The 57,671-nt window shown below is 33.7% G+C and carries 60 protein-coding genes and 2 pseudogenes (2 of these 62 only partly in view); 27 read left to right on the top strand and 35 right to left on the bottom strand.

All coding sequences use genetic code 11. The features are described 5' to 3' along the window. From M666_RS01430 to M666_RS01415, 4 genes are all read right to left on the bottom strand, one after another. Nucleotides 1-14, bottom strand: partial view of a S41 family peptidase gene (locus tag M666_RS01430; protein ID WP_029445283.1) — the start only. The gene continues 1,495 nt to the left of window position 1, outside the view; only the first 14 of its 1,509 coding nucleotides appear in the window; the start codon lies at nt 12-14; its stop codon lies off the left edge, out of view. Between the two features lie 203 nt (nt 15-217). Then, nucleotides 218-826, bottom strand: a complete 609-nt coding sequence (locus tag M666_RS01425; protein WP_029445284.1) for an ankyrin repeat domain-containing protein — start codon at nt 824-826, stop codon at nt 218-220. 208 nt (nt 827-1,034) lie between these two features. Next, nucleotides 1,035-1,886, bottom strand: a complete 852-nt coding sequence (locus tag M666_RS01420) for a riboflavin biosynthesis intermediates N-glycosidase (protein WP_082007872.1) — start codon at nt 1,884-1,886, stop codon at nt 1,035-1,037. A gap of 107 nt (nt 1,887-1,993) precedes the next feature. Continuing rightward, the gene (locus tag M666_RS01415) at nt 1,994-2,659 is read right to left on the bottom strand and encodes a hypothetical protein (protein WP_029445285.1); all 666 of its coding nucleotides are present in this window, start codon (nt 2,657-2,659) and stop codon (nt 1,994-1,996) included. A gap of 195 nt (nt 2,660-2,854) precedes the next feature. Between M666_RS01415 and M666_RS20945 the strand changes: the two are divergent. Continuing rightward, a pseudogene (locus M666_RS20945) lies at nt 2,855-3,137 on the top strand (IS110 family transposase); the annotation flags it as partial. Nucleotides 3,138-3,271: 134 nt separating this feature from the next. On the opposite strand, the gene M666_RS01410 reads toward M666_RS20945, so the two are convergent. The 4 genes from M666_RS01410 to M666_RS01395 form a co-directional block, all read right to left on the bottom strand. Beyond that, entirely contained in the window at nt 3,272-3,733 is a 462-nt protein-coding gene (locus M666_RS01410; protein ID WP_151198013.1) for a hypothetical protein, read from the bottom strand. A 100-nt stretch (nt 3,734-3,833) separates the two neighbouring features. Then, nucleotides 3,834-4,364, bottom strand: a complete 531-nt coding sequence (locus tag M666_RS01405; RefSeq protein WP_029445287.1) for a hypothetical protein — start codon at nt 4,362-4,364, stop codon at nt 3,834-3,836. Nucleotides 4,365-4,582: 218 nt separating this feature from the next. Beyond that, nucleotides 4,583-5,362 (bottom strand): tetratricopeptide repeat protein, encoded by a 780-nt coding sequence (locus tag M666_RS01400; protein ID WP_029445288.1) that lies wholly within the window; start codon nt 5,360-5,362, stop codon nt 4,583-4,585. Further along, a complete protein-coding gene (locus M666_RS01395; RefSeq protein ID WP_029445289.1) occupies nt 5,346-5,768 on the bottom strand; it encodes a hypothetical protein in 423 nt (140 codons plus the stop codon). Before M666_RS01395 ends, M666_RS01400 begins: the two co-directional genes overlap by 17 nt. Before the next feature lie 179 nt (nt 5,769-5,947). Here M666_RS01395 and M666_RS20940 point away from each other — a divergent pair. Further along, nucleotides 5,948-6,218: pseudogene (locus tag M666_RS20940) on the top strand (transposase); the annotation flags it as partial. 148 nt (nt 6,219-6,366) lie between these two features. Here M666_RS20940 and M666_RS01390 read toward each other — a convergent pair. From M666_RS01390 to M666_RS19865, 4 genes are all read right to left on the bottom strand, one after another. Continuing rightward, nucleotides 6,367-6,996 (bottom strand): hypothetical protein, encoded by a 630-nt coding sequence (locus M666_RS01390; RefSeq protein ID WP_029445290.1) that lies wholly within the window; start codon nt 6,994-6,996, stop codon nt 6,367-6,369. Between the two features lie 280 nt (nt 6,997-7,276). Continuing rightward, nucleotides 7,277-9,304 carry a hypothetical protein gene (locus M666_RS01385; protein ID WP_029445291.1) on the bottom strand — a complete coding sequence of 676 codons (2,028 nt, stop codon included), beginning with the start codon at nt 9,302-9,304 and terminating at the stop codon, nt 7,277-7,279. Continuing rightward, the gene (locus tag M666_RS01380) at nt 9,297-9,758 is read right to left on the bottom strand and encodes a hypothetical protein (protein ID WP_029445292.1); all 462 of its coding nucleotides are present in this window, start codon (nt 9,756-9,758) and stop codon (nt 9,297-9,299) included. The genes M666_RS01385 and M666_RS01380 overlap by 8 nt, the downstream gene beginning before the upstream one ends. A gap of 1 nt (nt 9,759) precedes the next feature. Then, nucleotides 9,760-10,725, bottom strand: coding sequence for a hypothetical protein (locus M666_RS19865; protein WP_151198012.1), 966 nt, complete (start codon nt 10,723-10,725; stop codon nt 9,760-9,762). A 465-nt stretch (nt 10,726-11,190) separates the two neighbouring features. Between M666_RS19865 and M666_RS01370 the strand changes: the two genes are divergently transcribed. Together M666_RS01370 and M666_RS01365 are read left to right on the top strand one after the other, a co-directional pair. Continuing rightward, nucleotides 11,191-11,700 (top strand): LemA family protein, encoded by a 510-nt coding sequence (locus M666_RS01370; protein ID WP_039324965.1) that lies wholly within the window; start codon nt 11,191-11,193, stop codon nt 11,698-11,700. Nucleotides 11,701-11,929: 229 nt separating this feature from the next. Beyond that, nucleotides 11,930-12,886 (top strand): DUF3137 domain-containing protein, encoded by a 957-nt coding sequence (locus M666_RS01365; RefSeq protein WP_158400196.1) that lies wholly within the window; start codon nt 11,930-11,932, stop codon nt 12,884-12,886. A gap of 308 nt (nt 12,887-13,194) precedes the next feature. Here the strand turns inward: M666_RS01365 and M666_RS01360 are convergent, their stop codons facing one another. The 7 genes from M666_RS01360 to M666_RS01330 form a co-directional block, all read right to left on the bottom strand. After that, entirely contained in the window at nt 13,195-14,019 is an 825-nt protein-coding gene (locus M666_RS01360; RefSeq protein ID WP_029445295.1) for a carboxypeptidase-like regulatory domain-containing protein, read from the bottom strand. A gap of 42 nt (nt 14,020-14,061) precedes the next feature. After that, on the bottom strand, nt 14,062-15,489 hold the full coding sequence (locus tag M666_RS01355; RefSeq protein WP_039324960.1) for a S41 family peptidase: 1,428 nt from the start codon (nt 15,487-15,489) through the stop codon (nt 14,062-14,064). A 128-nt stretch (nt 15,490-15,617) separates the two neighbouring features. After that, nucleotides 15,618-16,268, bottom strand: coding sequence for a peroxiredoxin-like family protein (locus M666_RS01350; RefSeq protein ID WP_029445297.1), 651 nt, complete (start codon nt 16,266-16,268; stop codon nt 15,618-15,620). 305 nt (nt 16,269-16,573) lie between these two features. Continuing rightward, nucleotides 16,574-16,942 carry a hypothetical protein gene (locus M666_RS01345; protein WP_029445298.1) on the bottom strand — a complete coding sequence of 123 codons (369 nt, stop codon included), beginning with the start codon at nt 16,940-16,942 and terminating at the stop codon, nt 16,574-16,576. 44 nt (nt 16,943-16,986) lie between these two features. Next, nucleotides 16,987-17,799: a DUF5684 domain-containing protein gene (locus tag M666_RS01340; RefSeq protein WP_151198011.1), complete on the bottom strand. Its 813-nt coding sequence runs from the start codon at nt 17,797-17,799 to the stop codon at nt 16,987-16,989. A 78-nt stretch (nt 17,800-17,877) separates the two neighbouring features. After that, nucleotides 17,878-18,438: a hypothetical protein gene (locus M666_RS01335; protein ID WP_029445300.1), complete on the bottom strand. Its 561-nt coding sequence runs from the start codon at nt 18,436-18,438 to the stop codon at nt 17,878-17,880. A 15-nt stretch (nt 18,439-18,453) separates the two neighbouring features. Then, the gene (locus M666_RS01330; protein WP_029445301.1) at nt 18,454-19,071 is read right to left on the bottom strand and encodes a tetratricopeptide repeat protein; all 618 of its coding nucleotides are present in this window, start codon (nt 19,069-19,071) and stop codon (nt 18,454-18,456) included. Between the two features lie 304 nt (nt 19,072-19,375). On the opposite strand from M666_RS01330, the gene M666_RS01325 reads away from it, so the two are divergent. Next, on the top strand, nt 19,376-21,676 hold the full coding sequence (locus M666_RS01325) for a DNA topoisomerase 3 (RefSeq protein ID WP_029445302.1): 2,301 nt from the start codon (nt 19,376-19,378) through the stop codon (nt 21,674-21,676). A gap of 44 nt (nt 21,677-21,720) precedes the next feature. Here M666_RS01325 and M666_RS01320 read toward each other — a convergent pair whose 3' ends face one another. From M666_RS01320 to M666_RS01265, 12 genes are all read right to left on the bottom strand, one after another. Further along, nucleotides 21,721-22,149, bottom strand: a complete 429-nt coding sequence (locus tag M666_RS01320; RefSeq protein ID WP_029445303.1) for a hypothetical protein — start codon at nt 22,147-22,149, stop codon at nt 21,721-21,723. Nucleotides 22,150-22,246: 97 nt separating this feature from the next. Then, nucleotides 22,247-23,044, bottom strand: coding sequence for a hypothetical protein (locus M666_RS01315; protein WP_029445304.1), 798 nt, complete (start codon nt 23,042-23,044; stop codon nt 22,247-22,249). A gap of 181 nt (nt 23,045-23,225) precedes the next feature. Beyond that, the gene (locus M666_RS01310; RefSeq protein ID WP_029445305.1) at nt 23,226-24,227 is read right to left on the bottom strand and encodes a hypothetical protein; all 1,002 of its coding nucleotides are present in this window, start codon (nt 24,225-24,227) and stop codon (nt 23,226-23,228) included. 42 nt (nt 24,228-24,269) lie between these two features. Then, nucleotides 24,270-24,626, bottom strand: coding sequence for a zinc ribbon domain-containing protein (locus M666_RS01305; RefSeq protein ID WP_029445306.1), 357 nt, complete (start codon nt 24,624-24,626; stop codon nt 24,270-24,272). A gap of 15 nt (nt 24,627-24,641) precedes the next feature. Further along, nucleotides 24,642-25,292 (bottom strand): DUF805 domain-containing protein, encoded by a 651-nt coding sequence (locus tag M666_RS20175; RefSeq protein ID WP_082007871.1) that lies wholly within the window; start codon nt 25,290-25,292, stop codon nt 24,642-24,644. A 69-nt stretch (nt 25,293-25,361) separates the two neighbouring features. Then, nucleotides 25,362-25,718 carry a zinc ribbon domain-containing protein gene (locus M666_RS01295; RefSeq protein WP_029445308.1) on the bottom strand — a complete coding sequence of 119 codons (357 nt, stop codon included), beginning with the start codon at nt 25,716-25,718 and terminating at the stop codon, nt 25,362-25,364. Nucleotides 25,719-25,993: 275 nt separating this feature from the next. Beyond that, entirely contained in the window at nt 25,994-26,365 is a 372-nt protein-coding gene (locus M666_RS01290; RefSeq protein ID WP_151198010.1) for a hypothetical protein, read from the bottom strand. Then, nucleotides 26,362-27,024, bottom strand: coding sequence for an immune inhibitor A domain-containing protein (locus M666_RS01285; protein ID WP_029445310.1), 663 nt, complete (start codon nt 27,022-27,024; stop codon nt 26,362-26,364). The genes M666_RS01290 and M666_RS01285 overlap by 4 nt, the downstream gene beginning before the upstream one ends. A gap of 156 nt (nt 27,025-27,180) precedes the next feature. Beyond that, nucleotides 27,181-29,196 (bottom strand): M3 family metallopeptidase, encoded by a 2,016-nt coding sequence (locus M666_RS01280; RefSeq protein ID WP_029445311.1) that lies wholly within the window; start codon nt 29,194-29,196, stop codon nt 27,181-27,183. 91 nt (nt 29,197-29,287) lie between these two features. Continuing rightward, nucleotides 29,288-29,776 (bottom strand): 5-(carboxyamino)imidazole ribonucleotide mutase, encoded by a 489-nt coding sequence (gene purE / locus M666_RS01275; RefSeq protein ID WP_024479305.1) that lies wholly within the window; start codon nt 29,774-29,776, stop codon nt 29,288-29,290. Nucleotides 29,777-29,781: 5 nt separating this feature from the next. Beyond that, nucleotides 29,782-30,702, bottom strand: coding sequence for a hypothetical protein (locus tag M666_RS01270; RefSeq protein ID WP_029445312.1), 921 nt, complete (start codon nt 30,700-30,702; stop codon nt 29,782-29,784). Nucleotides 30,703-30,727: 25 nt separating this feature from the next. Continuing rightward, entirely contained in the window at nt 30,728-31,900 is a 1,173-nt protein-coding gene (locus M666_RS01265; protein WP_029445313.1) for a 5-(carboxyamino)imidazole ribonucleotide synthase, read from the bottom strand. 116 nt (nt 31,901-32,016) lie between these two features. Between M666_RS01265 and M666_RS20170 the strand changes: the two genes are divergently transcribed. The 19 genes from M666_RS20170 to M666_RS20935 all read left to right on the top strand — a co-directional run bounded on the left by M666_RS20170 (nt 32,017) and on the right by M666_RS20935 (nt 46,400). Then, the gene (locus tag M666_RS20170; RefSeq protein ID WP_081690163.1) at nt 32,017-33,123 is read left to right on the top strand and encodes an adenylate kinase; all 1,107 of its coding nucleotides are present in this window, start codon (nt 32,017-32,019) and stop codon (nt 33,121-33,123) included. A 44-nt stretch (nt 33,124-33,167) separates the two neighbouring features. After that, nucleotides 33,168-33,545: a hypothetical protein gene (locus M666_RS01255; RefSeq protein ID WP_029445314.1), complete on the top strand. Its 378-nt coding sequence runs from the start codon at nt 33,168-33,170 to the stop codon at nt 33,543-33,545. A gap of 6 nt (nt 33,546-33,551) precedes the next feature. Beyond that, nucleotides 33,552-34,553, top strand: a complete 1,002-nt coding sequence (gene obgE, locus M666_RS01250; RefSeq protein WP_024479310.1) for a GTPase ObgE — start codon at nt 33,552-33,554, stop codon at nt 34,551-34,553. 49 nt (nt 34,554-34,602) lie between these two features. Next, the gene (locus M666_RS01245; RefSeq protein WP_029445315.1) at nt 34,603-35,094 is read left to right on the top strand and encodes a DUF4136 domain-containing protein; all 492 of its coding nucleotides are present in this window, start codon (nt 34,603-34,605) and stop codon (nt 35,092-35,094) included. Nucleotides 35,095-35,276: 182 nt separating this feature from the next. After that, a complete protein-coding gene (locus M666_RS01240; protein ID WP_024479312.1) occupies nt 35,277-35,624 on the top strand; it encodes a hypothetical protein in 348 nt (115 codons plus the stop codon). A gap of 214 nt (nt 35,625-35,838) precedes the next feature. Continuing rightward, entirely contained in the window at nt 35,839-38,100 is a 2,262-nt protein-coding gene (locus tag M666_RS01235) for a S9 family peptidase (protein ID WP_029445316.1), read from the top strand. A gap of 219 nt (nt 38,101-38,319) precedes the next feature. Continuing rightward, on the top strand, nt 38,320-38,703 hold the full coding sequence (locus M666_RS01230; RefSeq protein WP_029445317.1) for an ankyrin repeat domain-containing protein: 384 nt from the start codon (nt 38,320-38,322) through the stop codon (nt 38,701-38,703). A 225-nt stretch (nt 38,704-38,928) separates the two neighbouring features. Then, entirely contained in the window at nt 38,929-39,312 is a 384-nt protein-coding gene (locus M666_RS01225) for an ankyrin repeat domain-containing protein (RefSeq protein ID WP_029445318.1), read from the top strand. Nucleotides 39,313-39,537: 225 nt separating this feature from the next. After that, the gene (locus M666_RS01220; RefSeq protein WP_039324946.1) at nt 39,538-39,921 is read left to right on the top strand and encodes an ankyrin repeat domain-containing protein; all 384 of its coding nucleotides are present in this window, start codon (nt 39,538-39,540) and stop codon (nt 39,919-39,921) included. 225 nt (nt 39,922-40,146) lie between these two features. Continuing rightward, nucleotides 40,147-40,530 carry an ankyrin repeat domain-containing protein gene (locus M666_RS01215; protein WP_029445319.1) on the top strand — a complete coding sequence of 128 codons (384 nt, stop codon included), beginning with the start codon at nt 40,147-40,149 and terminating at the stop codon, nt 40,528-40,530. 215 nt (nt 40,531-40,745) lie between these two features. Further along, on the top strand, nt 40,746-40,892 hold the full coding sequence (locus M666_RS20430) for a hypothetical protein (RefSeq protein WP_155854689.1): 147 nt from the start codon (nt 40,746-40,748) through the stop codon (nt 40,890-40,892). Between the two features lie 22 nt (nt 40,893-40,914). Beyond that, nucleotides 40,915-41,088 carry a hypothetical protein gene (locus tag M666_RS20425; protein WP_158400194.1) on the top strand — a complete coding sequence of 58 codons (174 nt, stop codon included), beginning with the start codon at nt 40,915-40,917 and terminating at the stop codon, nt 41,086-41,088. Between the two features lie 230 nt (nt 41,089-41,318). Beyond that, nucleotides 41,319-41,672 (top strand): hypothetical protein, encoded by a 354-nt coding sequence (locus M666_RS01210; protein ID WP_039324944.1) that lies wholly within the window; start codon nt 41,319-41,321, stop codon nt 41,670-41,672. A gap of 44 nt (nt 41,673-41,716) precedes the next feature. Next, nucleotides 41,717-42,793, top strand: a complete 1,077-nt coding sequence (locus M666_RS01205; RefSeq protein ID WP_029445320.1) for a sensor histidine kinase — start codon at nt 41,717-41,719, stop codon at nt 42,791-42,793. A 3-nt stretch (nt 42,794-42,796) separates the two neighbouring features. Next, nucleotides 42,797-43,852: a sensor histidine kinase gene (locus M666_RS01200; RefSeq protein WP_029445321.1), complete on the top strand. Its 1,056-nt coding sequence runs from the start codon at nt 42,797-42,799 to the stop codon at nt 43,850-43,852. Beyond that, nucleotides 43,849-44,583, top strand: coding sequence for a LytR/AlgR family response regulator transcription factor (locus M666_RS01195; RefSeq protein ID WP_029445322.1), 735 nt, complete (start codon nt 43,849-43,851; stop codon nt 44,581-44,583). The genes M666_RS01200 and M666_RS01195 overlap by 4 nt, the downstream gene beginning before the upstream one ends. Nucleotides 44,584-44,641: 58 nt before the next feature. Then, nucleotides 44,642-44,917 carry a hypothetical protein gene (locus M666_RS01190; protein WP_025614007.1) on the top strand — a complete coding sequence of 92 codons (276 nt, stop codon included), beginning with the start codon at nt 44,642-44,644 and terminating at the stop codon, nt 44,915-44,917. A 64-nt stretch (nt 44,918-44,981) separates the two neighbouring features. Next, a complete protein-coding gene (locus M666_RS01185; protein ID WP_029445323.1) occupies nt 44,982-46,112 on the top strand; it encodes a DinB family protein in 1,131 nt (376 codons plus the stop codon). Between the two features lie 66 nt (nt 46,113-46,178). Next, complete coding sequence (locus M666_RS20935) at nt 46,179-46,400, top strand: CBU_0592 family membrane protein (protein ID WP_029445324.1); 222 nt, start codon at nt 46,179-46,181, stop codon at nt 46,398-46,400. An 8-nt stretch (nt 46,401-46,408) separates the two neighbouring features. On the opposite strand, the gene M666_RS01175 is transcribed toward M666_RS20935, so the two are convergent. After that, entirely contained in the window at nt 46,409-47,011 is a 603-nt protein-coding gene (locus M666_RS01175) for a TetR family transcriptional regulator (RefSeq protein WP_029445325.1), read from the bottom strand. Between the two features lie 169 nt (nt 47,012-47,180). On the opposite strand from M666_RS01175, the gene M666_RS01170 reads away from it, so the two are divergent. The 3 genes from M666_RS01170 to M666_RS01160 are packed head-to-tail and all read left to right on the top strand — an operon-like array spanning nt 47,181 to nt 53,022. Further along, complete coding sequence (locus M666_RS01170) at nt 47,181-48,437, top strand: alkaline phosphatase family protein (protein WP_029445326.1); 1,257 nt, start codon at nt 47,181-47,183, stop codon at nt 48,435-48,437. A 28-nt stretch (nt 48,438-48,465) separates the two neighbouring features. Further along, entirely contained in the window at nt 48,466-51,564 is a 3,099-nt protein-coding gene (locus M666_RS01165; protein ID WP_029445327.1) for a SusC/RagA family TonB-linked outer membrane protein, read from the top strand. 12 nt (nt 51,565-51,576) lie between these two features. Further along, nucleotides 51,577-53,022, top strand: a complete 1,446-nt coding sequence (locus M666_RS01160; protein WP_029445328.1) for a SusD/RagB family nutrient-binding outer membrane lipoprotein — start codon at nt 51,577-51,579, stop codon at nt 53,020-53,022. A gap of 78 nt (nt 53,023-53,100) precedes the next feature. Here the strand turns inward: M666_RS01160 and M666_RS01155 are convergent, their stop codons facing one another. From M666_RS01155 to M666_RS01145, 3 genes are all read right to left on the bottom strand, one after another. Then, entirely contained in the window at nt 53,101-54,114 is a 1,014-nt protein-coding gene (locus M666_RS01155; RefSeq protein WP_029445329.1) for a transglutaminase domain-containing protein, read from the bottom strand. Beyond that, complete coding sequence (locus M666_RS20590) at nt 54,114-54,842, bottom strand: carboxypeptidase-like regulatory domain-containing protein (RefSeq protein ID WP_029445330.1); 729 nt, start codon at nt 54,840-54,842, stop codon at nt 54,114-54,116. Before M666_RS20590 ends, M666_RS01155 begins: the two co-directional genes overlap by 1 nt. A gap of 129 nt (nt 54,843-54,971) precedes the next feature. Further along, nucleotides 54,972-57,671 carry the final stretch of an alpha-2-macroglobulin family protein gene (locus M666_RS01145; RefSeq protein WP_029445331.1) on the bottom strand. It continues 3,363 nt past the right edge of the window, so 2,700 of the gene's 6,063 nt are visible here — the last part of the coding sequence; the start codon falls outside the window, past its right edge — the gene reads right to left on this strand; its stop codon occupies nt 54,972-54,974.

Below are 57,671 nucleotides of genomic sequence, written 5' to 3'. Positions count from 1 at the left end.
GTTTTTAATTTCATTTAAGGTGGTTTTATAAATTACAGCAACGCCTGAGTTAAGGGTAGTGGGGAGCGGAATGCAGTTCCCATTGGGCAACAGCCCTTAGCAGAAGCTTTTTTTGTTTAAAGCAAAATCCCAAAGATTTTGCGGACATCATAAAAATACGCAAACCTTTCCATTAAACACTAAGCGCCGAATTTGCTGTATATAATCTTGTACTGTGTTATTTTTGGTCGTATTTATTTATCAAACTATGTAGTTTTTCATCTTCTGAAATCTCAAGCCAGCGTCGTGATGTAATCCCGTGATTATTCATCATATCCAAATCAGCTCCGCGTTTTAATAACTCTTCAATGATTTCAAATCGTAGTTGATTTAGTTCTTTTTGTTCTTCCCTCCAAGTTTTTCCATATTCTCTAATTGCAGTGAAAATTGGATTGTTACCGTTTTTTTTCTGCGTTATATTAATGTCTACTTTATTACTTTTTATTAAGATGAGAGATGTTTTTGAAAGATTGTGATATTCAAGTGAAATATGTAGCGCATTAAATCCATCATTATTTACCCAATTAATATCCGCATCATTGTCAATCAGATATTTTACTATATCAATTTGTCCTTTAGAATCTTGATATTGCGATTGACAACGTAGTGATTGAATTAAAATTGAGCTTGGATTTGAAAAGTCAGAATAGCTATTTATGTCAATATTATTATTTTCTATTAACTCAATTACTTTATTTTTATTCGATTCATATAAAGCTCTAAGTAGTTCCTTTCCAATAGTATTTTCTGAGCTTCTAGAAGAAAAACTATTTTTAAATAAATTCATATTTTAATTGATTGATTTAATGTTGTACAAAGTTTAGTAAAAGAAACGTAGTGCAGGTGATAAGCACTTACTTTCGATTTATTACTTAGCTAAATATAAATATTTCGCTTTTCTCTTTTAAACATCATATTTTGCGACCTCATAAATATACACAGACCTTGGCGTAAAAACTAAGCCTCACATTACTTAGAGACGTTGTTGTAACCAGTTATTGTTCGGTTAAGAATTCCTCTCTGATTATCGTCAATATCTCTCCCAATAAATTTTTTCCTTTCCAAGTTTCTCTTTTTTTAGCCTGAATATTGTCTTTAGATAATCCAATTCCCCATATTCTGTCATTAGGTGCTGATTCAGCTAATGTTGTACTTGCTGTGTCTAATAAAGCCTGTTTCAATTCCTTGTCTTGAGAAAATTTAGCTTTATTTCCTTCATATACTATTTTACTTCTAAAATACTTCCAAGTTTCTAAATTAAAGTCTGATACTTGTCTACCGAGTTCTTTTATTATTTTAACATTATTAGTCAACATTATTTTTCTGGCAGTTTCTCTATCTAAGAATATCATAGCTTTATGATACATCATAAATTGTTCTGCTGAAGAATATTCTTGAACTTCAAAAGGAAAATCTCCTAAAATCTCTTGTCTTTTAACTTTGTAAATTTCATTTCCATAACTAATACCCTCTACTAAAAGTGTTGTGGCTTCAAAAGGCGATTTATACCATTGAGAAAAAGGTGATTTAGTCTCCCAAAAGAAAGTATAATTTTCATTGACTAAAATTCTCTCATTGTAGAGTTTGATTATTGGATTAATGTAATCTGAATATTTATTAGGACTATTTTTAATTGCTATTTCAATAATTTCTTCAAGATTAATATCCTCTATACCTCTGCGTCCAATATAAAATTCGTAACCAGAAAATATATCTTTCTTTTTATCACTCCAAGATAATTGTTTCCAGTTATCTAATTCAACAAGTTTTAACTTGTCATAATAGGCATACCTTTCAACTTTTGGTAGTTGTTCGATTTCTTTATCAGATAATTTTTTGAAATCCATTTTTTTCTAATTGGTTACAACTCTTCTATTTTAAACGCCAAATTTTATATTTAGCGGACTTACTAAATATACACAAACCTTTCGATCAAGCCCTTATTGGCTATGTTTTATACACCGTGTAGTATGCCGTATTTTATTTCTTGTTCTTTATTAAGTTTTTCATTTGTCAGTTGCCAAGTATCCCGATGGAAATCCCAATGGTTTTCTGCTATAATTCTACTTTTATCGTTTTTCTTTTCAATTATGTATGTCCAACCACAGTCACTTTGATAATTTGCCTTTATCATACTATAACTCATGAAATTTTCAATTGAAACATATTGTGAATCTATTTCAGTGTTTAAAAATTCTGTTCTTGTATTGGTTTCTTGTTCATTGTTGTTATTTGAATTGATTTCTTTTGTGTTTATTACTTCAACTTCTATTTTGGCATAATGTTTCGAAATTTCAATAACATTTTTCTTTCGACATAAGCACATTAACATAGGTTTTATACCAATCTCTGTCTCTAATCCTTCGTGTTCTGTATAAGGTTCAAAATAGGTTGCCCAAAAAAAATCGTTCAAGTCAATTTTTAAAGCAGTATTGATTAATAATTCATATTTCTCTCCAATAATTGGGCTTTTAGGTAATAATCCAGCCCAATCTCCTCCTTCAGATTCTTCGTTTCTCCATTGTGAATAAATAGCAAGAATATTTTCTTCATTAAATTTATATTCATAGTGTGTATTACAGTTGTCTATTCCACAATGAAGAGTAACGATTTCTTGCATAGTTTAAGTTTTTCTATATGGCATACAACAAGCGCATATTCGCATGTTCCTTATTATTTTATTTGTACGGGGAGAATACTGATTATAAAAATAAGGTATATTTCCTATAGTTGTTTATGGTTTCCACATTAGTGGTCACTATTTAGCTATTATTTTAAAAAGTGTTTAATTTAATTGGTGAATGGTACGTTTTTGAACAAGATTGAAACAGCACCACAACTTTGTAGTTATGTCGGTATAACCACAACGATACGAGAGTCAGTGAGTAGTGTAAGAGGTCGAGCGAGAATAAGGAAGGTCGGCAATGGAAAGCTTTGGAAACCATAGTTTCTATAATCTTTCATTACTCGTGAAGAAAGGGCAGCGTAAGAAACGGGCATTGATAGCAGTTGCCAACAAAATACGTAAACAGTCTTTTGCTATCGCAAAATCTGGCAGATCCTGTGATGAAAGGTACGTTTCAATAGTGCCTAGATAAATAGCAGATAAATACAATAAAAAAAGCTCAAAGATCCTGATTTTAGAATCTTTGAGCCTTGAATACTAGTATCTCCGAATGAATGAAAAATGTACTTGTTTTTTACCTCAATTCTTTGTTGGTGGTTAGTGCTTTTATCCATCAATTAATATATCAGTCGCACTCAAATCGTTCATTGTCAAAGTAAACGTATGGTTTAAATCGTGTTCACTTTCAAATGCTATTTCCCAAACTTTTGGTTCTTTTTCACAACGAGGTAAAAACAAATAAACAGCTTTAAATTCCTTTTTAAAGTCAGTTATTTTGAAATCTTCTTTCCAGTTGCGAAATTCATTTTCAATCATTGGTTTTATGGACGATATGATTTTATCATAATCTGATTCGATTTTTCGAAAAAAATCTTTTTGCACTTCAGTCGGGCCAGTTACGTTTCCCTCGATTCCGATTTCTATGATTTCGTCAGTCGATTTGAAATGTCTTCTACATTCAAAATAATTCTTTTCAGGATTTTTCTTGAATTCAGAGAATATCATCTTCCCAAAGAATTCGTCATCTATTTTAATAGTCTTTCCAAATATAAAGTCAAAAATTCCCATTCTGTTTTTCGTATTGTTGCTAACGACTCGTCTAAGAAACATAGACATTTTGATTAAGCGCAAATGCCCTATGCTTTTTATGTATTGTTGTCAAGCGTCATTATTCAATAGTAGTTTGTGTGTTTTCTATTTTTATCTTTGTTAATTTTTCTTTGATTTTATTTTCTTCAACTCCAATTCTGCTAATAATCCTTTCTGATAGTTCTTCAGTAGTGTCATAAGTAACTACTACTTCCGTTATATTTGGATTATTGCATTTTACATTGTAAAGATTTCCTTTTAGTATTAATTCTGTTTCTGATTTTGATTTAATTGTAATTAGATCTGTATCAGTTTTTTTTATCACTCGAGCTTCCATCGATCCAAATGGGTATTGAACTTCGCATTCATATGTAACCTTAAAAAAATCCATCTGGTATCCGTATTTACTTGAAGGTCGTAATATTGTTATGTCTTGGTCTGAATTGTTTTTAATTACAACATATAAATTAATAGAGTTATCATTATTATATTCTGTTTTTTCCACTTTCACTTCTAGCGTAATATCTTTATTATCAATGTTTTTCTTATCTCTTTGAATTGTGAAAGAAGTGAAAATTAAAAGACAAAATAGTAATTTTATTGTTTTCATATAGTCTATTTTAATGGTTGCTAATGTTAAATATATGGCAAGCTGGGCAGAAAACAGTCAATTATTTTCGGTTTAGCCACAAGCTAAATCTTTTGGTTTTCTTTTTTCTTTTCCTTGTTTAAAGCAAAATCCTAAAGATTTTGTGGACTTTATAAAAATACACAAACCTTTCGTTTATGCCCTAAGCCCGTATTGTTTATAGGTTGTGTTGTACACAGTTATTTTCCCACAATTTGTTTAAAATCAAGTATTTCAGACAAATATATTTCATTCAAATACTCGTTGTAATAGTCATCTCTTTTGTAGATGAAAGATTTTTCGGCTTTGTCGATATGAGTTTTAGCTAAATTAAAATCACCAAGTTTTTGATATGTTTTAGCCAAACCAAAATGAGCTTCACAAATATTTTCGGATTGCTTTAAAGCCCTTTGAAATTCTGAAATAGCTTTTTCTAGGTTTCCTAACTCGTATTCACAAAGACCTAAATAAACGAAAGTGTTAATATCCGCCCAATCTTCCTCTAGGTTTATTACACTTTGATTGAAAGCTTTAATTGCATTTTGATAGTCCTTGTTTCCATAATGGCACTCTCCACGAAGAAAGTCGATATCCTCACCCCAAGGCGCGTCAACAACATTTGGTGTTAAGCTATCAAGTCGGTCAAAATCTATCAAAGCTTTATCGTAATCGCGCATTTTTCTCAATCTAATCCAACCTCGGTAGCCTAAGTGTTTTACTGGTTCTAGTTCTACGGCTTTGTTCAAATACTCGAATCCTTTGCTGAAATCTCCAGCTTTGTTAATCAATACAGAGCGTTCCATCCAGGCATCGCTATTATCTTGATTTAATTCAATTGCCTTGTTATAAGCGTGGGCGTCGACCATTAGATTTGATTTTTCGACATCAGTTTTCGTAGTCCACCAAATTCCAACTCCAATAATTGTCAATAGAATTATTGAGCCAATTCCGATAAATAGATATTTAAAAAATTTCTTCAATTTTTCCGTTTTTAATTTTTAGTCTTATCAAGTTGTAGGTTTTATAATCTTCATCTCGTTTCCAATTTGTAAGTCCGACTGCAATTCTTTCAAGTTCTTTTTTTAATTCGCCATTATTGAATTCTGTATTTTGATATTTTTCGTCAATTTGGAATGTTTCAATTTCACAGAATTTTCCTGTTTTTGAAATGCTCAATCTTAATGTTATAAATCCATTTGTTGGTTTAATATTTGTTTTTGAATCCTGAATATCTTTAAATACATTTCTTAAAGTTGGACCTTCTCCCTGAATTCGGCTATTAACACCATACGTATAATATGGAATTGTTTGTTCGTCGCACTCGGTTTTTTCTTGAGAGAAGGATAAAAAAGTAAATACGGTAATAAAAGTTAAAAGTTTCTTCATAATTGTGCACAACAAGCGCATATACGCATGTTCCTTATTATTTGATTTGTACGGGGAGAATACTAATTATAAAAATAAGGTTTATTTCCTATAGTTGTCTTCGGTTTCCACACTAGTGGTAACTATTTAGCTATTATTCTAAAAAGTATTTGATATAATCGGTGAATGGCGTGTTTTAAACAGCACCACAACTTTGTAGTTATGTAGGTATAACCCCAACGATACGTGAGCCCGGGGGCAGTGTAAGAGATCGAGCGCGAATAAGTAAGGTCGGCAATAGAAAGCTTGGGAAGCTTTTGTTTCTATGTTATTTCATTACTCGTGAACAAAGGGCAGCGTAATAAACTGGCACTGACAGCAGTTGCGAACAAACTATGTAAACAGTTCATTGCTAGTGCAAAATCTGGTAGATCCTATGATGAAAGGTACGTTTCTGTATTGCCTGGATAACTAGAGAATAAATACAATAAAAAAAGCTCAAAGAATCTGTTTTTAAATCTAAGAGCCTAGAATACTAGTGTCCTAGATTAAAAAAGAATTTACTTGTTTTTTACCTCAGTTATTTGTTAGCTTTTATCGCTTATAATTCTTTCCTTTTTTAAACATTCTCAAAAAACTTGACAGCATATTCACAATATTCTATAATTAAATCTTTATCAGTATCAAATTCTTTTCGATTTCCTAAATAATTACGAGAACTAGAAGTGATTTCTTTTCCCTCACTTAATTCATTATAAGAAATACACTTAATATGCTTTTTAGTAACAAGGACAAAAAGAGCATTTTCGAAAGGATAATCTCCATATTTAGCAATGTCTTTCAATGATAGTTCTCCACTTGCACGATACTTGACTTCTATAAAATGCGCTTGATTATCCTTGAAAACAACAAAATCAGGCATTTGTCGAATATTTTTAGAGACATCTCCTCTAACTCCCTTTAAAAGGTCTTTAATTCCTGGAATAGAGTTTTCCATTCCATAACTGAAAACTTGAAAACCAAGTGAGCGAAATAGTTCTTCAACAATTGTTTCCGCAATACGACCTTTTATAACTCCTGAAATCCAAGGGTTTTCTTTCGATTTTGATTCTGATTTTTTTACTATTGTTTTTTCAGTTTCTTTTTCTGCCACTGGTACATCCTTTGATTTTCCATCTTTTTTGTAGCACGTAAAGCAAAGTCCGCCATTAAATTTCGTGTATTCTCCGCAGGTTATGCATTCAGCCATATTTACTTTTTAATTTAATTTTTTCTATTCAAAAATTTCGATTCCCAAAAACTTGCTCGTGGATTAAAGCTAACGTTGTTGTATATGGTTTGTTGCGTGGTTTAAGTAACTAATTTAGTAAATGATTACTGACCAAGAAAGTCCTCGAGTACTTCCGTAAATAGGCAAAAAGGCAGCAATAAATTATATACGGTGCTGTGCATAGTATTTTTTTATCGTTCAGCTTGGTTTTCCGATGTTTAATATTTAGTTCAAATGTGTATGCCTTTATGCGTTGGTATTATTCATCAATTTTCTTGATAAACTTTTCAACTCCTAAATCAATAAGTTCAAATTCGACATCTTTTGTACAAGCTAAAAATGTTGATTCAGATTGATGAAATGAAGAGAATACAATTGATTGAGTATCTACATAATTTCCTAATCTATTTAATAGAAATTGGAAGTCATTATCCCCAGCTTCTTGCTGTCCTGGTTCATCAAGAATAAATATATTTGGGTGATTCCCATTGAACTTTTCAGATGTTTCTTTTATAGCAATTATATAACTCCAAATGGCTCTAGTGAAATCACTTGCTGACGAATCAAACTTTAATGAATAACCCTCAACCGCAGGTAAAAGAGTTTCTTTTGAAATACTGATTCCATCAAGAGACTTACTGCGATAATGAAAGGCAACTAAAAGAGATTTGAAAATCTTTTCTAATTCAATAATTTTCTTATAATCAAAAGGAGAAAGAGATTTTGGAAGTTTTTTCTCTTTAATTAGAATTTGAACCCATTCGTCAGAAAAACTTTTAAAATCTTCTTGAAATGATGCTAATTCATTATATTTTCTTCTATACAAATCTAGTCTAGCCTTTAATTTCAATCGATTTTCAATTAGCTCAATAGAAGGCAAACGATTATCACTCGTTAATTGGGTTTTTAGAGTTCTTATATTACTACGGGTATCTGAAATCTTTGTATTAAACTTTTCAATTTCTTGTTCAAAATTTTCTATATCCCCTATATGATTTGCGATATAAATCTTGATTAAGTTAATTTGAGCTTTTAAATATTCTAGATTTTCTTCAATTTGCATTGGGACGATTTCAATATCCTTTGGAAGCAATGAATCATTCAAGCCTTGACTACAATATGGGCAATTATCGTGAGCAATAGCGAAACCTTCATCTGCACCTTTCTTTTTGACTTTTAAGTGATATTCATTTTGAAGCTTGTCATTTTCTAGTTCAGATAAACGCTCTTTAAATGAATTATATTTAATTATTGCCAAATTTTTTCTATTAATAATTGAGGAAAGGTTAATAGAATAGTGGCTTAATTGTTCATTTAATCTATTTATTCTTAATTCACTTTCTTCTGCTTGTTCGCCAATATTAGGAACCTCTAGCTCACATATTTTATCGTACTCTTCTTCTAAGTAATTTATATATTCAGATAAATTGTATGTTCGTTCTTCTGCTATATATACTAGGTAAACAGAATTACTTGACTCTATTATTTCTGGGTGACTTGAAACACCTCTAATTTCACAAGCTATCTGTCGTGCTAATAATTTTAATTCATTAAACTTATTTTTCCAGTCGAAAATTAGCTCGTTTTTGTCTTGTTTTAACCTTGATTTTTTTTGTTGGATTTTCCAAGAATCCAAGTTTAATAAAAACTCTATAGCTCTAGTTTCTTTATCCAGTAAAGAATAATATGGAATAGTTGCAAGGAAATCTGTCCAACCTGCTTTTTGCTCAATTACGAAACTTGGAAAAATATTTTGTAAATATAATTTACGCTGACTACCATCTTTATATTGAACTTGTGGTAGTTCCCATCCAATTAGTTTTTCTAAAAATGAATGAAAGCCAAATGCATTATTACTATCTGCAGCACCTTTATCGTGAACGTACATTGGAGCGTAATCATATTGTTTGGGTTCAGTTAGTAAAGCTCCATTGAATACTTCAACTAAGCCTGGATTTTTTGAATCACTAGAAATATATCTTTTTACCGTAACAACAGATGTTCCTTCAATTTCTAATAAAATGTTTGATTCGATTACTCTCGCTTCAATCTTATTTTCATTGTTTAATATCTCACTTTTGAGAACGGACTGCATAGTTTTTTCATTCTTTCCTCCAATAAGTTCTTCTAAACCTAAGCAATATAAAATTGACTGAAAAAGTGTGCTTTTTCCTGTAGAGTTGAACCCTTTTATTATTGTAAGCCCATTACTGAAAGGAATTATAGGTGTTCCATAAATTCCTTTATCTGTATTAATTGTTATTTTTAAAGCTTTGATTTTAAGCATTTTTCCAGTGGTTTATTAGGTTGTTTATGATTTTTTCTGGAATTTTCTTTCCAATTAAACTTAGTATTTGCTTTTCATTTGTGAAAAGGGTTTCATCTTCAATCATTTCTTCAGCGAATGTTTTACCTTTTTCTAATAATTTGTAACTTCCATTGTCAAAGTCAATCAACTTTTCAGCATAAGCGAGATTTAAAGCTCTATTTAAGGTTGATTCAATACCAAAAAAGTGAAGTTCTTGTTCGTAATTAGAAGTAACAAATTCTTTAAGGGTATTCATATTTTCATAAGATTTTAATGCCCAAGAAAATAGATGAAGCTTTAACAAGCTTGCTTTGCCAGCGTACCCATTGTAATATAAAATCAAAAGAATTTGAGATACTTTATACATTGGTCTGTAACTTGGGTATAAAGGCGTTTTTCTTTCATTAAACGAGATGTATTTTTTTTCCTCCATTTTAACTAAAATCTAATGAGCATTCTAGTATCCAATATGAAACCAAATATGAAGTTAGTTCCTCTTTATTAGATTCCGATAAATAATGAAATTCTTTATCAATCATTGTTCTAACTGTATTAGTAATGTCTTTTAGTTTTTCCTTGTTGTCATTTACAGGAATCAAACTATCTGCTTTTATTCTTTTCCCTAATGCTCTTTTTACTCGTATAAATTTTTCGTATTGCTTATCAAATGAGTTTGCCCATTGTTTTAAAATACCTTCTCCAATAATATTATATTCTATTTGAGAATCTGTTAGTGCAATAACTTTATCTGAATAATCTTGCGTAGTACTTTGGGGAAATAACTTTGCGTTTTTACGTAATCCGTTTTCAACAAAAGTATTATTCTCATAGGACGCTTTAAAGTCCTCTATTGTTTGAGAAGTTGGTTCCTTACTTACGAAATCTACCTCCTGATAATTCATAGGGTTTAAAATTTTACCTGAATCAATTACGTGTGGTATTTCTGGTAAAAAATATTCATAATCTTTTAGTCCAATTTGAAAATCGTCATCTATGAAGTCAAGATTCCAACTTTTTACTAAATTTTCTTTTGTATTACAATGAAGGATTAATTCCTTTGATTTGATTAATGGAGTCGTAAAATGCCAAATCTTAATTTTAACTCCATTTAGAATTTTTTTTAATTTAACTCTGTAATTATAAAGCTTCTGTATATCATCAGTAATTTTTTGTCTTTGATGTTCGTAAAGTTCTTTGTCATTATATTCTTTTTCGGGACAATAACATTGATAAGCATCTCCAGTTGTGTTATAGCCATCAAGACCGTAATCACCACCTGAGTCAGCAGGAACTGATTTGAAATTTTGATGTTGGTGTTTAATTTTTAAGCAGCTCTGACAAAATTCTTCCCATTCGTCGCCGTCTGTAAATGTTAGTCCAATCTTTGGAAGTTTTATCATATTTATTTTTTTCTTGCGTTGGCTAAAAATAGCTCTTTTGGTTTTTAGCGTTGGCTTAAGTTTTGGCAAAAACCAAATGTGCTATTTGTGCGGTTGGGTTTTTTTAGCTTGCTTACAACAAGCGCACATACGCATGTTCCATATTAATTTATTTGCTGGGGGGAGAAATACTGATTATAAAAATAACTGCTATTTTCTATAGTTGTCTGCGGTTTTCCACACTAGAAGTCATTATTTAGTGATTATTCTATGAAGTGTTTGATATAATCGATGTACGGTAGGTTTTTAATGTATTATTTTATAAAAAAAGAGGAAGAAGCTTAATAGCTCCGTTTTAGTGTACTACAAGTACCCAATTAAAATAGAGAAAAGATGAATTTAAGTTTTATGTATGTAGGTTATGTCCATAATCTTAGAAATAATATTATATTTCTATCGTTACTTAATTGATATAAATAATGTACAATGATTTGGATATACAATAGAATAGTTAAACATAAAAATCATATTCAATTTTCTAAACAGAATATAGATGTGCAACTAAAAAAACGCTTTGAGGCTTTGCCTAATATTGCGGCAACGGCTAAAAAATTCATGGCGCATGAAAGTACGGTGCATACAGAAATTGCACAATTACGAAGTGGTTATAGTGCTGCAAAAGGTTCCGAGAAAGTTGCTTTAGAAAGTGACTTATCAAAATTATTAGGAAACCTATCTATTAGTTTTGAAAACTATCCAGAATTAAAATCAAACGAATCTATTATTCACCTGCAGCGTTCTATCAATGAATTTGCGGAGCAAATTTCTGCATCGCAACGCGCTTACAATAATTCTGTCCTTACCTATAATGATGCGGTATCTACTTTTCCAAGTAATATTATAGCCTCGATTTTTGGTTTTAAAGAAGAAGTTTATTTAAATATTATAACGAAAGAGGAGCAACGAGAGAATCCAGATATGAATAGTTTATTATAGCTTTATGAATCAGTTTACAGAACATTTTAACAAAGTAAAAGCCTTAGCAGGTCAAATTTCACCTCCTTCGCGGCTGCGTCTAATTTTACCATCTTTTTTAGTAATTTCTTCACTATTTACATTCATCATATGTCCAATATTTTTTGTGTTGTATGTGCTATTTTTGATTTTCACGGTCGACAGTCATTTTTTATGGGGAGTTACAGAATTTTCTTTTTACTATTTCTTTGTGAGTGCAATTTTAGCAACAATCTTGTTTAAGTCGTATTTAAAATCTAATCAGAACTACAAGAATACAACTGTGCTACGTAGGGAATTTAAGTTGGACATATTACCAAAAATTATTTCTTCTAAATATGATAACTTGAATTATAGGTTTGATGGAATGATAGATGAGAAACACATCTTAGCATCAGATTTTTTTTCGCCCTCTTTTTTGGGCAATTTGAAGAATCGTTGGTTTTTTGGAGATGATCATTTTTCTGGAAAAATAAATGATGTTGATTTTGAATTTTGTGAGCTTTATTATAAGACGGAGGGTATGACGATCACGGGGTGGGCTTTACTTTTTATTGTTATTGCATTGCCATTTGCCTTTCTTCCTGATATAGATATCCCTTTTTTAGAAAGCGATAGTGGGGGAGACTCTTTATTCGAAAGTTCGGGGGGTAGGAGTACATCAAAAAATAACGAGGTTGATAAAACTAAGGTGAATGAAAAAGCATTTTTATATGGCATAAGTACCAACTTCAGAGGGTTTTTCTTGTATGCAGATTTTCATAAACACTTTGATGGTCAAGTAAACATTAGAACCAAGAAAAAGTTTAATAAGAAAATGTTTGGCGGCAATGAACTAAAAACTATTAGAGTGGAAAATAGTATTGTTACTAAAAAATATACAATTACCGCTACTGATGAGCAGATGGCATACTACATTTTAAGTCCAAAAATTATTGATGCTATTGTGCAGTTAAATCAAAAATTAGGAGAAAAATTATCTTTGACTTTGAAGGATGGGAAGCTATTTTTAATCATGCCTATGAGCAATGATTTATTTGAAAATATTACGGTAGAAAAAGATAAGATAAAGGTCAATACTTTAGAAGAAATTCAGAAGGACTTGAATATTATAGCTGATTTAATTAGCGAATTAAATTTAAATACGAAAATCTGGTCCAAGGTGTAGTCTAGCTTGTTAGTATCGAGAGGTTTTCTGTGTTCCTAAAAGTTCTCGATACAACGTTTGTTCCGTTGCACTGCACAAACGCCACTCGAACTGACATAGGAGTGGCTTAAGAAAACGTTTGTCACTTCGAGTGAATTATTTTGTAGCGTTAGCGGAAGAATAATTAGTATCGAGAAGCTTTGTGTGCTTCAAAAAGTTCTCGATACAACGTTTGTTCCGTTGCACTGCACAAACGCCACTCGAACTGACAGCAGGGCTACTTGTATTGGTGCATCTGTGCTATGATGTTTTTCTGATAAATGTTATTTTCAATATTGTACTTCAACATTGATAGAGGCAGCTCCATTTAGTTTTTCCCAGGTACCTAAACTGCTTTCTCTGCGATATCCTTTGCCTTTTGTTAAAATAGCACCTAAATCTACTATGGTTGGAGTTTCGAAATTGGGAATAAATTCAATTCCGATAAAAAAGTCTTGTCCGATATAAATAGCGTCTTTATTTACATCAATTCGAATCCAACCCGATTCCCTATCTGTAGGTAGTTCGTGCACTATGCTTTTTAATATTATTTTTTCACTAGGCTTATTGTCCCTATTAGTATAGAAATTGATTCTAACTTTAACACCATCTACTTCCGACCATTTTCTGATATTGAAATTAACTGCTTTTACTTTAACTTCTTTTTCAGGAATATTGATGCGTTGGGCAACTTCTATTATATCGTTGTCGCTTGATGCAATACGCATGGATAAAAGTTTGCCGTAAGATTTAACGCCTATTTTTTTATTCTTTATTTTTCCTTTGAAAACAATTACTTCATGGAGTTCAGTGGTTTTAGGCTCCAAAAGAATTTTTTGATTAGAGAAGTTTGTTGCTAAGATTTTTATAGGATGGTAATTTATATGGCTTATGGTAATACTATCATTCTTAAACTGTTTTGCGACTGTTAAGGAGAATTTACCTTGTGTGTTTGTAATGGTACCTTGGTTTTTATTCAAGATTCCGATATTGGCATAGGCTATAGGTTCCTGGTTTTGTGCGTCGAGTATTATTCCTTGCATTACAATTTCTTGGGCAACTAATGGCGCACTTAATAACGGAGTTAGGAGTAGTAGGTAAAAAAATGATTTCATTTTTTATATTTTAATAACGGGTTCTCATTCATGGTGGCTCTTCTATTCATTTTTAAGCAATGCAAATGCTTTTTCAATGGCCTTATCTCCATTTTTTAATTGACTGGATAGCTCTTGAATAAATTCATCTTCATCTCTAGCATAATCAATTTTTATATCTGGAGGAACACCAACCCCTTCAAAACAATCGCCTTTATAGTTTACTAGAATTTCATTAGACAAGAATAAGTCCCACCCATTCGGTAATTTTTTTTCTAATACATCTGATGTGATTCCCATGGTCCTTGAGCCTATAACTTTTATATTTTCATAGGGCATGGCTGCAATAACTAAAGATTCTGGAGCGCTAGAAGTTTGGGGGCTTGTTAGAAAAAATATAGGTTTCTTATATGCTTTTTTTGTGGGTATGATATAATGAGATTGAGAGCTTGTAAAACCGTCAATAGTTTTTGCTTTTTTACTGAATACTTTTTTCTTAGTGTCTATAAAATAGTTCAAAATTTCTAGCGAGACTACATCATATCCGCCGGTATTAAAACGTAAATCTAAGATAATTGCATCTGTATTTTTAAATCGATCCATAATGGAATCCATTTGATATTTGATTCCCTTAACTTCATCTTCTTGATAGCTTGGGTTTTTATTTGAGGCATCTAAATATGCAAATAAAAAGTCATAATCCGTTAAAGTGTCCGGTAGTTTGTAATCTGCGAAGAATATCATATTATTCGCTTGAATATAGCCTACGTTATTTGCGGTAACACCATAATTTAGTAAGCCATTACCGCTTAAGCTTTTGCCATATTTAATGGGGTTTTCTACATATTTGTGTACTATAGTCTCACTTAATTCTGATATGGAAATATGAGGTATGCTATCATTCTCCTCCTGTATATCCATTAGTTCTTCATGTGCTTTTCTAATAGCATCATTTGGGATTACAGTAGTATGTTCATCATTTAATTTTCCTGTTATTTCTAGGAAGACGTCATAAAGGTCTTGCTCGTTTGTGAGCGTATCTACTCGGTTGCTGTATTCCGTGTAAATATGCTTCCAGTTCATTTTTCTCTCTTTAAAAAAAGAATAGTTCTCATTTAAAGTATGCCAGAAAACATCAAAATTTTGTTTTAGATTTTTTGATTGAATAGAGTCAGTTATGATTTGTACTGGTGGTAACTTTTTAATTCTATGCAAATAGTAATGGGTGATACCAAGTTTTAGATGTAAGGAGTCTTTGTGCGTTAGATTAAATTGTCCTAATTGGTTAATATCAGCTCTACTTAATTTTGAATTAACAAGACACGAAATTTTAGTGATGTCATAGGTGCTAACTTCAAGATCGGAAATTTCAATAATTCTTCCATAGCCGTTCATTTCCCAGATTCCGTTAATTGAATTGGTTGTGTCTCTTTGCGAGAAAGCTAAGTGCAATTGAAACAGCGTGATAAATAAGCAAAGAAGAATTTTCATTTTTTATATTTTAAAAATGGGTTCTTATTTTTTAATCAAAAAGTTCTCGATACAACGTTTGTTTCGTTGCACTGCACACACGCCACTTGAACTGACATTGGAAGTACTTACAAGAGGGATAACAGCACTTAAGACAGTTTTTTTAAGGCTTCAAGAATTTCCTCGGGTTCAGCACGTGTTCTATAATCCACATCAACATAACTCCATTGCACTAATCCATCGGTTCCTACGACAAAGGTGGCGGGTATTGGCAGTATACTTCCATTGCCATTGTTTATTTTTTTCAAGTCCAGCTTACGATCTACTTCCATATGGTCTATTAAAAAAGCAGGAACTTCCCAAGCAACACCATAGTGTAAGGCTACGGTTGCATCTTGGTCTGTTAGTACACTAAACCCTAGTGAATTAATTTCATTGGTAGACATGGACTCATCTGGCACTTCTGGACTGATAGCAACTAATGTGGCTCCCAGTGCATGTATGTCAGCTAATCTGGCTTGCATAGCCCTAAGTTGTAAATTGCAATAGGGACACCAACTACCTCGATAAAAAGTAACAACGACAGGACCTTTATCTAGTAAGGTAGCTAAAGAAATTGTTTTTCCCTCAGGATTAGGTAATTCAAAATTGGGTGCCTTTTCACCAATCTTTATGGCCTTTTTACCTTGTTGAAACTCTTTTTCTTTCTTGATAATAGCATCAACTCCCTTCATGAATTCAGGATTGTTTTTTCTTCCTGCTGCAATTTTAGCATCAGTTTGTTCTCTTAATTTTTTCAATGAATATCTTTTTAGGACGTTATTGTCATAGTGAATGGCCTATAGCTAATAATTCTATATGCAGCCGTTCATAAATATATAGAGATCATTTTAATTAAGACCTAACTTTATATTTTGTTTAAGTTTTACTAGAGCTAATTCTGGGCGTGCTGTGTTTTCCTCAGGCAACAACTTTTAGGTTGTCTAAGTAGTAAACCTTATTAGGTTTGTGGTTGATTAAAACCTGAAGTCTTTCATCATTTATCGCTTTTTTTAATTCTAGAGCCTGTATAGACCACTCTAAATAATGAATTTCAACTTCATTTTTAGTCCATCTTCTTTAGATGTGTTAAGGCTATAACAACGACTATTGCAGGAATAATTAGTGCCATGATGTTCCATACCCCCATGGCTAATAAAACAACTTGGTTCAGAGCAACAAATGCGGTATAGGTATAGGCAGCCCATTTTTTCATTTGCCACAGACCAACCATACAAATAAAACCAAGGATGGCAGAAAACCCTAGATAGGGTGGATACCAGCTTCCAATTTGTCTTGCAATGTCAGAAAATACTAATGGAATCGTAAATGTAGCTCCAATAAAACCAAGAATACAAATTACCGTTATGGCGCTGGGCCGTTTCTTTTCATTAAGTACTTTATTCTTTTGCATTTCAATGTTTTCTTGTTCCATTTTTATTTTTTTTTGATTAGCTCAATTTTTTATCACCTTAGGATTTAAATCGTTTCTTCTTTTGCAGCAATTTCTTTATTCAGGATCAATTGCCCATAAAATAACCAAGGAATTACCGTCATGCCTATCGCGAACATAAACTTCTTTTGATATTTTTTACTGAGCTCCTTGTTCATATAATATTTAGGAATATAGCGTAGTACCGGAATTATTAAAGGTAATATCCACCATGTCGGTTTATGGGTAACCGCTAAAAGGGTTAAATTATTTTTAATGGGGATGATTGCTTCTATTCCTTTTTTATCAAATTTTTCGAATAGCACATACAGGCTGTAATAGAAAATTACAATGGTTGTCGAAATTATTTTTGAATAAAGGACATTAAGATAAAACATCTTAAAATTAAGTAGTGATATAGCATCCCATAGTGCATAAAAAGGATTTCTGAATAGACCGTCAATAATTGCAAATGTTGGCATACTAAATGTACTTGTCATGATTCCCATAAGATTTTCAAATCCCACTTTTTCTGACCGAATAGGAGCGTGTATGAATTCATTTAAATAATAAAAAAGGAGAGCATTTAAATATTCAAAAACATAGATGAAGACAATCATAGAGAAGACACTACCTAAAATTTCTTTAAATGAATAGCTAACTTTCTTTGTCATCCTATTCAGTAACCGCACGAGTAAGAATATAAATAGGATGCTATATACGAATGAATTAAATAAGAGTTGAGCAAAACCAGCCTCTAGATAATCTTGGATATTAAAAATTAAATAATACAAATTTTCTAAAAAGCTTGTGACTAGAATATAGAGGATACTATATTTCAGGATGTCTTTAAAATTCATGAAGCACTATTTTATGGTGTTGTTTGCTATCTTAATATTGTTGGATATAAAGTTCTAAAATTGGACTGCAAAAGGTAATTACTGTTTAGTAATGGCTTGCTCTTTCCATGCAGCCGTTACCACCCTTCCTTTTGAAATTTGGTTCCAAACTTCCTCTAAAGACACAGGACATTCATAAAAAACATGTTGGCTAGAATTGTAATTATATTCTTTGGTTACAATTTTATTATCGGAAGCATTTACGCCTGCGTCCCAAAAAATAGGGCAAACTAATTTGCCATTAATACATCTTCCTTTGTACGCAATTAAAAGTCTAGGTTTGTTTTTTCCGGTTAATTCTTTATCAATATTGGCCCCCATTTCATACATTTCACAGCTACTTCCAAACGGTCCGTACTCATAAACTTCATAGTCTTCATTAATTTTTATGGAGGCATCGGAACTGCGAATAACTTTAAATTTTGAGGCATGGCCCTTTTCTGTGGTGGGCAGAAAATAACCTTCAACGATGATAAACCTTTCGGCATCATACCTATGTAACCATTCATTAAATGGCGTAAATACAGGAGAGCAAACTGGGCGTTTGGGGGTTGCTCCAAGGCAACAAAATAATAGGAAGGCTAATACGGTGGTTTTCATAGTTTTTAATTTAAGCTATTGATACAATTCGCAGGTTTTTAACTTTCGGGTTAAATCTTTTATGTGATATGCCGTATTTCCAATTCCTTGAAAATTGGCAATAATATAATTTAAATCAGTTTGAGCCTTTTCACATTGGTCATTCCCAAGATAGTTTAATGCTCTGTGCACATAAGCCGTAGATAAGATGTCTATATCATCCGTATTTTCAATAACATAGTTGGTGATGTTAATTCCCTGATCAAATTCTTTCCGATAGAAGTAGGTTAATCCTAAATTTATGGCAGCAATATGATAGGTAGAATCTGAAATTTGGTAGGATTCTCGGTAATATTTTACCGCAGAATCATAGTCGCGTTCTAGGTGACTATTTAAGCCTAAATTACTTAAGGTTGTTGGGTTGTTAGGCTCTAATTCTAATGCTTTTAAAAAAAGTTCATTCCCTTTTTTATAATCTCCATTTTGACTGAAGGTTATTCCTTGGTCGTTTAAATCTCCGGCATTATTGTTTTCAAAATAGTCTCCAGGAATAGACTTATTCTGTTCCGCATTAATGGGCGAATTTTTAGGGTCCTTGCAACTATTTAAGCTGATGATCAATAGGGTAAAAAGCAATAGTTTGTGGAGCATCATTCTAGGTGTAATTTTTTTGGGCCTTGTTGTTTATAAAAATAGGAACTATTTTCTATAGTTGCCTGTAATTTTCCATATTTAGTAGTCACTTAGAGTGCTATTTCTTCAAAGAATGCTATAGGTCGAACATAAAAAATGTTTCTAGAGTAGGTAGCGTTATGCTAAAGAGGAGCAATAGAGGGTACTGATTTGGTTCTTTCTTGAGCCATGGCAACAATTTTAAAGATAGGGTAGCGGTAACTTCATTTCCATAGGCTATAAGCGTGCTATGATCAAGGTATTTTAACTATTTTTGCATTCTGTCATGAAAGTATGTATCGCCGAAAAGCCAAGTGTTGCCCGTGAAATTGCTACTGTAGTAGGAGCAACCAAAAAATGCGATGGCTATTATGAAGGTAACGGCTATGCGGTAACCTATACTTTTGGTCATTTGTGTACCTTATTTGAACCAAATGATTACAAGCCTCATTGGAAAAGTTGGGATCTTAATAACCTCCCCATGCTCCCCGATAAGTTTAAAACCAAGGTGGTAAAAAACTCTGGGATCCAGAAGCAATTTAACATTGTAAAAAAATTATTTGACCAAGCTAGTGTCGTCATTAATTGTGGTGATGCCGGGCAGGAGGGAGAGCTGATACAACGTTGGGTGATAGACCAAGCGGGGTATAAGGGTGAAGTGCAGCGTTTATGGATTTCTTCTTTAACGACAGAGGCTATAAAAGAAGGGTTTGAAAAACTACAACCTTCTGCTCAATACGATAATTTATATTATGCAGGGTTTTCAAGAGCTATAGGCGATTGGCTTTTAGGAATGAATGCCACCCGATTATACACCTTAAAACATGGAGGGTACAAACAAATGCTATCTGTTGGTCGTGTGCAAACACCTACACTGGCGATGTTGGTTAACCGGTTTAAGGAGATTGAAAATTTTAAGCCACAACCATATTGGGAATTACAAACGCTTTATCGGGAAACCTTATTTAGCTATGAAGAAGGGCGTTTTCTTAAAGTGGAAGACGGAGAAAAGCTTGCAAATATTGTAAAAGAGCACGATTTTGAAATTGTCTCTACGACCAAAAAGGCAGGTAATGAATATGCACCTAAGTTATTTGATTTAACAGGCTTGCAAGTGTATTGCAACACGAAGTTTGGGTTTAGTGCCGATGAAACCTTAAAGATTGTTCAGAAACTATACGAACAAAAAGTAGTGACCTACCCCAGAGTAGATACCACATTTTTACCCAATGATGTATTCCCTAAAGTCCCCGGGATTCTTAAGAAACTGAATAAGTATGCTACTTTAACGCAACCGCTTGATGGCAAGAAATTAAAGAAAACGAAAAAGGTTTTTGATGATAGTAAGGTTACAGATCACCATGCTATTATACCAACAGGGCAGCAAATTAACTTGCAATATGCCCAGCAACAGGTGTATGATATTATTGTACGCCGGTTTATAGCCGTTTTTTATCCAGATTGTAAAGTCTCTAATACGACGGTACTTGGGAAGGCAGAAAAAGTAATGTTCAAAGCTACTGGAAAAGAAATTTTAGAAAAAGGATGGCGCGTTGTTTTTGAAAACCCGGAGGCAAAAACCACTACGGAAAAAGGCCTATTACCTACTTTTGTAAAGGGAGAAAAAGGCCCGCATGAGCCTTCGTTTTTGGAGAAAGAAACCAAGCCACCAAATCAATTTACGGAAGCAACCTTATTGCGTGCTATGGAAACGGCAGGGAAGCAAGTAGATGATGATGAACTTCGGGAGCTTATGAAAGAAAATGGTATTGGCCGCCCTTCTACACGTGCCAATATTATTGAAACATTGTTTAGAAGAAAGTATATAAAACGAAACAAAAAACAGGTACTTCCAACCGTTACCGGTATTCAGTTAATAGACACCATTCAAAACGAAATGCTAAAATCTGCCGAGCTCACCGGTAAATGGGAGAAGCAGTTAAAAGACATAGAAAAAGGGACTTTTAGTGCGGGTAGTTTTATCAAGCAGATGAAGCGAATGGTAGATCATTTGGTGTATGAAGTGCGTAGTGAAACAAAAAAGGCGAATATTTCGGCAGTGAATAATAAACCGGCAACAGCTCCTAAGAAAAAGGCGGTAAAGAAACCGGAAGGCTTAACCTCCGAGGCTTGTCCTAAATGTAAAAAGGGAACGATCCGTAAAGGGAAATCTGCTTATGGTTGTTCGGAGTTTAATAAAACCTGCGATTTTGTAATGCCCTTCAAATTTGAAGGTAAAACTATTTCAGAAAAACAGTTTATTAGGCTATTTCAAAAAGGATCAACAGTAAATTTAAAAGGGTTTAAAATTAATGATGCTTCGGTAGAAGGCTTGCTGAGGTTTGATGAAAATTATAAGCTCAAATTAGAACCTAAAAAGGGTAAAGTAGCCGTAAAAAGTACTCCGGAAGATAATAGCTGTCCGAAATGCAGCAAAGGCACCATTTTAAAAGGGAAGACCGCTTATGGCTGTAGTGAATATAAAGCAGGTTGCGATTTTAGATTTAGTTTTGATGACATCCGAGAAAAAGCAAAAGGGCAGCCACTAACCAAAGAGTTGGTCTTTAAAATATTTAGAGAAAACTAAGTGTTTAGGTTTTAAGGAGAAAGTGAAAATAAAAAAAGTGCTAGCTATGGTTTAATCGCACGCTTCTTAAAATAGTTTATAATGCCAAAATTTAATAATCCTAGTACTATTGAAACAGGGAAGAACATTATATTTCCCATGATACCCATGAGTAGTGCTGCGGGGATATTCCTGAAGAATTCTGCTAAAGGTTCTTTAAGTAACACGGTTAAGAAACACCCTAAAAGTATAATTACCATACAACTTAAAACGGAGAGAAGAATTAGTTTTAATTTTGAGTAGGTCTCATATTCAGAATAATAAAAAAACAAACTGTAAAAAAGAATGCATGCGATAGACATGCCTCCCATTAACGGATAATTTACAGCTTCGGTAAAAGAACTTTTGCCTCCTATAAACAAGATTCCGTTTCCGAGAATTAGATTGATTATAAGAATGGCAAATGCTGTTTTTGTTCTATTGTTCTTTAACATGTTGCGTGTGTGTGGGTGCCATTTGTTTTTTAAGAGTTGCGCGATGTAGGTACTTTTTCTTGTCTGACCAGTCACCTATTTTTCTGTAGTTTCCCCGTCAATCAGCATCGCCTGTGGTGTGGTTTAGACGCTCTATAAACTTCTCTACATTAAACTTAATATCATCTTCGCCTATTTGATCAAAAGGGTTTTCTAGATGCTCTTGAATGTTTTCTAAGCTCACAAGAATCATGGTGAGTAAAATAGGAATTACAAACTCTAAGCCCCAAGACATTTCTTCTGCTTTAAAGGCAAAATAAGGGCCGTAAATAATGGGGAGTATTTTTATGAACAGGGAGCTAAACGCTCGTAAGGTTCTGGGAGTTCTGTATTGGTAAATATGTTTGATAGATTCAAAAGAAACCATCATCTTTTGTAAATATTGATTGGTTCTAGAGCATTCTCCCGCAGATAAACCTTCTTCTCGCAATTCATGTTTTATATACAATGAGAAATCTGAAAAATTATCATAGACCTTTTTTTCGTTCTCTATTAAATTCGATTTTGAATCGGTAAACATGATTCTAAAATTATTGAAGAAATCATAGATTAATGAAGACATTTTGGTCACATTCTCTGGTTTTGGCTGATCAATCCAATCTCTAGACACAAAGTAAATAGCACGCAAATAGCCTTTGATGGCAGCATATTCTTTCAACGCTGCTTCTCTTCTTTTATAGGCGCCACCAATAGAAAATACGATAGGAAAAATAATGGAAGTAGCAACTAAAGTAAGTGGGAACTCCGCTTCGTATTTGTAATGAATGCAGATAGCGGTAGAAATTACGGCTAAGCCAGAGATGATAACCGTTTGAAGGTTAACAATAAGTAGAAATCTTTTGATGTGGAGTTTCATGAATGCGGGTTAAATAAAAAGATGCGAAGCTATGAAAATTAATGGGATCGTTAGTAGGCTCTAAAGAACGCGTACCATGCTTTTAATGCGAAGATGCTAGTCTTCTCTTTAGAATGTTTTTTTAGTGCACTGTTTTTCGTGTTGGCACTAGAACAAAAAACATCAGAGCATAGTAGCCCAATTAGTTCTTTTCATTCCTAGAAATGACAATAGTATCTTCTGGGAAGGAAGCCTGTAGGATTCCATTTTTTTCTTGCGCTATAAATTCTGAAGCTGTTTTTTGATACCAGTGTAAACCGTTGCCAATTGTTTTTTCTAAAAATAAAACCGTGTGTAGTTCCGCAATAAATGTGACAAAATCTGAATGCATATGTTTAAGAAAATGAGCTACATATGCAGTGGAAGTTGTCTGTTTATTAAAATGAAATCTAATACCCTTTTCTTTGCAAACCGTAATTAACAAACTGGTATTTTCTATGGCTAAAATTAAAAAGGTTTTTGGAACTTCAGGTAAATCGGGTCTATGAAATTTATGAATATCAGGTATTTTAAGTTTCAAGAGTAGGTAGCCATATACATAGTTTTCATAGTCATTTATAAGCGCATACATAGCATCTAGATGGTGCTTGATAGGAGAATCATAAAAGGTTTTTTCAGATTCTGACGGAAACCACATGGCAAATGCTGTTTCTTTCTGACTAAGAAGTCCTTGAAAATCTTCCTGTCCTATCAAAGAAAGGTTTTCAATCTGAAAAGGTTCAATACAGCTTAAACTGCCGTTTACATAGCTATAGTCATAAGCACTTATGAATAGTGCATTAGGATGCGTACCGCTTTTTATAAATTTTTTGGCAGCATTAAATTTTCGAGCATCATTCTCATCATAAAGTAGAAAGAGACTGTACTTTTTTCCTTTTGCTTCAAAGCGTATAGAAGTATAAAAAGTACCTTCCTCATAGAGTTTTGAAAACGAGCCGTGGGAGGTGTATGATATGAAATGCGTGTTCATTACCTCTTTTAACTTGGTCTCAATAGCTAACCTGTCAAATACATCTGTTGCAGAAATGCCAGTACTCTGGGTGAATAATCTGCCAAGAAGCTTATACTCAATATTGGGCAGCCCAAAATCAGATAGGTTATTGTAATTGGTTTTTTTCTTAAATAAATTTTTAAAAAAGCTCATTAATTGTAGGCGTTTGAACCTGTGAAGTAGGTGCTGTAGCTATTACAGGATACTATATTTAATAAAAAATATAATTTCTATAGCAAACGCAACAAATAGAAAAACTTTGGCTTTTTGATGCGGCATTAATATAGCTGCAACTAGCGTAACTACAGGGACCACTAAGTTGGTGATCATTCTAAGGGGCCGTATGGAATACACATCTATAAATTCTAGTATGTTTATAACAAAGTAAAATAGGCTTACCACTAAGCCAGAGCCTATAATTAATAGGAATAAATTCACGACTTTATCTACATCAATAGAATCTTGATTTTTTTGAGCGATTAATTTAGCGCCACATTTTTTGCAAAATAGGGCCGATGGATCATTTTCTGTTGTACAAGCTAAACATTTCATGGGATAAATTTTTTATTAGTTTTTAGGATCTCTCCCATATTCGTTTGTGCCTCTATCTCCTTCTTGAAAGAGTAAAAAGAGTCCGTAAAAAGGAATTAATTGGTACCAGCCGGAGTTGCCTAAATCATGGCAACGTTTAGCTGCTTGTGCCCAAAGGATCCAAATACATGGAATTAGTAGAAGTAGAATAACGAGGCCAGCTCCGCCACTTCGTGTGCTTTCTACAACAAGAATTAATAAAAAATAAAAGACTATATACATCAAGATTGTAAGGCCATATTCTGTTCTTCTTATTCTGCCTTCAAAGGAGAACATGCGTTGAAACATACCACTATTATCTAGCGTAGGATGAGGAACACGGTTAGAACGTTTTGGAATATATTTTACTTCACCGCCATCAATAGGGCAAAAGGTGGTATCATCTGCATAGCTCTTAAAGCACTTAACACATCTAGGGGTTTTGTCTTCTGGAGTTAGTAACCTTTCTCCGTCTTTTTCGCAAAATAAAAAGTCAGACGTATACGTAGTTTGGCACGTAGGGCATGTATTTACCTTCGCTGATATTGTTTTGTTTTCTGGGACTACGGTAGCTGCTGTGCCACATACTTGGCAAAAGCTAGCACCTTCCGTAATAAGCGTAGCACATTTTGTACAAATGTTTTTCATAGATTAATTTAAGGTTGGTCGGTAAGGGTATAACGGTAATTGTGCTTATCTATTTTATTACTTTTAATTTTAGGAGATATAATAGCCTGCGAGAAATAGCAACATAAGGCCAAAACCTATGAATAAAGCTATTTTTGCTTTTTGATTGGGCATTAATACCGCGGCAATTAATAGGGTTAGTGTAGGGATCAACGTCATAAATGACGATAGGTTGATCATATCATAGATAAAATCTAGCTGAAAAGTGCTGATCACAAAATAGCCTAGTTCTACAACGACAAAGGAGGCAATTACAGCAATTAACAACCAAATGGTTTTGCTGGAACTAGCATCCGGGGCTTCATTTGTGGGATACAGCGAAGCGCCACAATTTCTACAATATTGAGCTTCTTCTGTGTTAAGAATGTTACAGGCAGTACATTTCATACGTATAATATTAGTTGATAGTTTTAACCTAAGACCTAGTTCCACACATACTTACTTAGCTTTTCACCAATATGAGAATACACCATAAAGGTAGCTAAGTAAAGGGCCGCCGCTCATTCTCATAAAGTACAAGATTTAGACGCTTGAGGTAAAAGATTTTATATACAACGGATACGGAAGAGATGTATTTTATAATTTGTTAAAATTCACCATAATCTAGCGCAGGTAAAAGTGTTTTTGAGTAGGATTTAGTCTTGATAATTAAGACGTTTTGGTTACTTCTCTCGAAAGAAAATATAAATATTCTGTGGGTCTAAAGGCGTCCAGTCTGTGCCTTGAAAAGTATGGGTATCCCAATAAAAATTTGCAGTTATATTTTTTATTTTACTCAAATCGCCATCGTAGGTACTCATATTGGTATGGTTACCATCATGAGTTATACCAATAACTTCCCAATAGCCGCCTTTGGCAGTTACTTTTTCTGTTAGTGCTGCAATTGCGCTTTTTTCACTTTCTACAGTAGTGCTCATTATAAGTGTTTGCCATTGTTTTTCCATTGTAATTTCGGTTTTGGGTTTAAGCACAAAGAACCATAAGCAAAAGCCTATTAGGGCAAGTAAGGCAGTTAATACCATAGAAGTTTTCATTTTATTTGTTGTTTGGATAGGGTTTTTTCTAACCATTTTAAATAAACGGCATCGTGTCTTTTTTTAATTTGTTCGCCACCATTCATAATAGAATTAAAATCTTTTTCATGAGGTGTACCTTCTTTGTATTCATCAGGTAAGCCTAACATATGGCCAAATTCATGAACAATACCTCTTTGTTTTCCTCCGCCATTTTTCATTACGGTCGTAAAATCTTCACTATCTAAATTTACCCTGCTTGTTATGGGGTTGACAGAGCTAGTGCTAAAAGCGCCTTTTTTTATTTTTTTCACATGAACTTCCCAATGCTCTGTGATGGACCATCCGGTGGTAATAAATTCAAAACGAAAATCTATAAAAACCTTTTTGCCTTTGCTCAATTTTTTTAAAACTCTTTTATTGCCCCATTTAGAGTTTACTGAGCTTTCAAAGTCTTTTACGAATTTTGTTTTGTCAAAGGCAGACCATACCATAGTTCCGCTATCTTCAAATATGACCTGAATTTTCATAAAAACAATTAAGGTCAAATGTTTTGTAGCATCCGATACTAAATAGAGGTCATAGGCATCATTCACTCCGCCACCTAACCACCCTATACTCCCGGAAGTATAGTCCGTTTCTTTAGCTATTATTTTTTCTCCAGGCTTTAATACATCCAAAATTATAGCTTCTTTTTATCGTTGAAGAAAGAGAATTATCTCTTACTTTAAAAATTAAAGATATTAATTTATATCCCATTTTCTATAGTTGGTATAAAAAAAAATCAGCATAAGAATTATATCTTATACTGATTTTTTCAAGAACGCGTAGCTAGTTTATAATAACCCTGCGCGCTCTAAAAGTGGTTCAATCTTAGGTTCTGCCCCACGGAATTTCTTATACAATTCCATTGGGTTTTCTGTTCCTCCTTTAGAAAGTACATGTTCTTTAAATTTAGTAGCCACCTCTTTATTGAAAATTCCTTTTTCTTTAAAGTATGCAAAAGCATCAGCATCTAAAACTTCTGCCCATTTATAACTGTAATATCCGGAAGAATATCCGCCTTGAAAAATATGAGCAAAAGAAGTACTCATACAGGTATCTGGTGTGGCAGGGTATAAATCAGTTTCTTTAAAAACCGTATCTTCTTGAGCCTTTACATCAGTAATATCTGTAGGGTCTGTTCCATGCCAAGCCATATCTAACAAGCCAAAACTTAGTTGTCTTAAGGTCTGCATGCCTTCTTGGAAAGTAGCAGAAGCTTTTATTTTTTCTACCAATTCCATCGGGATAACTTCTCCAGTTTCATAGTGCGTAGCAAAAAGTTCTAAAGCTTCTTTCTCATAACACCAGTTTTCTAATACTTGACTAGGCAGTTCTACAAAATCCCAATATACCGAAGTACCCGATAATCCTGGATATACCGTATCTGCTAACATGCCGTGTAAACCGTGTCCAAACTCATGAAATAAGGTAGTTACCTCATTAAAAGTTAATAAAGAAGGCTTGCTAGCGGTTGGTTTTGTGAAATTACAAACGTTAGAAATATGCGGACGCACATTTTCTCCGTTTTCTACATATTGCGATTTAAAAGAGGTCATCCATGCACCACCACGCTTCCCAGGTCTAGGGTGAAAATCGGCATAAAAAATAGCAACAAGCTTACGATCTTCATCATAAATGCGGTATGTTTTTACATCTTCATGGTATTTGTCTATATCAAAAACTTCTTCAAACTGTAAACCATATAATTTTTCGGCTACGGTAAAAACACCGGCAATTACATTTTCTAGTTTAAAGTAAGGCTTCAGCTTTTCATCATCTAAATTGAAAAGCTTTTGTTTTAGTTTCTCAGAGTAGTACGCACCATCCCACTTTTCTAATTGGTCAATGCCATCTAATTCTTTTGCAAAATCTTCTAACTCTTTAAATTCTCTTTCGGCAGCAGGTTTTGCTTTCTCCAACAATTCATTTAAAAATTCTTGTACTTTTTCTGGTGTTTGTGCCATACGCTCTTCCAACACAAAATGAGCATGCGTTTTATAGCCTAATAAATTAGCACGTTCATGACGTAGTTGCGCTATTTTAAGAACATTCTCTTGGTTGTCTAACTCATCATTATGAAAAGCTTTGCTGCCAAAGGCAATAGATAGCTTTTTACGAAGCGCTCTATTTTTGGCATATTTCATAAACGGAATATAGCTAGGGTAGTCTAAAGTAATTAACCAGCCTTCTAGTTCTTTTGCTTTGGCCATTTGTGCAGCGGCTTCTTTCTCTCCTTCTGGGAGTCCGTCTAGCGCTGCTTCATCGGTTAAATGCATTTGAAACTTATTTGTTTCTGCTAAGATATTTTCTCCGAAGTTTAATTTTAATTTTGAAGAGGCTGCGTCTATTTCTCTTAGACGTTTCTTCTTATCTTCGGATAGATTAGCGCCATTACGGCTAAAACCCTTATATTTTTTATCTAGAAGTGTCTGTTCTTCCGTGGTTAAATCTAAATTTTTCTTCTGATCATAAACTGCTTTTACACGTTTAAATAAATCTTCATTTAGAGTGATATCATTACCAAACTCAGAAAGAATAGGAGAAATTTCTTGGGCTATTTTCTGAATGTCTTCATTGGTTTCTGCCGAATTTAGATTGAAGAATACACTAGATACACGATCTAATTGTTTGCCAGAATAATCTAAAGCGGCAATCGTATTTTCAAAGGTTGGTGCCTCAGAATTGTGAGTTATAGCCTCTATTTCTGCACGAGCATCTGCTATTGCTTGCGTAAAAGCAGGCATAAAATGTTCGTTTTTTAATTTAGAAAATGGTGCGGTATCAAATGGGGATAATAATGGATTCATTGTACAGTTCTTAGTTATGGTCTTTGGTTGTTAGTTGATGAAAACGGAAGGGCTATAAAAGCGCCTACAACGATCAACAGGCAACCGTCAACTATTTTTTATTTAAAGATTTAGCGCCTTCAATTACCTTTTGTTTTAATCCTTCTTTATAAAGAATTATTTTATCTAATACACATTTATCTGAGCTACCAATAATTTGAGCAGCAAGAATACCAGCGTTTTTTGCACCGTTTAAGGCTACTGTGGCAACAGGAACGCCACCAGGCATTTGTAAGATAGATAACACAGAATCCCAACCGTCTATAGAGTTACTGCTTTTTACGGGAACCCCAATTACAGGAAGGGGAGACATTGAAGCTACCATTCCAGGTAAATGTGCAGCGCCACCAGCACCTGCAATAATTACAGTATACCCATTAAGGTGTGCATTTTTACTAAAATCAAACAGTTTTTCAGGAGTGCGGTGCGCAGAAACAATATCTACATCAACCTCTATATCAAAACCTTTTAAAATATCTATGGCATCTTGCATTACGGGCAGGTCACTTGTGCTCCCCATTACTACGGCTACTTTACTCATATTGTTTATTTTTTCGTGGTGATTTTATATTTGTCAGATCCTATTTCTAGTAAGATTTGATCTTCAAAATTATCAATTTCTTTAATAGGATAGGCCGACTTAAATTTCGTGATTTTATCGTTTAACCTAAACTCGTAATAATATAATTTATTAGAAGATACGCCCATTACAAAATGATTACTACCTTCTAAATGATAAGATAAGGTAATTTCGTCTTCTAGTTTTAAATGCTTCGTACCAAAATAGTCTGTTTCATCTAAAGTAACATTCGCTAACGTACAATCTTTCATGTCGTACTTTTTACTTTTCAAAAACGAACCTTTAAAAAGTAACCGATCGTTTACGTACACTTCTTTTGAAGGATATTTCAGAATCAATTCATAAGAGCCATACAATTCCATAGCGCAGTTTAGTGAGTCTACAAATGTGGTTTGAATAGTTTTATTTCGAATTTCGTTGATTAATTTATCGGCTGCAGCTTCGTCCAGTTTTTTTTGAGCGATTTCAGAAGCGTACGTTACTTTTAAACTTTTGTCCGAGAGCTGATCTAAGGAAACAGTCTCAAGCTGTTTTTTGTCAAATAAAGGCGCTTTGTAGGTAATAGCTTTTTCTGATTCATTATGGAATCCAAAAATAGTTCCTTCACGATCTATAACAAACTCAAGGTTGTCTATGTCAAGAGTTTTTAATCGCTCTTTACGCTGTTTATTATAGATGATGAGCTCCTTTTTTGGGGCGGAATTATCTGTCTTGAAAAAAACATATTTTTCGGTATCCCTATAATAATTAGGTTTATTTCCAACGTTTTCTATAGTAAAGTCTTTTTTTAAGGCTTCTTCGAAAAACAACATTTCAGGGTGCTTATCTTCTTCTGTTTTGCAAGAAAACAGTACTAATAGCAATAAAATGATGCCTGTGTACTTCATATAAAAATCGTGATCTAGTGCTTTGTTATTCACTAATCACTTTAATTGTTTCTTTTACTTGCTGCGCAATACGTCGTGCAACCGCAATATCTTTATTTACTATGGTCACATGCCCCATTTTTCTAAAAGGTCTTGTTTGCTTTTTACCATAAATATGCGGGGTAACTCCTTCAAGCTTTAGAATAGCTTCCATGTTTTCATACACGACAGCACCACTATAGCCTTCTGCGCCTACAAGATTTACCATAATACCGGCAACTTTACTTGTGGTACTTCCTAATGGAAGGTCTAAAATAGCCCGGATATGTTGCTCAAATTGGTTGGTGTAGCTAGCTTCTATACTGTAGTGTCCGCTATTATGTGGGCGAGGAGCAACCTCGTTTATTAGTATTTCATCATCATGGGTCTGGAACATTTCTACGGCCAGGATGCCAATATGTTGCATTTTTTCGGATACTTGAAGCGCAATTTCTGTTGCTTTTTGCGCCACTTTAGCATCTATTCGCGCAGGGCAAATTACGTACTCTACTTGGTTAGCTTCAGGATGAAACTCCATCTCTACCACCGGATAGGTAACTACGTCTCCAGAAGGGTTGCGAACAACAATAACGGCCAATTCATTTTTAAAAGGAATCATCTTTTCTGCAATACATTCCCCTTTCGGTAAATTTTCAAGATCGCTAAAGTTCCGCACCACTTTTACACCTTGTCCGTCATACCCAAACTGTGCTGCTTTCCAAACAAAAGGAAATGCTATTCCGCCATTGTCAACACTATCTTTAATTTCACTAGCATAAGCAAAGCGCGAGAATTCTGCGGTTGGAAGGTTATGGTCTTGGTAAAAAAGCTTTTGCCTTGCTTTATTTTGTATCGTTCTTAATGTTTTAGATGGTGGATATACTTTTACCCCTTCGGATTCTAACTTTTCTAAGGCATCAAGATTTATATTTTCTATCTCAATAGTAAGCACATCTACCTGTTTACCAAAATTATAAACGGCATCAAAATCCATTAAATCACCCAGAACAAATTCATCACAAGCAATCTTAGAAGGCGCATCTTCTGTTGCTTCTAAAACCTTTGTATAGATATCAAATTTTCGGGTTTCATAAAGCAGCATTTTACCGAGCTGTCCGCCACCTAAAATTCCCAATTTAAAGTCAGATGAAAAATAATTTTTTGATTCTTTGTTTGACATGGTCCTGTGTGAAATCTGAATGAATTACAAAAATACACCGATTTCTTAAAACCAACGAGCTTACAAGTAAAAAGAGAAATCAAAACGCTATATTTGTCACTTCAAAAAAAATAAGCGTGATACAGCTCCACGATAAACAATTCAAACCATTTTTAAGTCAGGCTCAGGTTTTGGCTGCCGTAAAGAATGTTGCAGATAAAATTGCGGCCGACTATAAAGACGAAACGCCTTTGTTTGTAGGGGTTTTGAATGGTTCGTTTATGTTTGTTTCAGATTTATTAAAAGAATACCAACATCCTTGTGAAGTATCTTTCGTGAAATTAAGCTCCTATAGTGGCTTAACTTCTACAGGAATTGTAGAAACGCTCTTAGATCTTCCTGAAGATATCAGTGGTAAAAGTGTTATAATTCTTGAAGATATTATTGATACGGGTAGAACCTTAAAAGAACTAGTGCATTTGTTTTCGCAAACAAATGTGAAAGAGTTTAAGATAGCCACCTTGTTTCATAAACCATCTGTTTATAACGGCGAATATAAAATTGATTACATTGGCATGGAAATACCCGATAAATTTATTGTAGGGTATGGACTAGATTACAACGAATTAGGAAGAAATTTAAAAGAAGTATACCAATTAAACCAAAATACTATGATTAATCTTGTGTTATTCGGAAAACCTGGTGCTGGCAAGGGCACACAAGCAGAATTTTTAAAATCAGAATACAATTTAAAGCATATTTCTACAGGAGATGTTTTTCGATACAATATCAAGAATGGTACTGAATTAGGAGTTTTAGCCAAATCTTTTATTGATAAAGGAGATTTAGTACCGGATGAGGTTACTATTAAAATGTTGCAAGATGAGGTAATCAAAAATGCAGATGCTAAAGGATTTATTTTTGATGGATTCCCAAGAACAACAGCGCAAGCAGAAGCTTTAGATGCTTTTTTGGATTCTAAAGACATGAAGATTAATGCGACTATTGCTTTAGAAGCAAATGATGAAATTTTGATTCAGCGTTTATTAGAGCGTGGTAAGGTTAGTGGTAGAGCAGATGATCAAGACGAAAGTAAAATTCGCAATCGTTTTGAAGAGTACAATTTAAAAACAGCACCCTTAATTTCTTATTATGAGGGTAAGAATAAATTTTTCAGTGTAAACGGAATTGGAGAAATTTCTGAAATTACGGAAAGATTAAAGAAAGTGATAGATACGCTTTAAGCGCGTAGGGCACGTGGTCTTATTTTTTTTGATGGATAGCTAAAATGAGTTACACACCTAATGCAAGTGAAGCAAAATTTTTAACTGTTGAACGTTTTAAGTATTCTAGGTTAGAAACACAAGCGGTCATAGAAAAACTTAAAGCTGCCAATTTTGCAGATTTAGCCCTTTTAGATCAAATTGAAAAAGAAGATTTATTTTTAAAAATAAGGGCAAGAAGTTATCGTCGCTGCAAAGTGCAGTTTTTAGTTGCTATACCTATAATCTTTTTAGGGTTGGTTTTTAAAGATGAATTCAGTGTTTTTTATTTAACAACAGCAATAGCGACCTATTTTTTAATCAGTTCTTTGTTTGGACTACAATCCAATAAGATTTCAAAATTAGAAAAGAAGTATAGTACCAATAGTACACAAAATTATTAGAAAGAGATGACGGAAGGCAATTTTGTAGATTACGTAAAGATAAATTTAGAATCGGGTAAAGGCGGAAAAGGATCCGTGCATTTGCATCGTGAAAAATTTATTACCAAAGGAGGTCCTGATGGTGGTGATGGTGGTCGTGGTGGTCATGTTATTGTAAGAGGAAGTAAAGATCTATGGACCCTATTAAATTATAAATTTAAAAGAAGTTTTAGAGCAGGACATGGAGGTCATGGCGCTAAAAGTAGAAGTACCGGAGCAGATGGCGAAGATGTTTACTTAGAAGTGCCATTAGGTACGGTTATCAAAGATGCAGACACAGAAGAGGTGCTTCTTGAAATTACAGAAGACGGGGAAGAACAAGTTTTAGTTCCTGGTGGTTTAGGGGGGCGTGGAAACTGGCATTTTAGAACCTCTACCAACCAAACGCCTAGATATGCGCAACCAGGTATTCCTGGGCAAGAGTTAGCCGTGATCATGGAATTAAAATTATTGGCAGACGTTGGTTTAGTGGGTTTTCCTAATGCAGGAAAATCTACCTTATTGTCTGTCTTAACAACAGCAAAACCAAAAATCGCCGATTACGAGTTTACTACATTAAAACCAAATTTAGGGATTGTAAAATACCGTGAATTTCAGAGTTTTGTAATGGCAGATATTCCTGGGATTATAGAAGGAGCTGCAGAAGGTAAAGGATTAGGCTATTATTTTTTAAGACATATAGAACGTAATTCTACCTTGTTATTTTTGATTCCTGCAGATAGTAAGGATGTTAAGAATGAATATGAAATTCTTTTAGACGAACTCCGTAGGTACAATCCTGAGATGTTAGACAAAGAACGTTTAGTCGTTATTTCTAAAAGCGATATGCTTGACGATGAGTTAAAGAATGAGATGAAAAACGAGCTAGAGAGTCAAATAAAAGATGTACCATTTATGTTTATTTCATCGGTAGCACAATTAGGTTTAGTGGAGCTGAAAGATAAACTCTGGAAGATGCTAAATGAATAATTTGTTTGGTTTTCTTATTTTTTAGGTATCTTAGTGTAAAGTAGTATATATGAAAAAGATAGGTTTTTTAATGGTCTTATTTTTTGTGGTTTCTTGTGCGGCCGTACGTGTAAATTATGATTACGATACCAAAACAGATTTTACATCCTATACAACCTATAATTATTATCCTGATTTTGAATCAGGATTAAGTGGCCTTGATGAAAAACGAATTCTAGTACTTATAGATTCTACCATGCAAGCCAAAGGCATTCAACTTTCAGAAGAGCCAGATTTTTTTATCAATGTACAAAGCAACGAATTTCAAGCCCCGCAAAGCAATAATGTTGGTGGAGGTATCTCTATAGGACTTCCGGTTGGGCAGCCAAAATTAGAACGCGAAATTCAAATAGATTTTGTAGACAGCCAGAAAGAATTTTTATTTTGGCAAGCAGTAAGCGCAAGCGGATTTAAAGAAAATGCGACGCCAGAAGCACGTGAGCAAAAACTGAGGCAAATTGTTGACAAAGTGTTTGATAAGTATCCGCCGAAAGCCAATTAAAGTCTTTTTTCCTTCCTTAAGAAGCTATTTCTTTGCATGGAATACATTTTAAGTTTTTTTTAAGCTTTTTCCGAAGTCTTTTTCTAGATACCTAACGTATCTATGTAGTATTTCCCCCAACACCCCATTTCGGAGAAAAAAAATAAACAATAATTTGTAGTAGCGGTAATATGTCGTTTTTTATGGTGAAGCGTGCGGAGTTTTATATTGAAAATAATAAAGTTGAAGTTTTTCATTCTTTATGGAAACAATTTGTGCATTTAAATGGCAAGCGTGTTTCTGAAAAGTTTGGCTTACTGCAGTCAGAGCATTATTTTAAACTTAATGGGAGCAATTATGATCTTAGATTAACCCCTAACTTTATTAAGCCCGTAGCAAAAACCTTAAAGGTACATAAGAATAGTGTACCCGTTAATTTAGAAAACTCTATTGTACGCAGCTCTAGAACCTTATTGTTACTTGTCATAGCAGTAGGTGTTTGGTTAGGGTTTATGATAGGAATAAATTTATATTCTGCTATTTGGGGTTAACAATCCCATCATCCACTTACAACTTTAATTTTACCGTTCCCCATAATTTCAAATAATAGGGAGGCTTTCGTGTGTAGATTTGTTTTGAGAAAAATTGAGTCTTCTTTTTTGTAACAAGTTAAGTAGTTGTATTACAAATAGCTAAGGAGATTTATACAGCGTATTAATCTTTAATAACACACCGATGAAAAAAATTAACCACAAAATTTGTCTAATGCTACTCGTTGCTTTTACAGCCTTAAGTATGCAAATTACCAGAGCCCAAGATGTTGTAGGCTCTTGGAAAGGAACACTTGCTGTTCAGGGTACAGAAATGCCACTAATCTTCACTATTTCCGAAAATGAGGGTATACTTAGTAGTACGATGGATAGTCCGTCTCAAGGCGCTACAGATATCCCTATGGATAAAACTACGCTCGTAGATACAGAGCTTACCATTCATTTTAAGCAGGCAGGTATTAAATATGTTGGATCTGTCGATGGCGTTAAAATTACTGGGGTATTTTACCAAGCAGGAATGGAATTTCCTTTAATTTTGGAGAAAACAGAGAAAATGATTCCAGGAAATACGGCTTTACCTACTTCTGATGAAGCGTTAACAGCATTAGCACAAGCCGATAACGGTAATTTTAAGTATTCAGTTTCAGATTATTTTGCAAAACCAAAAGCATCTTCGTTTAATTATGCGCCTAACGGGAAGTATATTTCATACATGGAGAAAGATGATGATGGGAAACGTCATGTGTACGTAAAAGAAATTGCGACAGGGAAAATTACCAGAGCTATTGAAGAGAAAGAAGAATTAATTAGAGGATACGGTTGGGTAAATAATAACCGATTGGTATACTTAATGGATCAAGGGGGTGATGAAAATTACCATTTATATGCTGCAGATTTAGACGGTGCAAACCAAAAAGATCTTACTCCTTTTGAGGGCGTTAAAGCAAATTTTTTAGAGCTTTTGAAAGAAGATAAAGATCATATTATCATTTCTTTAAATAAGAACAATCCTCAAATTTTTGATCCTTATAAAGTAAATATTGTTACCGGAGCATTAGAGCAATTGTATACCAATGAAGATGTAGCTAACCCAATTATGGGCTACAATTTTGATAAAGATGGAAACCTAAAAGCGTTCACAAAATTGCGTGATGGGGTAGAGCAAGATTTATATTATGCAAATGCAGCTGGTAAGTTCGAAATTATCAATAGCTTGAATTGGAAAGATGCCTTCTCTATTTTAAGTTTTGATTATGCTACTGAAAATACAGATGATGCCTATGTAGTTTCTAATTTACATAGCGATAAGTCTGAAATTGTATTGTATGACTTCAAAGAAAACAAAGTCATAAAAAAGGTATTTGCACATGATATGTATGATGTATCTAACCTTTCGCTATCCAGAAAAAGAAATTATGAATTAGATTATTTCCAGTATGAAGGTGAAAAATCTGTGATTGTACCAGTAAGCAATTATTATAAGAAGCTTCATAAGAAATTTGAAAAAGAATTTAAAGGAAAGCAATTTGGAATTGCAGATGCTACGGATGATGAAAACAATTATTTGTTGTACGTGACAAGTGACAAGTTAGCGGGAGTTTACTATTCTTATGATGTAAAGAAAGACGAGTTCCAGATGGTTTATAATATCATGCCGCAATTAAAAGAGGAAGATATGGCCGATGTGCGTCCTATTACTTTTAAAAGTAGAGATGGTCTTACCTTACATGGGTATATCACCTTACCAAAAGCGGCTTTGAACGGAGAAAAAGTTCCTGTGATTGTAAATCCACACGGGGGGCCACAAGGCATACGTGATTCTTGGGGTTTTAATCCGGAAGCACAACTTTTTGCAAGCAGAGGCTATGCCACTTTACAGGTGAATTTTAGAATTTCTGGCGGATACGGTAAAAAGTTTTTAGAAGCTGGTTTTAAGCAGATCGGAAGAAAAGCAATGGATGATGTAGAAGACGGTTTAGCTTATGTCATTGAACAAGGTTGGGTTGCGAAAGATAAAGTGGCCATTTATGGAGGTAGCCATGGTGGCTATGCCGTATTAAGAGGATTAACAAAAACTCCTGAGTTATATGCTTGTGGGGTAGATTATGTGGGTGTTTCTAATATTTTTACGTTTATGAATACAATGCCTCCTTACTGGAAGCCTTATGTGAAAATCATAAAAGAGATTTGGTATGATGAAGCTATTCCAGAAGAAAAGGTTATCATGGAAGAAGTTTCTCCTGTATTTCATATTGATAAAATAAAGAAACCATTATTTGTGGTGCAAGGTGCTAATGACCCTCGTGTAAATATAGATGAGTCAGATCAGATTGTGAGTGCACTAAGAGCTAAAGGAGTAGATGTTCCTTATATGGTAAAGTATGATGAAGGGCATGGCTTTTCTAAAGAAGAAAACAGAATTGCTTTGTATGAAGCTATGCTGGGCTTCTATGCAAAACATTTAGGTCAGAAGTAAAGTAATCTAAAAATCGATAATTAAAAGGGAGCCCAATGGCTCCTTTTTTTATGCGTATTACTTTCTATAGTACTATCGTAAATCAATTCAGTTTTAGATAATCCCCGTTCGCTCTTGAAAAACTACCGTTGGTCATAAAGTAGTTTTAAATACTTGATAATCACTATATCTTTACCTCATAATAAAAAACAAATCATCAATCTTTAAAATAATCATCTTATGAAAAATTTAGTTTACACCTTCGGAATTATTGCTACTATGACTTTATCAAGTGTTGCCAATGCACACGTACATCCTACTGATAAAAGTGCAAAAGTAGAAACGACAAGTATAAAAAATGTGGCACCATTAAGTATTGCCGTTGCACAGAGTGATCTAAGTACGGTAAGGAAGTTTATAGAGTTTGGCGCTGATATAGAAGTTAAAACGGAAGTAAACGGAATGACCCCATTAATGTATGCGGCGCGTTTTAATAATGTAGACATGATCAAATTGTTATTGGACAATGGCGCAGACAAAAAAGCAGTTTCAAAACTAGGATTCACAGCTTCAAAATATGCGGAACTATCTGGAGCAACCGCAGCTTCAGCACTATTGAAATAATAAAAAACAAAACATCAATCAATCAAGAAAAAGGGAGTCAAATGGCTCCTTTTTTTATGCGTATTACTTTCTATAATACTAGCGTAAATCGATTCAGTTTTAGATAATCCCCGTTCGCTCTTGAAAAACTACCGTTGGTCATAAAGTAGTTTTAAATACTTGATAATCACTATATCTTTACCTCATAATAAAAAACAAATCATCAATCTTTAAAATAATCATCTTATGAAAAATTTAGTTTACACCTTCGGAATTATTGCTACTATGACCTTATCAAGTGTTGCCAATGCACACGTACATCCTACTGATAAAAGTGCAAAAGTAGAAACTACGAACATCAAGAATGTGGCACCTTTAAGTATTGCCGTTGCACAGAGTGATTTAAGTACGGTAAGAAAGTTTATATCATTTGGAGCTGATATAGAAGTTAAAACGGAAGTAAACGGAATGACCCCATTAATGTATGCGGCGCGTTTTAATAATGTAGACATGATCAAATTGTTATTGGACAATGGCGCAGACAAAGAAGCAGTTTCAAAACTAGGATTCACGGCTTCAAAATATGCGGAACTATCTGGAGCAACCGCAGCTTTAGCACTATTAAAATAATAAAAAACAAAACATCAATCAATCATCAAAAAGGGAGCCAAATGGCTCCTTTTTTTATGCGTATTACTTTCTATAACACTAGCGTAAATCAATTCAGTTTTAGATAATCCCCGTTCGCTCTTGAAAAACTACCGTTGGTCATAAAGTAGTTTTAAATACTTGATAATCAATCTATCTTTACCTCATAATAGAAAACAAATCATCAATCTTTAAAATAATCTTCTTATGAAAAATTTAGTTTACACCTTCGGAATTATTGCTACTATGACCTTATCAAGTGTTGCCAATGCACACGTACATCCTACTGATAAAAGTGCAAAAGTAGAAACGACAAGCATCAAAAATGTAGCGCCTTTAAGTATTGCCGTTGCGCAGAGTGATCTAAATACGGTAAGGAAGTTTATAGAGTTTGGCGCTGATATAGAAGTTAAAACGGAAGTAAACGGAATGACCCCATTAATGTATGCGGCGCGTTTTAACAATGTAGACATGATCAAATTGTTATTGGACAATGGCGCAGACAAAGAAACAGTTTCAAAAATGGGATTCACGGCTTCAAAATATGCGGAACTATCTGGAGCAACCGCAGCTTTAGCACTATTGAAATAATAAAAAACAAAACATCAATCAATCATCTAAAAGGGAGCCAAATGGCTCCTTTTTTTATGCGTATAACTTTCTATAGTACTAGCGTAAATCGATTCAGTTTTAGATAATCCCCGTTCGCTCTTGAAAAACTACCGTTGGTCATAAAGTAGTTTTAAATACTTGATAATCAATCTATCTTTACCTCATAATAGAAAACAAATCATCAATCATTAAAATAATCATCTTATGAAAAATTTAGTTTACACCTTCGGAATTATTGCTACTATGACCTTATCAAGTGTTGCCAATGCACACGTACATCCTACTGATAAAAGTGCAAAAGTAGAAACTACGAACATCAAGAATGTGGCACCATTAAGTATTGCCGTTGCACAGAGTGATCTTAATACGGTTAAGAAATTTATAGAGTTTGGAGCTGATATAGAAGTTAAAACGGAAGTAAACGGAATGACCCCATTAATGTACGCGGCGCGTTATAATAATGTATCGATGATAAAATTATTATTAGACAATGGGGCGGACAAGGAAGCAGTTTCAAAAATGGGATTCACCGCTTCAAAATATGCAGAACTTTCTGGAGCAACCGTAGTTTCAGAGCTATTGAAGTAATACGGAACAAAACATCAATCAATCATCAAAAAGGGAGCCCAATGGCTCCTTTTTTTAGCTTCATTAGGGAATGATATTATGAATTTAAGTACCACGAGATACTACTTTCCGTTCGCTCTTGAGAATGTACCGTTGGTCATAATGTAGTTTCAAATGGTTGATAATCAGTGTAAATTTATATCAGATAATAATGATAATCATTAAAGTATACCCATATGAAAGTTTCCATTACGAGTACGAGTACAAGTATCAAACAAAAAGAAATAGTAAAGACCTTAATTTTTGCAACTATTATTAGCGGTTTTGTGCTTTATAAATTAGGATATATGCTGGGACAACTGATCTATAATTTAGGCTACTAAATATTAAATACCATAAAATCAAATGAAAAATTACAGCATTGTAAAAATGGATTCGTCCTGGTCTACAGAACAACTTAGAATAGATGTAGAGCGATTCGTGAATCGAAAATCACGTGAAGGCTATGAGATTACAACCGTAGCTTTTGGCGTAAACTTATGGTGGATGCCTACCGCATTTATAACCATTTGTAAATAGCATACCGTTCGCTTATTCTAATTTACCGTTTGCCATAATTCACTTAGATAACCCCTTAAATAGATTTATTTTTAGGGTATAGAAATACAATAACCTTTAAAACCAATACTATGATCTCTTTAGTAAAATACATTATAGAAATAGTTATTAATCTTATCTTGCTTTAATAATTACTGTTTTTTAAGAAAAACAGTGTGTAAATTCACATTACAAGTGAGAATATATCGGGAATGAATAAGAAAAAACAAACACAGAATAAAAATCTAAAATACGTAGTATATACCTTAATTGGTATCGCTTTTTTTATTGCTGTGATTGGTGTGGTAAGTTTTGTAGCACATGAATCAGGACATAGTGAGATAGGAAATATAGATGCCTATAACGCTGGTAAAAGACTGGGGATAAGATTAGGAATATTGGTTAATTTTATTCTGAAAAGCGGATTTTTAATGGGTAGTTTCATTGCTATAGCTGCATCCTGGGAGAAAAACAAATCCATATCGAAAGCTATGCTGCACGCAGTTCTAAGTTGGGGGTATGTCGTTTATTATGCAATAACCAGAAAAACAATTTTAAACAACTAGCCATCGTCTAGTGTTTTGTAATTTCATTCGCTAAGAAATAATTAATGATTAAATTTTTAACCAAAAATCCTTTTTGGATTGTACAAATTATAGGCTGGTTTGTTTCCGGCTTGTTTGTGGCTTCTGCAAATAAATCAGGTTCTAATATTCAGGCTTTATTTTTTTTATTTGGAAGTATATTTATAGTCGGAATTTTTAGCACTTCACTTTTAAGGGCCTATTTAAAAAAGTTCGTTTCCGTAGAGAAGATTGGAATTAAACAAATAGCAATCATTTTTTTAGGTATATTTTTGACAACCATTTCTTGGTTTTTATTGAATTTTTGTTTTGGTTACTTGGTAGGACTTTTAGTAGATTCTGTTGATTTACATGTGAAAAAGAATTTTCTTGATTCACCAAATATTGGTTTTTTCGTTTTCATCCTAAACTTGTTTTTAATTATAATTTGGACCGTTTTATATTATGGTATAAAAATGTTGATTGATTATAATAGATCACGTATTGATAGGTTACGGTTGCGAGATAAAATAAAACAAGAACAGCTTAATATTTTAAAGGGGCATATAAATCCTGAGTTCATGTTTACGTCCTTAAATAGCATTAAAGGCTTAATGTTAGAAGATGTTTCAGACTCTAGAAATAAACTTACACAGCTGGCAGAGTTGCTGCGGTATTCTTTAACTAAGAACAATATCAATACCGTTTTACTGGAGGAAGAGATTGCGTATGTGCATAATTTTATAGATTTAGTTTTTATTGAAAATAAAACAGCATCCACTATTGAATGTACTATTGAAGAAGCAACAAAAAAAATAGATATTCCGCCAATGCTATTACTTAATATGATAGAATTAGCGACGAAACACGGAGTATTACTTCATAACGTAAAAGGGGAGATTTTCATTCATTCCGAAAGAAGAGAAGATCAACTTTTTTTAACGGTAACCCATAGCGGAGCGTCTAGTCCAAAATCACAAAGGAAAGTATTAGAGAAAAGTATCCAGCAGCGCTTAAAATTGCTGTATAAAGAGGAGGCGCACTTCTCAAGAACTTTTAAAGAGGGGAATACGATACTAGAATTAGTGCTACCCATCATCGAAGAAAAAATCACAGAAGTATAATCCATGAAATTAACGAAGACAAATAAAGAGCTGCTTTTTTGGATTTTACAAATCTTAGGTTGGGTAGGAATGAGTTCCCTTATTCTTATTTTTCCTTTTGGTTTTAGTAAGACCTACATGCTTTACAGCTTTATAGTAGGAAGCGCAATAGGTATTGTAAGTACTTCAATTTTTAGACATTATTTAAATAATAATATTGACATTGAAGTATTTGGAAAAAGGAGTATTATAAATTTAGTGGTATCTTTTTTTGGCTGTAGTTTACTTTATTATTTTTTATTGTTTACAACAGAAGAAATTTATGAACTGTATATTGGAAGAACGGCAACGGAAATAAAATGGATTAAAGAAAATATAGGTGTTCTGTCTGCATTATTTAATACCATGATTACTGTTTTTGGGTGGACTATAATTTATTTTGCGATTAAATTTGTAATAAACGCTAACAAAAATAGATTAGAAAGTTTAGAGCTTAATGCCACATTACGGGAAGCACAATTAAATACGCTGAAGGGACAGGTAAATCCGCATTTTATGTTCAATAGCCTTAATAATATTAGAGGTTTAATGTTAGAAGATGTGAATAAATCTCGAGAGATGATTACCAAGCTTTCTGAAATGCTTCAATATGCACTGTCTAAAAATACTGTTGATGCTATTGCTTTAAGTGAAGAGGTAGATATGGTAGATAATTACATCGCCTTAGCCAAAATACAAATGGAAGACAGGCTGCACTATGAAAAAGAAATAGCGGCAGAAAGTTTAACGATTATGATTCCTCCCATGATTATACAATTATTGGTTGAAAATGCAGCAAAACATGGGATCTCTAACTTAAAAAATGGAGGTATAATTCTTTTACAAACTATAGTTACAGCTTCTGAATTGCAAATTGTGGTAAAAAATACAGGAAAACTAAGTATCAGTGAAAACTCTACTAAATTAGGATTAAAAAATATACGACAACGTCTACGATTACTTTATGGTCCAAAAGGACAATTTACCTTAGAGGAAATTGAAAATGAAGTTGTTGCCACTATAAAAATACCGACCCTATGAAAAAAATAAAAACTGTAATTGTAGAAGATTCTCGTTTGGCGCGGAATGAAATTAAAGAATTATTAAAGCAGCATCCGGAATTAGAACTTATTGGAGAGGCAGAAAATGTGGATGAAGGTTTTGAATTAATCAATGCATCAAAACCAGACTTGTTGCTCTTAGATATTAATATGCCAGAAAAAGATGGCTTTGAATTGTTAGAGATGTTAGACGAGGTTCCGATTACCGTGTTTACCACAGCATTTGATGAGTACGCTATTAAATCTTTTGAATATAACGCCTTAGATTATTTATTAAAACCAATTAATGATAAGCGTTTTTCTCAGGCTATTGATAAGGTGAAAGCCACATTAGAAAAATCAGGTACAGAAGAGGTGCCAGCCAATACAGAGCGACTAACAGAAAGTAGTCAGATATTTATTAAAGACGGCGAAAAATGCTGGCTGGTTAAAATAGGGGATATTTTATTGATAGAAATTGTGGGGAATTATTCCCGCGTTTATTTTCAAGACCAAAAGCCAATGCTCTATAAATCTTTAAATCAAGTAGAAGAAAAATTGCCTGTAGAAAACTTTTTTAGGGTAAATCGACAGCAGATTATCAATATGAATCACATTAAAAATGTGGTGCCTTGGTTTAATGGTAAACTAAAGTTAAGCATGAATAACGGAGAAGAGGTGGAAGTATCTAGAAGACAATCTTACATCTTTAAAGACCGTATGAGTTTTTAGTAGCACTAAAATTATATTTATAAGTTCTAGCGAATATTGACCACTTAAAAGACCAGAAATGAATTTAGCGGAAAAAACTTCAGAAAAACTCCAAGGAGAATTAAAAGTAATGAAAGTTATAACACGAGCACTTATAGGTGTTCTGGGAGCTCTCTTTCTATTTTGTGTATATGGCTTATTGACCAATGAAGACAATACCTTTTTTATTTCTATGATTGTTGTCCCAATAGCTTTAGGCGCTATTATTCCTTTGAATTACGCTGAAATGAAAAAAATAAAAACCCAACTGGAATCTCAAAAATCAACAGATTTGAATTCAAATTTGCAGGTTTAAGTGTAAGTGAGCTTTTAATAGTTTTATGCTTACATTTAGAAACAATAACCATGAACATTTACCGATGAAAAATAAAATAGTATTAGTATCACTAATGTTGCTGAGTTTCCTTTCGAACGCTCAAAATAGTAAAGAAGTTTCTCAAGAATGGATATCTATCAGTCAGTTTTTAGATGTTACGGTAGAGAAGGATACGAAATTTAAACTAATAGGATTTGCAAAGGCAGATTTAGTTGATGATAAGGCAATGGCTGCCCTTTGGGCAAGAGTTGATAATGAAGGTGGTGAATTAGGTTTCTTTGATAATATGGGAGACCGGCCTATACGCTTAAATAAATGGAAATCTTACACCATTGAAGGTGTTTTAACTAAAGACGCTAGAACCTTAAATTTTGGAGCCTTGTGTTACGGAAATGGTACTTATCTTTTTGATGAATTTCAGTTGTTTATAGAGAATTCTAAAGGTGTTTTGGCGCCTGTAACTATAGATAATTCAAGTTTTGAAAGTGGCATATCTAATGGTATAGTTCCTAAATGGAGCCAAGGTATCGGTAGAGGAAAAGTAGTCAAAGTAAAAGAATTTGAAATAAGCTCAAGCGATGATGCTGCAAAAGGTAAGAAATCTGTGAAGCTAGTGGGAGCGGGGATAGAGCTTTCCGTAGCTACTATAGGCAATGTAGAAGGAGCGTCTCCTCAAATCGGTTCTATGATTTCTATGTTAGAAGATTTAAAATCTAGGGTAGAAAGTAGAGTAAAAAATATGTCAACCTATGAACTAGATCATCTGCACGATGAAAAGGCAAATAGAATAGGGGCTTTAATTATGCATTTAGCCGCAGCAGAAAAGTATTATCAGGTATTTACTTTTGAGGGCCGTGGCTTTAATGAAGAAGAAAATGAAATTTGGTTGGATGCTTTAAATTTGGGAGCTGCCGCTCGAGATAAATACAAAGGGCATGAAGTGCAGTACTACCTAGATATCTATAATGAAGTACGAGCAGAAACAATTGCAGAACTTAAAAAGAGAGATGATAAATGGTTTGAAGAAATACAACCAAGCTCAGATATAAGTAATCACTATTGTTGGTTTCATGTGATGGAACATCAATCTAGTCATTTAGGTCAAATACTTTTCTTAGCGAAACGCATCCCACCAGAAGTAGAACTAACTATTCCTGAGCCAATAAAAGATTAGTCTAATGAATAAAAAGTATTGACTTCAATAAAATACACATTCATTTAAAATTTCATAATAAGAAATATGTTAATTGGTTGGGCAGGTGCAGTACTTTTTATTTTGTCATACTTATTACTAAGTATAGGTAGACTATCATCCAAGTCTAAAGTGTATCATACTTTAAATATACTTGGTGCCATTTGTTTAGTCATAAACGGATTTATTCTACAAGATGTTCCAAATATTGTCGTCAATCTAATTTGGGGGTTAATAGGAGTATATGCTGTTATAAAAATTGTTAAGTGATATTTCTGCTACTCTATAAAATCAAGAATATTTAACGCATACTTAATGTAAACTTGCTCTTTTTTCTTGTAATCTTCCGTGTTTTCATTAAAAGTGCCTAAATAATAATAAGCACCATCAATTAAAGCAAATATGATTTCTGTAATTTCATGAATATCTTTATTGCAAATTATACCGTTTTCTTTTGCTTCAGTAAGTTTTGTGTCTAAAACGGTATGTAGTGCTTGTAGATAGCTTTTAAAACTGTCGTTGAAATCTTTTTTTCTATAAATTAAAGCGTAGCAACTGTAAAAAACACCGTCATCAAAATATTTATTCCAATTTCTTGAAAAAAGAGAGGTTATTAGATTGTGAAGTTTTTGTTTGGTGTCTATGATGCCATTTTCGTGGTTTTGAACAATATTTAAATGCTGCTCTAATATAAACTCATTCAACCCAATTAGAAGTTCATCTTTGGTTTTAAAATAGTGCATAATTAAGCCATTACTTATACTTAAATCCTCGGCAACTTTAGCAATTGAGGTGTTTTCTAGGCCAATCTCTTTTGCTACATTATAGAATGCTTTTATTATTTCTTTTCGTCTAGCTACAGACACACTTTTTCTTCCCATGTAAGATTTTTATTTAGACAAATGTAACATATTAAGATAATTACGGCTTTGTGTAGTCCATTTCAAATTAACGTTTATTTAAAGTTTTATTAATTGAACATTCATTCAATTAATAATTTATAAAAATACTTTTGACGCAGATTTTAGTGTAATCAATTAAACCTAAAAAATGCGGCCACAAGTAAAATACATTTTATTTTTTTCATTTTTAGTAGCACAAGTACTAGTTGCGCAGCAACATAATAATTCCGTAAAGGAAAAGAAAGTTGTTTTTATAATTGTAGATGGTATAGCTACAGATATGCTTCAAAAAGCATCAACTCCTTATTTAGATAGCATCTCAGCTGGTGGTAGTTATTCCAAAGCCTATGTAGGCGGTAAAAAAGATGCCTACTCAGAAACCCCAACTATTTCTGCAGTTGGCTATAATAGTTTGCTTACGGGAACTTGGGTAAATAAGCACAATGTGTATGGCAACAGTATTAAGGCGCCAAATTATAATTATCCAACAATTTTCGAGGTTTTTAAAGCGCAATACCCAAATAAAAAAACAGCAATTTTTTCTACGTGGTTAGACAATAGAACAAAATTGATTGAAGGTATTGGTTCAGATAAAAATGTAACCTTGGACTATGCTTTTGATGGGTTTGAACTAGATACAATTAAGTATCCCCATGATTCCTTACGTCAGTATATAAAAAACATTGATAAGCTTGTTGCAGAAGAAGCGGCAAGATACATTAAAACAGAGGCGCCAGATTTATCGTGGGTGTATTTGGAATATTCTGATGATGTTGGTCATGGGTTAGGCGATAGTCCGCAATTAGATCTGGCTATTACGTATGAAGATAATTTAGTAGGAAAAATATGGAATGCTGTAAAAGAGCGTGAAGCTAACTTTAATGAAGATTGGTTACTCATTGTAACTACAGATCATGGCCGAAGTCCAAAAGATGGCCGTCATCATGGCGGGCAAACAGATCGAGAACGTGCAACATGGGTGGTTACGAATGAAAAAAATACAAACGATTTTTTTAAAAATGAGCTTGTTGCAATTACAGATATCTATCCAACGATGTTGCGCTTTCTAAATATTGAGGTATCAAAAGAGGTACACTATGAAATTGATGGAACACCATTTATTGGTCCTGTAGATGCTTTTGATTTAACTGCAAGTAAAGAGAGTGATACCATTGTCCTCCGTTGGAAGAACGCTACTAAAAATGGAGAAAAAGGAACCTTTTATACTTCGAACACCAATGAATTTAAAGAGGGTAAAAAAGATACTCATAAAAAAGTAGCTAGAGTGAGTTTGGCTAATGAAGAGACTACGCTATCGCTTAAAAAGCATAAAGGCAAGATGTTAAAAATAGTATTAGAAACTCCGAATAATGTACTCAATACTTGGTACATCAATAATAACTAAAACCAATTTAACTAAACATTAAAAGAAAATGAATTTTAAAATTACGCTAGTTCTAATACTGCTTGCATCCTGTTTTGGATATGGACAACAATCGATTAAAGGCACGGTTGTAGATGAAAATAGTATACCTCTAATGGGGGTAAGTATTGTAGTAGCCAATTCGGCAAACGGGACAACTACAGATTTTGATGGTAATTATACGATTAGCGCCACGATTGGGGAAGTACTTATATTTTCTTCCATGGGTTTTAAAACCGAGCAAGTTACGGTTTCAGATGCAACTATTGTACGTGTTACCCTAGTTGAAGATGCTGCGGCATTAGAAGAAGTTGTCATAACAGCTTTAGGAATAAAGAGAGAAAAAAAAGCACTAGGATATGCTGTACAAGAGGTAAAGGGGACTTCTTTAGAAAAAGCAAAAGAACCTAATTTAATTAACTCCTTAACCGGTAAAGTTGCTGGTTTAAATATTAAAAACTCAACAGATTTATTTCAGAGTCCAGAAATTAGCTTAAGAGGCGCTAAACCTTTACTGGTTATTGATGGTATTCCTGATAGATCTGCTGATATTTGGAAAATTAATTCTGATGATGTAGAAAGCATTAGTGTACTTAAAGGAGCTACAGCATCTGCACTCTATGGATCTGTTGGTAGAAATGGGGCCATCATGATTACCACTAAAAAAGGAGAAAAGGGTAGGCTAACAGTAACAATAAATAGTTCCGTACTTTTTCAGCCTTCTTTCACTAAAGTTCCAGATGTACAAACGGTTTATGGAAACGGAAATCAAGGGCAATATGCGTATAGTAATGGATTAGGTAGTGGTTCTGAAGGTGGCGGATGGATCTGGGGCCCCAAAGTAGATCAATTAGACCCATCTACACCTAGTGGGTTTTTTGAGACAACTCAGTATAATAGCCCAACAGATGCAGCAGGTAATTTAATTCCTATCCCATTTACTTCAAGAGGAAAAAACAACATTAAAGACTTTTTTCAAACTGGGTCAATACAAACTAATAATGTAAGTGTAAACTGGGGTAATGATAAAGCTAGTTACAGAATGTCTGTTTCTAATGTTTATCAAAAAGGTATCGTGCCAAACACAGATTTAGGAAATACATCCTTTACAGTGGGCGGTACTTTAAATCCTTCGGACACTTTTAAAGTTAGTTCTAGCTTAACTTACAATAAGCAATACACAGATAACTTTCCGGAGGTTGGTTATGGTCCTACAAATTACTTGTATAACTTACTTTTATGGACTGGTGTAGATGTAGATGTAAAAGATTTACGAAATTATTGGCGAGAAGGTCAAGAAGGGTATCAGCAAAGGCATTTTAATGTATCTTACTATAACAATCCTTATTTTCAAGCGTATGAATATGAGCGCGGATATGATAAAGACAATGTCTTCGGGAATGTTGCTTTTGAGTATAATATAACACCAGAGCTTAGTATTAAAAGTACAAGTGGTATAAATGTTTATAGTTTAAATAGAACGTACAAAGAACCAAAAAGTTATATTGGATATGGGAATAAATCATTAGGAAATTTTACAAATTCGGATAGTCGTTATTTTGATATTATATCCGATTTGGGTATAAAATATGAAAAGAGTTTTACTGACAATTTTAGCCTGAAAAGTGAGGTTGCTTATTCTAATTATTTTCGTAAATCAACTATAGCAAGTACACAAACAGATGGTTTAAATATTCCTGGCTTTTATAACTTGGCAAATAATGCAGGTGCAAGTTATATTGCTTCTAATAGAGAAGAAAAAGATGCTATAAAAAGTGTGTATGGTTTTATAGATTTGTCTTTTTACAACGCATTTTATGTATCTATTACCGGTAGAAATGATAAGGTCTCTACCTTACCACAAGAAAATAATTCTTTCTTTTACCCATCGGTCTCTGGATCCTTAGTGTTATCAAGTCTTTTTACAATGCCAAACGCTATTAGTTTTGCAAAGTTAAGAGGTTCTTGGTCTAGGGTATCTGAAGGGAAAATAGGAGAAGAAACAGATCCTTATGCCTACATTCAGGCCTACGATAAAGGGACTACTTGGAATGGCAATACTTCTGCAGCCTTTGGTACAAGTTTATTAGCGGCAGGTCTAGAACCAGAAACCTCAGACACTTGGGAAGTGGGAGCTAATATTAGATGGTTTAACAATAGAGTAGGTTTAGATGTAGCGTATTTTGAAGCAACTGATTATAATAATTTAATTTATAGTCCGATTTCTGATGCTACGGGCTACGAAAGTATTTTACTAAATGGCGATGAATTTAAGCGTAAAGGCCTTGAATTTGTATTAGATGCGAAGCCAATTGAAACAGCAAACTTTAGCTGGAACATACTCGTTAATTTAAGTAAGTTTAGAAGATTTCAAGAAGAAATTTATGGAGATAGAGAACAGACCGAAGGGTTTATAAAAGTTGGTGATCGGACAGATAAAATTTATGCAGATGTGTATCAAACAAACACAGAAGGAGAAGTTATTTTCGAAAATGGTTTTCCTGTAAATGATCCTTATCAAAGATATATAGGGGAAGACGATCCAGATTGGACTTATGGAATTTCCAATTCCTTGAGCTATAAAAATCTTAATTTATCCTTCTTATTTGATGGTAGAATTGGGGGCTTAATTTACTCTACAACCAATCAAAAAATGTGGTGGGGAGGTAAACATAAAGGTACAGTGAATCAATTTAGAGACGATGCTAACAGCGGAGTAAGTTCTTATGTTGCACCGGGCGTTAAAGTAATTGGTGGTACTGTTTCTTATGATGTGAATGGTGCAATCACTAGTGATACTAGAACCTATGCGCCAAATGATGTGGCTGTTAATTACATCAATTTTATGCAAACCACTAGTAATGGTCATAATACAAATTACCATTATTACAAAGAGTCATTTGTAAAGTTAAGAGAAGTAACACTTACGTATAATTTTCCTAAAAAAGTATTAGATAATACCCCAATACATGAGTTTAGCTTGTCATTAATTGGTCGTAATCTTTGGTTGAATTCAAAGGTGCCAAACATAGATCCTGATTCAGGAGTAGATGCTTTACAAGCACCATCTACAAGAAATATAGGTTTAAACTTAAACGTAAAATTTTAAATAAAAAATAAAATGAAAAATTATAGTATATACATTTTATGTGCACTTTTCTTTACGGTAAGTTGTACCCAAATAGAAGATTTACAAGATGACCCTAATAGAGCAACTTCTGTTAGTCCAGATTTATTATTAACTAATATCGAAACAAAAGCATTTAATAATGTAAGTTTAAATAGCGCTTTGGCTAGTAGATATCTAACATTTACGGACGGTATTAATGAAAATCAATATTACAACTGGCAACAAGCTTCATTTGCTAATTATGACAATATTAAGCAAGTGCATAAAATGATTGAAGAAAGTAAAAAAGCAGAAATAGAAGTCTATTCAATTTTAGCAAAATTCTTTAATTCTTATTTTATAACGGAGCTAACTATGGTTTTCGGGGAAGTTCCTTATAGCGAGACTTTAGCTATAGAAGAAGAAAATTATACACCTGTTTATGATACACAAGAAGCTATTTTTCTGAAAGTTTTAAATGATTTGAATGATGCCTCTAATGCGCTAGCAACAAACGAAGAGCTGATATTAGGAGATATTATTTATGATGGTGATAAAACAAAATGGCGTAAATTAATTAATACGTACTATTTAAGAGTATTGTTAATGTTGTCCAACAAAACGGACGTAGCTTCTTTGAATGTTATAGGAAGATTCCAGGAAATTTTAGAGAACCCAACTAAATATCCTTTGTTTGATTCTAATGAGGACAATGGTGCATTGGTATATGTAAACATTCAAGATAACAGATATCCTCTGTTTAATAATAACGAGTTACAGACTGCATATTATTTAGAAGAGTCTTTTGTAGACAGGCTCAAAGATTTGGAAGATCCAAGGTTGTTTGTTTTTGCGGAAAAAACACCTGCAGCTGTTGCTTTGGCAGAGGATGATTTTAATGCTTATGATGGTTTATATGGAAGTGCTATTTTTAGTGATAATGCAGCTAAAGCGGTTGCAGGGAATGCCTCTAGAATAGCTTCTCGGTTTTACAATGATCCTGTAAACGAGCCTAGTCTGTTAATTGGCTATTCAGAGTTACAATTTATTCTAGCAGAAGCGGTAGCAAGAACTTGGATTTCTGGTGATGCGGCATCATATTATAACGAAGGCATTAAAGCATCAATGAACTTTTATGGTATTTCAGAGGTAACTGCCTACTTAGCGAAGTCGGAAGTCCAATTAACTAGTGCTAATGCAATAGAACGTATCGCAACACAAAAACATATAGCCTTGTTTTTAAATACCGGATGGCAAATATTTTATGAGCAACGAAGAACAGGATATCCTGAATTTAATGTAGATGGTGGTGGAACCTTAAATGAGGGTAGAATACCCAAAAGGTGGTTGTATCCTTCCAATGAAGCAACAAATAATACGGCAAGTTTAAAAGCTTCCATAAATAGACAGTTTACTTCTGGGGATGATATTAACTCATTAATGTGGCTTTTGAAATAGTCTTGTTCAAATAGTATGAAGTATAAAAAACCCAGCACGCTCAAGTGCTGGGTTTTTTATACTTAACGTTTTAAAAGATTACTTTCTTTTTACCCGTATAATATAGGTGGCGATAATAGCACCATTGTATTTTAAGTGAACGTCGTATAAGCCCGCCTTCGTAAACTTATAAGAAATGCTATAGTCAGAATCATGCTGAAAAAATGTAGTGTCTATGGTCTGCGTGGCATAACCATTTCCTATTTCTAGGACTAGATCTGCTGGATCTAATCTTTCAGCACTGGAAAATTTAAAGTGAATACGTTCATTTTTGATAATTTCTGTTTCTAGTGCTAATGGGAATTCTGGATTGATGGAAAAGTTAAATGCATTTTTATACACTATAGGACCAGAAATAAAATGTTCAAAGCTTGGCATGTTGTCCAAAAAAGCCCATTTTTTTTCTAAAGGATAATGGTTTCGTATAAACAAACTCGGTTCTGCCAAGAAATAACCATCGTGGTATTCAAATTGAAATTCAGGATTCCCTTCCTTAAAAACTATTTGTCCAGCAGACCAAGTGGCATCACATAAATACCATTTTCCATTCAATTGCACGCTATTCCAAGAGTGGTTAGGGAGGCTTTCCAGTGTTAATGGCAATGTTGGTGTACGGCTATGACCATCAATAATCTCACAAGGTATTTCTGCTAAGCTAGCCATCTCACGAACTAAATATGCATAGCCCGTGCAAGCTGTTTTTTTGTTGCGAATTAACTGTTCAAAGACCTTAGGAGTATAGTCTTGATTCCATGCTAAGAACGCGGTGCGATCTTTTTCTATTTTACTTCTCTTGCTTTTCGTTTTTGCATATGAGTTGTAGTCATTTTCAATATTGGTACTTATCCAGGTATATATCGCTCTAAATTTCTCTACGTCTGTGTGTAAATTTGTAGTTAGGTTATGAACAAGTATAGGAAGACTTTTTAAACTTGCTCCTTTGTATTGATAGGCAACACTATCTGCTTTAGAAAAATCTATGGCATTAAATGCTGAGCGTTGCCCATAGCTTATGCTTGCGCATAAAATAAAAATAAGAAAGGCATACCTCATTAGTTAAAGATAGAACCAATTTTCTGAGCAATGTTTCTTTTTGGCTGGTATACTCCTTCGATAGAAATATCTCCCATAAGTTCTATATCTGCCGCATCAAAAAGTATAGAAATTTCAATGGTATCTGTTTCACTTTTGGCGATGGTATAACGCTGAGTATCATACCCTACATAGCTAAAGACAAGAACATCACCTTCAGATAAGCGTCTGCTGAATTCAAAATTGCCATCAAAATCTGTAGACACTCCTTCATTCGTTCCTTTTAGGACTACAGAGACACCAGGTAGTGGTAAATTTTCTTGATCTACCACAAGACCTTTTACCTTGTATTTGTTGCTTTGAGTTGTATTGGTGGTAGCTTCCGGATTTGAAACTAATTCTGTTTGTGCACTAGTGCTTAATGCTTCATCTTGTGCGTTAACGCTAGATATGGCACATAATGATAATAATGAGAAGCTCATAGCGCCAATACTTTTAGTTAAAAAATTAAAAGAAGAAACGTTTGAATTTGCCATTTGTAAATCATTTAATTGTGAGGTTTTAAATCGGCCGCAAGTGCTGTTTGTTGCAGTACATAAATAGTTTAATATTTCGCTTTTAGACATGGTTGTAAAATCGATTACTTCCTTTTCGCAAGAGGCGCAATAACCGCCTTTATCGGTGGTACTAAAGGTACTAAATTTCTCTGAACATGGTTTCTTTACGGATACGCTAATGGAATTTTTCATAGGCTTTGGTTTTAATTAGATACCTCTAAGGTATAAGAAAACTAAAGCCTATAAAACCAACAATGAGGCTACACAGCTATTGAATGCGTAAACCCACCTTTTTGGTGAGTTTACATTTTTTCATCCTAATTAGTTGGCATCAATTGTTACGCGTACGCCTTCACTATGACTGCTAAATTCAGGCGCGTACATACTTTGTATCGTTGTAATACCATTACTGAAATTTCCAGCATTATTTACACGTAAATCATATTCAAAGACATACACTCCTTTTGGTAAAAAGTCAAAAAAGAAATTGGTGCTAGCATCTTTGGTACTTTCATAGTACCCTAAACCATCTTGCCATTTGTATTGAGAAAATACATTGATGGGTTCAAAACCAGCGGCACGCATATCTTTCATATGAATAAATTCCATATCCCGGTCTGATCGTAATTCAATACGTACGCGTACTAAATCGCCCACAGCTAATTTGGTGTTTGCTGTAATTTCAGAAATCTTCTCTCCCGTAGCTGTATTCTTTTTTAAGAACAACTTCTTTTTTAATTTCAAGGGAGTTTCTGCTGATGTAATTTTATCGAGGTCTTCAAAATATTGCCAGTAAAGGGCACCCCAAGCAATTCCAGCTCCTTTTTTGCTAATTTGAACTTCGGCCATTTTCGGTGTTATTTCAGACTTGTTCCATGAAGTTTTATAGTAGCCAGTACCCGCTTCTACTTTTACACCTTCTAATTTTTCCGGAGCTATTTTTTCGCCACCAACAAGCACTTCTACCGCATTGGTTACTGCTAACCAATCACTGCCTTGTAGTAACAGCGCATAAACAGCTTCTGTAGTTGCCTTTGTAGTTTTCCACTGGTTGGTTTGTTTGTTTTTAAGTAACCAGATTTTTAAATTATCTATAGTCGTTACTTCATTCTGGATTTCAGAAAAAGCTTCAATTAATAGGGCTTGAGTTTCAATAGGCGCCTGGTACCAATACCATGAATTGGTATTTTCTTTCCAATACATTCCTAATTCATCACTAGTAATACTATTCTCTTCTAGGTGGCGTATTATTTTGGTGGCAGTAGCCTTATCTTCCATTCGGTGCATAATTAAAGCCAACATACCTTTGCTATACAGATTCCTATTTTTCCAATAGTTCTGAATTTGTCCTTTGTAATAAGCGGTAGCCTCATCAACTTTTTTAGAAGTTTTTATGTCACTAAAGAACGAACGCATGTAGAGGTACTGTACTTGAGAATGACTCAGATGATCTTTGTTAATGTCTTTGGTGTGATTTTTCATATACTCATATTCAGCAACAAAGGCATTGTCTAAATAAGAGATTGCTTTTTTAATCATAGTGCTTTTTTCTTTCTCTGTTTCAGAAGAAATGATAAGCTTATTTAAATGCCCAAGACCTGTAATGATGTGCTGTGTGATGTATCTGTTTTCACGACCGCCAGCAAACCAAGACCACGCGCCAATAGACATTTGATTTTGTGCTAATTTGCTAAATGCGTTTTCTTGAGATGCTCTCATTTTATTTAGATCAAAAAGCAATGCAATACGTTTCTTTTGCTCTGTTTCTGATTGCGCATCACGTAACCAAGGGGTTTCTTGAATTAAGAGCGATTTTAACTCTTCATTCTTTTCTAAATTACTAAGCAAAGCATCCGCGTTTGCCCATTGATTGAATACCTCCTGAATTTTAGGATTGCTATTGGCAATGTAACTCGCTAAAGTGTTTGCATAATAACGGGCAAATGTTTGTTCATTACATTCATATGGGTATTCCATTAAGTACGGCAAAGCTTGCACCGCATACCAGGCTGGGTTTGAAGTAATCTCTAAAGTAAGTTTATGATTACGGAGTGTTTTGGAAGTATTGTTCTTTAATTTGTCTAAGCTAAAAGTTTTTGTTTGGTTGCTTCTTACCCACATAGGTACAGATTCTGTGACCAACATTCTATTAGAAAGTACAGGCCACATATTTTGTTCTCCATCACTAAAATCTCCTGCTTTTGCTAGAATTTTATAAGACACGGCTTGCAATCCTTCAGGAACAGTTATGGTCCAAGATACTTGTGTGTTTCCCGTTGCGTCTACTGAAAATTCTTGCTGTGCATCTTTTGTAATATCTGCAGTAATATCAGCATTTGATACGGCATCGATTAAGACAATTTTTGCTTGCCCTGTTAGACTTTTCTCTGTTAGATTAGAAATTTTAGAACTCACAACGATTTGATCACCTTCCCGTAAAAACCGTGGAGCATTTGGCAGTACCATTAATTCTTTCTGTGTAACCGTAGTAAATTGAGCTGTGGCCGTTTCTAGATTCTTAGTATGTGCAAGCAGTTGTAATTTCCATTGTGTTAATGCTTCTGGTGTGGTAAAACTAAAAGAAACATTTCCTTCTTTATCTGTTTGTAATTGTGGGAAGAAAAAGGCGGTTTCTTGCAAGTTTTTACGAATTTGTACCTCTCCAAATTCGGAGTCAGGCTGTTCTGCGCTTGGACGACCAGGAACAGTATCTTTTTCTTTATTTTCTATTGGGGCAGCGTTTGATTCCATGGCTATTTCTGCAACTCCAGCGCTATCTTCCATCTCACTCATCTCACTCATGACTGACATAGCAGGAGCAGATTTACTCATCATTTTCCGAGATAAATAACCAGATGAACGGTTATTATATCCTAGGTTTAAATCAAACCATTTAAAGGTATCGTAATACTGAGATACAGAAACGTACTTAGTATCAAATTGCCAGTAAGACCTAAAAGATTTGATTCCAAAACTACGGTTAGCATTACTACGTTGGTAGGCATAATAACTATTTTTGTA

This window comes from Cellulophaga baltica 18 (genome assembly GCF_000468615.2).
GTDB classification, from domain to species: domain Bacteria; phylum Bacteroidota; class Bacteroidia; order Flavobacteriales; family Flavobacteriaceae; genus Cellulophaga; species Cellulophaga baltica.
Note: the sequence above shows the minus strand (reverse complement) of the source record. Positions and strands in the feature narration are given on the sequence as shown.

Excerpts from the sequence above, each read along its gene's own strand:
- obgE (WP_024479310.1), top strand. The coding sequence starts at position 33,552 with ATGACGGAAGGCAATTTTGTAGATTACGTAAAGATAAATTTAGAATCG.
- M666_RS01310 (WP_029445305.1), bottom strand. The coding sequence starts at position 24,227 with ATGAGCTTTTTTAAAAATTTATTTAAGAAAAAAACCAATTACAATAAC.
- M666_RS01410 (WP_151198013.1), bottom strand. The coding sequence starts at position 3,733 with ATGGGAATTTTTGACTTTATATTTGGAAAGACTATTAAAATAGATGAC.
- M666_RS01405 (WP_029445287.1), bottom strand. The coding sequence starts at position 4,364 with ATGAAAACAATAAAATTACTATTTTGTCTTTTAATTTTCACTTCTTTC.
- M666_RS01170 (WP_029445326.1), top strand. The coding sequence starts at position 47,181 with ATGCGGCCACAAGTAAAATACATTTTATTTTTTTCATTTTTAGTAGCA.
- M666_RS01325 (WP_029445302.1), top strand. The coding sequence starts at position 19,376 with ATGAAAGTATGTATCGCCGAAAAGCCAAGTGTTGCCCGTGAAATTGCT.
- M666_RS01160 (WP_029445328.1), top strand. The coding sequence starts at position 51,577 with ATGAAAAATTATAGTATATACATTTTATGTGCACTTTTCTTTACGGTA.
- M666_RS01210 (WP_039324944.1), top strand. The coding sequence starts at position 41,319 with ATGAATAAGAAAAAACAAACACAGAATAAAAATCTAAAATACGTAGTA.
- M666_RS01360 (WP_029445295.1), bottom strand. The coding sequence starts at position 14,019 with ATGAAATCATTTTTTTACCTACTACTCCTAACTCCGTTATTAAGTGCG.
- M666_RS01235 (WP_029445316.1), top strand. The coding sequence starts at position 35,839 with ATGCTACTCGTTGCTTTTACAGCCTTAAGTATGCAAATTACCAGAGCC.
- M666_RS01320 (WP_029445303.1), bottom strand. The coding sequence starts at position 22,149 with ATGTTAAAGAACAATAGAACAAAAACAGCATTTGCCATTCTTATAATC.
- M666_RS01380 (WP_029445292.1), bottom strand. The coding sequence starts at position 9,758 with ATGGAGGAAAAAAAATACATCTCGTTTAATGAAAGAAAAACGCCTTTA.
- M666_RS20175 (WP_082007871.1), bottom strand. The coding sequence starts at position 25,292 with ATGAAAAACATTTGTACAAAATGTGCTACGCTTATTACGGAAGGTGCT.
- M666_RS01290 (WP_151198010.1), bottom strand. The coding sequence starts at position 26,365 with ATGAAAACTTCTATGGTATTAACTGCCTTACTTGCCCTAATAGGCTTT.
- M666_RS01330 (WP_029445301.1), bottom strand. The coding sequence starts at position 19,071 with ATGATGCTCCACAAACTATTGCTTTTTACCCTATTGATCATCAGCTTA.
- M666_RS01185 (WP_029445323.1), top strand. The coding sequence starts at position 44,982 with ATGAAAAATAAAATAGTATTAGTATCACTAATGTTGCTGAGTTTCCTT.
- M666_RS01395 (WP_029445289.1), bottom strand. The coding sequence starts at position 5,768 with ATGAAGAAACTTTTAACTTTTATTACCGTATTTACTTTTTTATCCTTC.
- M666_RS20425 (WP_158400194.1), top strand. The coding sequence starts at position 40,915 with ATGAAAAATTACAGCATTGTAAAAATGGATTCGTCCTGGTCTACAGAA.
- M666_RS01305 (WP_029445306.1), bottom strand. The coding sequence starts at position 24,626 with ATGAAATGTTTAGCTTGTACAACAGAAAATGATCCATCGGCCCTATTT.
- M666_RS01155 (WP_029445329.1), bottom strand. The coding sequence starts at position 54,114 with ATGAGGTATGCCTTTCTTATTTTTATTTTATGCGCAAGCATAAGCTAT.
- M666_RS01245 (WP_029445315.1), top strand. The coding sequence starts at position 34,603 with ATGAAAAAGATAGGTTTTTTAATGGTCTTATTTTTTGTGGTTTCTTGT.
- M666_RS20590 (WP_029445330.1), bottom strand. The coding sequence starts at position 54,842 with ATGAAAAATTCCATTAGCGTATCCGTAAAGAAACCATGTTCAGAGAAA.
- M666_RS01335 (WP_029445300.1), bottom strand. The coding sequence starts at position 18,438 with ATGAAAACCACCGTATTAGCCTTCCTATTATTTTGTTGCCTTGGAGCA.
- M666_RS01175 (WP_029445325.1), bottom strand. The coding sequence starts at position 47,011 with ATGGGAAGAAAAAGTGTGTCTGTAGCTAGACGAAAAGAAATAATAAAA.
- M666_RS20935 (WP_029445324.1), top strand. The coding sequence starts at position 46,179 with ATGTTAATTGGTTGGGCAGGTGCAGTACTTTTTATTTTGTCATACTTA.
- M666_RS01190 (WP_025614007.1), top strand. The coding sequence starts at position 44,642 with ATGAATTTAGCGGAAAAAACTTCAGAAAAACTCCAAGGAGAATTAAAA.
- M666_RS01295 (WP_029445308.1), bottom strand. The coding sequence starts at position 25,718 with ATGAAATGTACTGCCTGTAACATTCTTAACACAGAAGAAGCTCAATAT.
- M666_RS01195 (WP_029445322.1), top strand. The coding sequence starts at position 43,849 with ATGAAAAAAATAAAAACTGTAATTGTAGAAGATTCTCGTTTGGCGCGG.
- M666_RS01215 (WP_029445319.1), top strand. The coding sequence starts at position 40,147 with ATGAAAAATTTAGTTTACACCTTCGGAATTATTGCTACTATGACCTTA.
- M666_RS01370 (WP_039324965.1), top strand. The coding sequence starts at position 11,191 with ATGATTTGGATATACAATAGAATAGTTAAACATAAAAATCATATTCAA.
- M666_RS01200 (WP_029445321.1), top strand. The coding sequence starts at position 42,797 with ATGAAATTAACGAAGACAAATAAAGAGCTGCTTTTTTGGATTTTACAA.
- M666_RS01390 (WP_029445290.1), bottom strand. The coding sequence starts at position 6,996 with ATGGCTGAATGCATAACCTGCGGAGAATACACGAAATTTAATGGCGGA.
- M666_RS01385 (WP_029445291.1), bottom strand. The coding sequence starts at position 9,304 with ATGCTTAAAATCAAAGCTTTAAAAATAACAATTAATACAGATAAAGGA.
- M666_RS01225 (WP_029445318.1), top strand. The coding sequence starts at position 38,929 with ATGAAAAATTTAGTTTACACCTTCGGAATTATTGCTACTATGACCTTA.
- M666_RS01230 (WP_029445317.1), top strand. The coding sequence starts at position 38,320 with ATGAAAAATTTAGTTTACACCTTCGGAATTATTGCTACTATGACTTTA.
- M666_RS01415 (WP_029445285.1), bottom strand. The coding sequence starts at position 2,659 with ATGCAAGAAATCGTTACTCTTCATTGTGGAATAGACAACTGTAATACA.
- M666_RS19865 (WP_151198012.1), bottom strand. The coding sequence starts at position 10,725 with ATGATAAAACTTCCAAAGATTGGACTAACATTTACAGACGGCGACGAA.
- M666_RS01165 (WP_029445327.1), top strand. The coding sequence starts at position 48,466 with ATGAATTTTAAAATTACGCTAGTTCTAATACTGCTTGCATCCTGTTTT.
- M666_RS01355 (WP_039324960.1), bottom strand. The coding sequence starts at position 15,489 with ATGAAAATTCTTCTTTGCTTATTTATCACGCTGTTTCAATTGCACTTA.
- M666_RS01340 (WP_151198011.1), bottom strand. The coding sequence starts at position 17,799 with ATGAATTTTAAAGACATCCTGAAATATAGTATCCTCTATATTCTAGTC.
- M666_RS01240 (WP_024479312.1), top strand. The coding sequence starts at position 35,277 with ATGGTGAAGCGTGCGGAGTTTTATATTGAAAATAATAAAGTTGAAGTT.
- M666_RS20430 (WP_155854689.1), top strand. The coding sequence starts at position 40,746 with ATGAAAGTTTCCATTACGAGTACGAGTACAAGTATCAAACAAAAAGAA.
- M666_RS01270 (WP_029445312.1), bottom strand. The coding sequence starts at position 30,702 with ATGAAGTACACAGGCATCATTTTATTGCTATTAGTACTGTTTTCTTGC.
- purE (WP_024479305.1), bottom strand. The coding sequence starts at position 29,776 with ATGAGTAAAGTAGCCGTAGTAATGGGGAGCACAAGTGACCTGCCCGTA.
- M666_RS01255 (WP_029445314.1), top strand. The coding sequence starts at position 33,168 with ATGAGTTACACACCTAATGCAAGTGAAGCAAAATTTTTAACTGTTGAA.
- M666_RS01280 (WP_029445311.1), bottom strand. The coding sequence starts at position 29,196 with ATGAATCCATTATTATCCCCATTTGATACCGCACCATTTTCTAAATTA.
- M666_RS01425 (WP_029445284.1), bottom strand. The coding sequence starts at position 826 with ATGAATTTATTTAAAAATAGTTTTTCTTCTAGAAGCTCAGAAAATACT.
- M666_RS01220 (WP_039324946.1), top strand. The coding sequence starts at position 39,538 with ATGAAAAATTTAGTTTACACCTTCGGAATTATTGCTACTATGACCTTA.
- M666_RS01315 (WP_029445304.1), bottom strand. The coding sequence starts at position 23,044 with ATGAAACTCCACATCAAAAGATTTCTACTTATTGTTAACCTTCAAACG.
- M666_RS01205 (WP_029445320.1), top strand. The coding sequence starts at position 41,717 with ATGATTAAATTTTTAACCAAAAATCCTTTTTGGATTGTACAAATTATA.
- M666_RS01345 (WP_029445298.1), bottom strand. The coding sequence starts at position 16,942 with ATGGAACAAGAAAACATTGAAATGCAAAAGAATAAAGTACTTAATGAA.
- M666_RS01265 (WP_029445313.1), bottom strand. The coding sequence starts at position 31,900 with ATGTCAAACAAAGAATCAAAAAATTATTTTTCATCTGACTTTAAATTG.
- M666_RS01420 (WP_082007872.1), bottom strand. The coding sequence starts at position 1,886 with ATGGATTTCAAAAAATTATCTGATAAAGAAATCGAACAACTACCAAAA.